Consider the following 54,854-nt stretch of genomic DNA (forward strand, 5'->3'; position numbering starts at 1 on the left):
AGGTGAGGGCAGTGCGCGGTCATCTGCTGCATGTAGTCGCTGATGTCCACGGCCGTCGGCCGGATGGCGCTGGCCTCAACGAGGCGAAGCGCCCCGGCGGTGGGCCGGGACGCTGCCGTGGTGTGTGGGGTGGTCACTGGCGGCCGGTCTTCAGCTGTTGGGGCGCGAAGTCGTCGTCGCCGTCTCCGCCGGTTGGGGTGCAGTCCCACTCGGCCACCACGGTGCCGGTGGCGCGGTAGCGGGCGATGGCCTCCTCGTCCACCCTGCCGTCGGTGTCGGTGAACCAGATCTGCGGCAGCGGTCCGTACGCCTCCTCGTAGGCGGCCACCCAGGCGATCGGGCCGTGGCCGTTGTTGGCGACGTGGCTGATCGGCTGGCCGATGGTCTCCTGGCAGAGGGCCACGTACTGCGGCGTGCCGAGCATCTCGTGCCAGGCCGCGTCCACAGCCGGGGAGAACATCTCCGGCGCGGACTCCCCGTTCTTGAGACGCTGGCCGGTGATCGTCAGGAACCGGCGCAGTTCAGCCGTTGCGGTACTCACGATGGTGTCCCTCTCGTTGTCGCATGGTGCCCACCTGGCCCGGGGGCCTCGCGGGCGTAGGCGTGGATGCGTACGGGCGGCCCGGATGCCCTCATTCGTCGGATGTGGACCGCAATGCGACCGTACGGCGGTCACCGATGCGGTAGGACTGACTGTGAGTACGGGTTTCGGTGCGCAGGGCGACCGGGGGGGGCAGGCCGTATGGGCAGGCCGCGACGAACGTCAGCAGGTGTTGTCTCCGGCTTCGTGCTGCGTTTGGCTCGCGAGTCGATGCCACGGACGCAGGCCGGGCTGGCGGAGGCCCTGGGTGTGGATGTGGACACGCTTCAGGGCTGGGAGTCCGGGCGGCGGCCGCTGGCGAACATGCGGGCGGGGGCGTTGTTGGGGCTGTGCCGACGGCTGCCCGCGCTGGGCGCGGACGCGACGCTCGTGCAGTGGCTGGACGCGGCGATGGACGCGGACCGGATCATCGCGGCCGGGCTCGGCGAAGACGTCGGCGGCCCCCATCCGCTGGCCGGGTGGGTGCATACCCGCGACACCGCGCACATGGTCGCCTGGGCGCTGGACGGCACCGCGCCGTCGGCGCTCGCCGGGCGGTTACCCAGGCCCCGGCGGGGGCCAGTCGTTGCCGCGCCCCGGCTGGCACTGGTGGACCGGGCGGCGTTCTTCGACCATCTGCGCAGCGCGACCGAGGACGCGGCTCGGCAGGGCGAGACGGGGGCGCTGCTACATCGCCAGGCGCTGTACCTGGCGTCGTACGACCGGGCGCCGGACGCGGCCGCGTGGACCGCGCACACGCTCCACCGTCGGCGCGACGTCTTCGCCCGGCGCGGCTGGTCTCCGCACTGGGCGGAGGCCCGCTCGACGGCGACGGCGCTCGCCCGACTCGGTGACCCGCAGCCGCTGCTCGACTTCATCGACCGCGCTCTGGCCGACGACGATACGGCCGAAGCCGCGAACTTGAACTACTGGGCGCTGTGGCTCGGAGCCCTGCCGGTGCCGCAGCCGGACGACGCCTTCATGCGGGACCGGGACCTGTCCGGATGGGATCCGGTGACCCTGCTGCGTGGGCTGACCCGCGGGCTGCACCTGGCACCCGGGTACGTCGACCTGTACGCGCACTCGCTATGGGCGCTGCTGACGGCGTTCCCGTGGCTGCCGCAAGCGTCCGGGCAGCTCGCCGGGCTGCTGCGCGAGCGGACCTCTCAGCTCCTGGATGAGGTGCCGCTCTCGGCGAGAGCGCGGCGCGAACTCGCCCGCGTCCACTACGTTTTCGATCACAACCGCTGATGCTGGAGGACCGCATGGCCGACGACACCACCAGGGGCACCGCGAGTTTCATCTCCGAGATGGGCGTGCTCAAGCGCGTCGCACGGACCGGCTGGTGGTTCACCGGCAACAAGGCCCCGGAGTCTGTCGCCGAACACTCTTTCCGAGTCGGGGTGATCGGCTCGGTGCTGGCGATGATGGAAGGCGCCGACCCAGCACGGGTCGCGCTGATGTGCCTGTTCCACGACAGCCAGGAGACCCGCGTCGGGGACATCCCGCACATCGGCCGGAAGTACCTGCGGGCCGCCCCTAACCAGGAGGTGACCGCCGACCAGGTCGCCAACGCCCACCCGGCGGTCCGCGAGGGCGTGCAGAGCGCTGTTGAGGAGTACGAGGCCGGCCAGACGCCGGAGGCGATCGTCGCCCGCGACGCGGACAAGCTGGAATGCCTGGTCCAGGCGGTGGAGTACCGCGAGCAGGGCTACAGCCTCACCCAGAACTGGATCGACACCAGCCTCGCCTCGCTCAAGACGTCGTCGGCGAAAGCCCTCGCCGACGCCGCACTGAGCATGAACTCGCTGGAGTGGCAGAAGAACTTCCTGCCCTGATCAACGCTGTGTGCACAGTCGTGCGGGCCGCCCCGGGGGACGGCCCGCCGGGTTGTGGCCTCAGGCGCGGGAGGCGTAGCCGACGAACGCGGCCCAGGCGGCGGCGGTGGCTGTGAGCTGGGGGCCGTCGGGGTTCTTGGAGTCGCGGATGTGGATGGTGCCGGTGGGGTGGGCGGCGACCTCAACGCAGTCGGGTCCGTCGTCGGTGCTGTAGCTGCTCTTTATCCACTCACAGGGCTTGAGGGTCATGTCTCTCCCAGCACTTTTTCGATGAAGGCCAGTGACTCTTGAGGCGTGAGAGCCTGCGCCCGGATGATCCCATAGCGCATCTCAAGGATCTGGACCTCTTTGGGGTCGACGATCACACGGCTGAAGAGCTGTACTTCGACGTGCCCGACCGTGGCGCCGTCCTTGAGCTTCAGCAGCCGGAACGGGCCGCCGAGACCGGAGTTCACTCCACGATTCTGAGGCAGAACCTGGAGGTCCACGTTGCGCAACTGGCCGATCTCCAAGAGGTGTTCGAGTTGCCTCCGCTGGACCATTCTGCCCCCGATCCCGAGGCGCAGCGTCGACTCGCACTGCACAAAGTTGAAGAGCGGCCGTGCCCTCGTGGCACGGAGGAGTTCTTGGCGGGCCATGCGTCCGGCCATCCGCCGTTCCACTTCTTCCTCGGTGAACGCGGGACGTCGGCCGCTGAACACGGCGTGCGAGTACTCCTCGGTCTGGAGCAGACCTTGAATCACCGAGTTGTTGTACGCGCACAGCTCGACCGCATCGTCCTCCAGCTTCTTCAGGTCCCGTACCTTCTTCGGATACCTGGCCTCGGCGACGTCCTTCTTCATCTCGGCGATCTTGCCGCCCGCGCCCAAGACCTCATCCGCCTTGTCCAGGAACTCCGGCTTGGGGATGCGCCTCGCCCGCTCGACCGCCGAGACCTGTTCCTCCCCGTACCCGATCAGCGCCCCAAACTCCGTCTGCGTCAGCCCGGCCGCTTCGCGCCACAGCTTGATCTGACGGCCAACCGCTCGCAGCACAGCACCGCTGTCGTCTTCGTCCAGGCCCAGGTCCTCGCTCATACGTGTCCACCTCCGGAGTCCGTTCGTGCCGTCAGGGCGGACTGGCCGGACAGCACCCGACCGAAGCCGGACAGTCACCGCACGTATTGGCGTCGCTACTTTTCAGCCTATGCAAGCGTGGCCACTCTGAGTGACGTGAGCCAACAAATCACCCGAACCAGCACTTCCGCTTCGCACTACACCGTGCTGCTCTCCGCCACCCGCAAGGGCGCCCGCCTCGCCCGGCTGCTCGCGACCGAGCGCATCCGCTCCTGGGGGATGCCGCACGAGAAGGCGGCGCTGATCGTCGCCGAGCTGGCGGCGAATGCCGCGCTGCACGGCCGCGTGCAGGGGCGGAACTTCCGGCTGTCGCTCAACAGGACCTCCGACACGCTCCGCATCGAGGTGAAGGATCCCCGGGCCGACCGCCTGCCCGCCGTCCGGCCGAAAACCGAGAGCGGTGAGCAGCCGCGCGCATCGGGGCATGGGCTGCTGCTCGTGGAGGAGTTGGCGGACCGGTGGGGTGTTCAGGTCGAGCTGATCGGCAAGACGGTCTGGGCCGAGCTCGACCTCCGTCCCTGAGCCCGTCCACCGGAGGCCGGGAACCCTGGACCCGGTGGGGCGCGCGTCGGTGCGGCGGGCCATCAAAGACCAAGAACCGCGGGAAAGAACCCACCCAACCCATCCAAACCTCGCACTAGTCACCCGGACGGGTGATTCCGCCCAACTCGGCTGGCGCGGGGACGGTTTGGCGCGGAAGGCTCGGCACAACAACCCCAGACATGCGACGGCCCCCGGCCGGGACTGGCATCCCGTGTCGAGGGCCTGACCACCCGAGGAAGATCAGAGGCTTCCCGATGGCTGAGCAGCACCCTAGCGCGCCCGCGCGCGTAGTTCCCCTGGTTCGCCGATCCCCCGGCGGCATCACTCATGTGAGGGAGCGCCACCCGAACCGCTACACGATCGTCGGCAATCACCTCACCCAGCACCGCGAACTCTCCCTCACCGCGATCGGACTCGGCGCGCACATCCAGTCGCTCCCCGAGGGCTCGCCGGTGGACATCCGTACGCTGGCCGAGAGGTTCCCGGAGGGCCGGGACCGGATCGCCGCCGCGCTGCGGGAGTTGGAGGCGTACGGGTATATCGAGCGCGTACGGGAGCGCACTCCGGGCGGCCGCATGGTCACCCGTACCGTGTCGTACAACGACCCCGAGGCCACGCGCGCCCGCCGTACGGGCCGTACGCGCGAGCCGTGCCCCGTACGGCCCGTACGGGAGCCGCAACCCGCGCGCCCGACCCCGCCGACCAGCGGCGGCGCACCGGAGCGGCCCGCTCCGCCGCCGCTCCCTCGGCCCGACACCCCCGCGCCGCACCCCGGCGCGACCGCCCTCCTCGCCACCCTCCGGCGCGACGACGACCGGTTACTGCTCCCCGAGCGCGACGTACGCCGCCTCGCCCCGGCCGTGGCCGTCTGGTTGGAGCGCGGCGCGGCCCCCGAGGCCGTACGCCGCACCCTGACCGCGAACCTGCCGCCCGATCTGCGCCACCCCACCGCCCTGCTGGCCCACCGCCTCAGCACGCTCCTGCCGCCGCCCCTCCCGGTGGCGGGCCCGGCGGCGGGCACGGCGCCCGACCCCCGGCCGGTGGTCGTGCCACTGCAGGAGTGCGACGGCTGCGACCGCGCCTTCCGGGCCCCCGCGCCCGGCCTGTGCCGCGACTGCCGCCAGGCGGCGGCAGCGTGAGGCGGTCAGGCGACCCGGGGCTGTGGTTCCGGTTGCAGCGCGGGGGTGGCTATCGGCTCCCATGATTTGGTGGTCCGCATGTAGCCGTGGATCACCGAGCCCATCGCCAGAAGGAGAAGGGGGCCGAACAGCCACGGGTGCTTGGCCATGTCCAGCGGCAGATAGCGATAGGCCACCAAGAGCGCGGCGAAGACCGCCGTGCCGTGGGCGACCAACTGCGTTCCTGAGCGGTCCCAGCCGCGTGCCAGCGAACGCAGCGCTGCCTCGATCGTGAGCGCGAACACCACACCGGCGATGAGATCCACGCCGTAGTGGTAGCCGAATCCCAGCGTCGCGCTGAGCGTGGCGACCAGCCAGAACGTGCCCGCGAATCGCAGAACGCGCGGGCCCTTGCGCGAGTGGATGAAGATGGCGGTGGCCCACGCCGTGTGCAGGCTGGGCATGCAGTTGCGGGGGGTGAGCGTGTCGTAGGACACCGGGTGCGGAGGGGCGATCGGCGGTGGCGTGTGCGGCCACAGGCTGGCTATCGCCCAATGCTCACCGCCGGTACCGAAGGCGCCGCCGCCATAGGCGAAGACCGGCCCGACCACCGGGAAAATCATGTAAATGGCGGGCCCGAGGAGGCCGATGACCAGAAAGGTCCGCACCAGATGGTGGGCCGGGAAGCCGCGCTCGGCCGCCACTTTGCGCATTTGGTACAGCGAGATGACGACCGCGGCCACGGGGAGCTGAATGTAGACGTAGTCGAGCACATGGGAACCGATCGGGCCGGTGGCCGCGAGAATCTGGCCTGCCACCCACGACGGATTGCCCAGCGCGTGATCGGCGGTCGCCAGATACGTGTCGAGCACCGCCGGCCGGGTTTTCGCCGTGATGAGCAGCCACGTATCACCGGTCTTACGGCCGGCCACCAGCAGCAGGCCCAGCCCCACGCCCTTCAGCAGCAGGGCGCGTTCCCGGCCGGTGCGGCGTGCGACGGCGATGACCCCATATCCCAGAATCACCCACAGCGCGCCGTTGCCGAAGGGGTGGCCGTCGGTCACCTTGATGTCGGCCGCCCACCGCACCAGAAAGAAGACGACGTCGATGCCGAGCGCGACACCGAGCGCGATGAACCGTTCCCGCCAGGTGAGCACCACCATCATCAACGCCATACCGGCGTACAGCAGGAACCCCGACTTCGGGGCGATGACCACCTCTTGCACCTGGGTGGTGATCGGCCCCGGCAGGCCGTAGCGGCGCGCGGCGGCCTCCAGCGCGACGAGGAATCCGAGGGTCGCCACCCCTGCCACGGCCCACAATATTGTCCGTGGTCGACTGCTTATTCGCGAAAACACCCGCGATGCTATAGGTATCAATTGGTCAGCCGCTTTGTTAGATGTAAGTCAAATAGGTCACTCTTCGCGCCGGATAGCAGGGTTTTTCGGGGTAGGGCGGGTGATCGGGGCGCTCGTCGTGAGTTGGCCATGCTATCGGAGCGGTGCGGGCGGGGTCCGCTGTCCCAGGTGACGCGAAGGCGGGGACGCTCCCGCGCCGGGCGTTCCGCGGCCCGCGCGGGCCGAGGGCCTGTGGCTCCCAAGCCGTGGGCCGTGGGGCGGGCTTGAGGTGAGGGGATGTCCCTCGAGGATGTCCTCAAGGATGTCCCGCCACGACAAAAAGGGCCTGGCCCCACCGCTTGTGCGGTGGGGCCAAACCCCAGGAGCTTCGTGGACGTCTAGTTCTGCTTACACTTCTTGGTGTCCTTGTTGACGTCCATGATCTCGTTGATGTGGGCGAACTTGTACGTGCCCTTGGTCATTCCCTCGAAGGTGACGCACTTGTAGAACGGCGTCGACCCGTCGTTCCAGAACTTGAAGGCCGCCTTGATCTTCGTGCCGCCCAGGCAGTGGTTGTTGTAGTAAATCTTGGTGCTTGAGTAGCCGGTCTTCCATGAGAAGTTGACCCGGGACTTGTTCTCATTGCACTGGATGCTGTCCTTGCCCGACTTCGGCGGCTTCCCCTGTGCTGCCGAGTCGGACGCCGCGAATGCCGGTGCGGACATCAGGCCGAGAGTGAGACCGGCGGCCGCGAGCATGCCGCCGGCCGTTATGAGAGTGCGCATCGATTCCCCCGATGGCGGTTGTGGACCACTGCGCGAGTGATCAAAAGGTGGTCGCGATCACTCAATCTCCCGGGCGGGTATGCGTCAACCCCTCAAGGCCCACCGATTCCCGGCGCGGGGCTTATTCGTGGGCGCTGATCACGCCGCCGGCGCTGAGCACGACGTACACGCCGTTGGCGTTGAGCCCGGCGTCGCGCTGGTTCGCCTCCAGCGTGCCGTAATCCTCGCCCTCGTCGTTGAGGAACTGCGCGCGGTAACGCAGCTCGCCGACCTTCTTCACCTTCACCGTCCAACCGCCCGCGAGCTTGAACGTGCCCGGTCCCTGGTGCCCGCCGCCCATCCAGGAGTGGACCTGGCCGTCCGGCGAGAGCACGACGAACATGTCGTTGGCGTCGAGCCCGGCCTCGGTGTCCTTCGCCTCCAGCGTGGCCAGGACCTCACCGCGGGCGACGATCTCGGCGCGGTAGTGCTGATCGGCCACCTTGTAGATCTTGGCCTTGCTGATGCCGTCCGCCAGGTTCTGGGTGCGGACCAGGGACCCTGCCTTGCTCGCCGTGCCCGCCTTGGCCTCGACCTTGACGTCGGCGCCCTGCGCGGCGGACGCGGGCTTCGGGTCGGTGCCGCCCGAGCCGGAGCAGGCGGTCAGGGTCAGGCCGGCGGCGGCGACCAGGGCCGCGGCGGCAAGGCGCAGGGTGCGGCGACGAGCGGTGCGGGCAGTGGTGTTGGAGTTCATTTCGGGTCCCCCCGGGGTAGTCGGTGTCGTTTCCCTCTCGGTACGTCACCCACTCTGCTCGGGGCCCCTATCGCAAGCCTGCCGCTCCGCTAACACCCGGCTAACGCGGGTGTGGGCGCGGGACGTCGAGCGGCAGATCCCGGTGGAAGACGGCCATGGGCCGGCCCGGGCCGTTGTAGTCGTCGACGACCTTCGCGTCGAAGCCGAGGCTGCGGTGGAAGGCGATCGAGCCGGTGTTCTCGACCGAGGTGATCGCCTTCAACCGCCGTGCGCCGTGACGTTCCGCGGCTTCGGCGAAGGCCGTGTACAGACGACGCCCGAGACCCGTGCCCCGGGTGTCGTCCCGCGTGGCGATCAGATGCGCATAGCCGGTGCGGTCAGGGGTGACGAACCCGAAGACGTACCCACGGATTCCGTCCTCCGCCCGGGCGACCAGGCAGGTGGGGCCGAACTCCTGCACCAGTGCCAGAAGGTGCAGCGACCGAAGGTCGCGTTCGCCCCAGTAACGGGGGTGGTCGGCCAGGACCTGGTGGAAGTCCGCCACTTCGGCCGGTGCGATGTGTATCCCCATAACGCCGATCATGGCAGGCGCCTCGGCCAGAGGGTTCATGCCGGCGCTGTCACCCGGCGCTGTCACCCCTCGCTGTCGCTGGGCCCGGTCGGTCGGCGCAGCCCCGCGATCAGCAGGGCGGCCAGCCGGCGGGCGTCGTAGCGGGGGTCGCCGTTCGCGCCGATGCAGAGGTTTCCCACGCCGCGCATCAGCTCGTAGGCCTCTACCTCGGAGCGGATCTCGCCGGATTCGGCCGCGGCGTCGAGGAGTTGGGTGCACACGGGCACGAGGCGGTCGAGGAAGTAGGTGTGCAGGGTGTCGAAGCCGGAGCTGTCGGACTGCAGGACGGCGGCGAGGCCGTGCTTGGTGACCAGGAAGTCGACGAAGCGGTTGATCCACGCCCCCAGCGCTGCGTGCGGGGTGGCGCTGGAGGCCAGCAGGGCGGGACCGGCCTCGGCGCAGGCTTCGACCTGGTGCCGGTAGACGGCGATGATGAGGTCCGCCCGGGTGGGGAAGTGGCGGTAGATCGTGCCCATGCCGACGCCCGCCTCGGCCGCGATGTCGCGTACGGGCGCCTCCACGCCTGATCTGACGAAGACCGTGGCGGCAGCGTCGAGCAGCGTCTCCTTGTTGCGCCGGGCGTCCTTCCGTTTGGGCGGGGCCGCGCGCCCCGTGCCGTCCTCGCCGGTGTCGTTCACCGCGCCGCTCCCTCCGTTGCCCTGTACGACCTTGCCAAAACGGAACAGTGTTCCGTATCGTCAAGTGGAACGAGGTTCCGTTTGCTCATGATGGCAGAGCGGGGACCCGCGACCAAGCCATGCCTTGCCCTCGACGGAGGAACACGACCATGCACTACCGCACCCTGGGCCGCACCGGCGTACAGGTCAGCACCCTCGCGCTCGGCGCGATGAACTTCGGCGCGATCGGGCGCACCACCCAGGACGAGGCCACCGCCATCGTCGACGCCGCCCTCGAAGGCGGGATCAACGTCATCGACACCGCCGACATGTACGGCGGCGGCGAGTCGGAGGAGATGGTCGGCAAGGCCATCGCGGGCCGCCGCGACGACATCGTGCTGGCCACGAAGGCGGGCATGCCGATGGGCGACGAGCGCAACCACCGGGGCGGTTCGCGCCGCTGGCTGGTCACCGAGCTGGACAACAGCCTGCGCCGCCTCGGCGTCGATCACGTGGACCTCTACCAGATCCACCGATGGGATCCGAGCACCGGCGACGAGGAGACGCTGTCGGCCCTGACCGACCTCCAGCGCGCGGGCAAGATCCGGTACTTCGGCTCCTCGACCTTCCCCGCCTACCGCATCGTGCAGGCCCAGTGGGCCGCCCGCGAGCATCACCTCGGCCGCTACGTCACCGAACAGCCCAGCTACTCCATCCTCCAGCGCGGGATCGAGGCGCACGTGCTGCCCGTGACCGAGGAGTACGGGCTCGGCGTGCTGGTGTGGAGCCCGCTGGCCTCGGGCTGGCTGTCGGGCGCGGTCCGCGCGGGCCGGGACGTCACCACCAGCCGCTCGGCGTTCATGCCGGAACGCTTCGACACCACCATCCCCGCCAACCGGGCCCGGCTCGACGCCGTCGAGCAGCTGGCCACGGTGGCCGACGAGGCGGGCCTGACGATGATCCAGCTCGCGCTCGGCTTCGTCACCGCGCACCCCGCCGTCACCAGCGCGCTCATCGGCCCCCGCACCCTGGAGCACCTGCACGCGCAGCTTGCCGCCGCCGATACCGTGCTCTCCGCCGACGTCCTCGACGCGATCGACGCCATCGTGGCCCCCGGCACCGACCTCGCCCCGCACGAGAAGTTCGACACCCCGCCCGCGCTGCTGGACCCGTCGCTGCGGCGCCGCTGACGACGCGCAACTCGCGGGCCCGGTTATCCCGTTGATGTCCCTCGGGGGGTCCGCTAGATTCGGCCGGGTGACTGCCGGGTCGGCCCACGAGGGCCATGCACGAGCGAGGCGCCCGGCCTCGGCGTGAGCGCGAGGCGGGCCAGAGCCCCGCCGTCCCTCTCCGTTGTTCATCGTTCGCACAGCGGCCCTTCGCGCCGCCCCCACGACGACACCGGAGACACCTCACATGAACATCCAGCTGAACCACACCGCCGTCTACGCCTCGGACCGGCAGCGGTCGGCCGCATTCCTCGCCACCGTCCTCGGCCTGGAGGCCGGCGCCCCGTTCGGCCCGTTCCTCCCCGTCGACCTCGGCAACGGCGTCACGCTCGACTACTACGAGAAGCGGGACGAGCCGATCCAGCCGCAGCACTACGCGTTCCTCGTCCCCGAGGAGTGGTTCGACGGCATGATCGCCCGCCTGGAGGCGGCCGGAGTCACCTATTACGCGGACCCGCACCACACCGAACCCGGCAAGGTCAACGACCTCTTCGGCGGCCGCGGCGCGTACTTCGAGGACCCGGACGGCCACAACATGGAGATCATGACCCGGCCCTACGTCCGGCCGTAGGCGAGCGGGGCGCCCGCCCTCACGAGCGGACGAACGACCGCCGCACCGTCTCCGACAGGGCCCGGCGGCGGCGGTCGTGCTCCTCGGGGCGGTCGTCCTGCGTCGCGGTGGCGTAGGGGCTCGCCGCGGACCAGGTCAGGGCCATGGAGGTGATCAGGGCGAGGATGTCCTGAGGGTCGAGCGAGGCGATGACCCCGCCGTTCCGCTGCGCCTCGGAGAGCGCCCGCAGTTTGGCGGCGACCGCCGGATTCCCGGGCGCCAGGCTTCCGGTGTGGATTCCCTCCAGCTTCGCCCAGGTCACCAGGCGGACCAGATCCGGGCGGGCGAGGAACGCGTCGTAGAGCCGCACGGCGTAGGCGGCGAGGTCCGTGGCGGTGAACGGGACGGCGTCGGCGACGGCGTCGGCGTGCAGGCGGAAGACCGCGTCGAACAGGCCGAGTTTGTCGCCGAAGTAGGCATAGAGCTGGGCCTTGTTGACGCCGGCGGCGGCCGCGATGCGGTCCACGCGCGCCCCCGCGACGCCGTGGGCGGCGAAGTCCTCGGTGGCGGCGTCCAGCAGGCGACGGCGTGTGGCGTCGGCTTTCGCGGGGGACATGGCGCCAGATTACCAACTGGTTGGTTGCCCTCCGTGAGTCTCTGTCCTACCGTAAAACTAACTAGTTGGTTTTTTGGAGAGGCGGTAACCGTGGCGGTACGCGCGTATGCGGTGGAGCAAGCCCGAGGGCCGGTACGGGTGCGGGAGTACGAGCCCACGCCCCTCGGCCCCCACGAGGTGGATGTCGCCGTCACCCACTGCGGTGTCTGCCACACCGACGTCGGCATGATCGACGACCTGCACGGCATCTCCCGCTTCCCGGTGGTCGCCGGGCACGAGGCGGTCGGCGTCGTCGCGGCGCTGGGCAGCGCTGTCGACCGCGCCCGGCTGTCCATCGGGCAGCGGGTGGGCGTCGGGGCGACGGCCGGCGCGTGTTTCGCCTGCGAGTGGTGTCTGAGCGGTCGACAGCATCTCTGCCCGGACAAGGACGACCTCGTGCTCCGTGGCGACGGTGGCGCGTTCGCCACCCAGGTGCGCGCCGGTGACTGGCGGTATGTGCAGCCGCTCCCCGACGCCCTCGCCTCCGAGCAGGCCGCGCCGCTCATGTGCGCCGGTTCGACGGTGTTCTCGGCGTTGGTGCGGCACGGGGTGCGGCCCACGGACCGGGTCGCCGTGGTCGGCGTGGGCGGTCTGGGCCACCTCGCCCTCCAGTTCCTCGCGAAGTGGGGGTGCCATGTCACCGCGCTCTCCTCGACGGCCACCAAGGCGGACGACGCCCGGCGGTTCGGGGCGCACGAATTCGTCGTGGCGGGCGCGGCGGGGGAGGGGCTGGCGGGGCTCTCCGGGGCGTTCGACTTCGTCCTGTCGACCGTCTCCGGGGACCTGCCGTGGGACGCGTACCTGGCGACGCTGCGGCCGCAGGGGAAGCTGAGTGTCGTCGGGGTGCCCGAGTCCGCGTTCACCGTTCATCCGCTGTCCCTGCTGCTGGGCGAGAAGACCCTCGCCGGGGGGCTCGTGGGGACGCCCGTGGAAACGGGGCAGATGCTCGACTTCGCGGCCCGGCACGGCATCCGGGCGGAGACCGAGACGTACCCGGTGGCGCGCATCGAGGAGGCGCTGGACCGCGTGCGGGGCGGACGGGCCCGCTACCGCGCGGTCCTGGAGTTCTGACGAACGCTCACGTCGTCGGCGGGCCACCCGTCGGCGCGCCAGTGGGACGGGGGTCCGGGCCTACGGCGCCAGGATGTCCAGCTCGCGCAGCGCGCCCACGGTGATCTCGCGGGTGTAGCGCTCCGCGCGCTCCGCGTCGCCCGCGCGGACCGCTTCGGCGACCCGGACGTGGAGGGTGACCGCCTCCGGGTCCGGGTCGCTGAACATCACCTGGTGCTCGGTGCGGCCCGCCAGCACCTCGGCGACCACGTCGCCGAGGCGCGCGAACATCTCGTTGCCCGAGGCGCGCAGGATCACCCGGTGGAAGGCGACGTCGTGGACGAGGTAGGCGGTCAGCTGCTCGCCGCGCGAGGTGGCGACCATGTTCAGGGCGTGCTCGGTCAGCTCGGCGCACTGCTCGGGGGTGGCGTGCTCGGCGGCCAGGGCGGCGGCGGCCGGTTCGATGGCCGAGCGCAGGGAAGTCAGGGAGCGCAGCTGGCGGGGGCGGTCGGGGCCGGCCAGGCGCCAGCGGATGACCTGCGAGTCGAAGACGTCCCACTCCTCCGGGGGCAGGACGGTCACCCCGACGCGGCGGCGGGAGCGGACCAGGTGCATGGATTCCAGGACCCGCACCACCTCGCGGACCACGGTCCGTGAGACGTCGAAGCGGCGCTCCAGCTCGTCGGTGCGCAGCACGGTCCCCGGCGGGTAGTCGCCCGCGGTGATCGCGGGCCCGAGGGACGCCAGTACCCGAGCGTGCAGTCCCCGGCCTGCGGGCCCCTGGTTGTCCATGGGGTCAGACTACGTGGCCGCCCCCGCCGCCCCTCGCATTTAAGTATGACTTTTAAGTCACGAACTCTTGAATACGTCGTACCCGTGGGGTTGAGTGTGCTGCCAGCGGTGCCGAGGTCGAAACGACAGTCGAGGAAGACAGCACCGGAGCAGACAGCGAGGTTTTCCACATGCATGCCCCCCTGGTCGTCGTCATGGGAGTGTCCGGTACGGGCAAGACCACGATCGGACCCCTGCTGGCCGACGCACTCGGTGTGCCGTACGCCGAGGCCGACGACTTCCACCCACCGGCCAACATCGCCAAGATGTCGGCCGGTACCCCGCTGGACGACGAGGACCGCAGGCCGTGGCTGGACGCCATCGGCGCCTGGGCCCATGACCACGTGGCCCACGGCGGCGTGGTCAGCTGCTCCGCGCTGAAGCGGAGCTACCGGGACCGGCTGCGCGCCGCCGAGCCCGGGGTCGTCTTCCTCCACCTGACCGGCGACCGCGAGCTGATCGCCGACCGGATGAAGGAGCGCAAGGGCCACTTCTTCTCCGGGGCTCTGCTCGACTCGCAGCTCGCCACCCTGGAGCCGCTCCAGCCGGACGAGCACGGCGTCGCCGTCGACATCGCCCCGGGCCCCGAGACCATCACCGAGCGGGCCGTCGCCGCACTGCGGCAGCGGTAGCCCGGACACCCGTAGCGCACGTTAGGAACCCTCCGTGACCCATCTCAGCGCCGAGATGCTGGCAGCGGACACCGTCGACCCGATCACGTCGGCCGGTCACGCACAGCTGGGCATAGCCGTCCTCGTCGGCATAGCCGTTCTCGTCCTGCTCATCACCAAGACCAAGCTGCACGCGTTCTTGTCGCTGACGATCGGCTCGCTGGCGCTCGGCGCCGTCGCGGGGGCGCCGCTCGACAAGGTGATCACCAGCTTCTCGGGCGGGCTGGGCGACACCGTCGCGGGCGTCGGCGTGCTGATCGCCCTCGGGGCGATCCTCGGCAAGCTGCTGGCCGACTCGGGCGGCGCCGACCAGATCGTGGACACGATCCTCGCCAAGGCGAGCAACCGGACGATGCCCTGGGCGATGGTGCTCATCGCGGGGATCATCGGCCTGCCGCTCTTCTTCGAGGTCGGCATGGTGCTGATGATCCCGGTGGTGCTGCTGGTCGCCAAGCGCGGCAACTTCTCCGTGATGCGGATCGGCATTCCGGCGCTCGCGGGCCTGTCCGTGATGCACGGCCTGGTGCCGCCGCACCCCGGCCCGCTCGCCGCGATCGACGCGGTCCACGCCGACCTGGGCGTGACCCTGGCGCTCGGCGTGCTCATCGCGGTGCCGACCGCGATCGTCGCGGGCCCGGTCTTCTCGCGCTTCGCCGACCGCTGGGTCGACGTCACCCCGCCGGACCGGCTGATGCCGACGCGCCCGTCCGAGGACCTGGAGCGGCGGCCCGGATTCGCCGCCACCGTGTCCACCGTGCTGCTTCCGGTCGTGCTGATGCTGATCAAGGCACTGGTCGACATCGCCGTGGACGACCCGGAGAACACCGTCCAGCGGATCGCCGACGTCATCGGCAACCCCCTGGTCGCGCTGCTGGCGGCGGTGATCGTGGGCATGTTCACCCTCGGCCGGGCGGCGGGCTTCACCCGGGACCGGATCTCCAGCACCGTGGAGCACTCGCTCGCCCCGATCGCCGGAATCCTGCTGATCGTCGCGGCGGGCGGCGGCTTCAAGCAGACGCTCATCGACATCGGCGTCGGCAACATGATCATGGACATCTCGAAGGACTGGAACGTTTCCGCGCTGCTGCTGGCCTGGCTGATCGCGGTCGCGATCCGGCTCGCGACCGGTTCGGCGACTGTGGCCACGATCTCCGCCGCCGGGCTGATGGGGCCGCTCACCGCCGACATGTCCACCACCCACGTGGCGCTGCTGGTGCTCGCCATCGGCGCCGGGTCGCTCTTCTTCAGCCATGTCAACGACGCGGGATTCTGGCTGGTCAAGGAGTACTTCGGGATGAGCGTGGGGCAGACGGTGCGGACCTGGTCCGTGATGGAGACGGTCATCTCGGTCGTCGCGCTCGTCTTCGTCCTGCTGCTGTCGCTGGTCATTTGAGGTCCGGAAGGGCCCGGAAGGATACGTACGTCATGACGACACATCCGCTCTTCGACATCGCGGGCCGCACCGCCCTGGTGACCGGCTCCAGCCGGGGCATCGGGCACGCGCTCGCCCGCGGCCTGGTGGAGGCCGGCTGCACGGTCGTCCTCAACGGCCGCGACCAGGAGGCCCTGGACAAGGCGGCGGCCGAACTCGGCGGCGCGGAGGCGGGCGTGCACACCGCCGCCTTCGACGTCACCGACGGCCCGGCCGTCGCCGCGGGGATCGCCGACGTGGAGGAGCGGGTCGGCCCGCTCGACATCCTGGTCAACAACGCCGGGATGCAGAACCGCGCCCCGCTGCTGGAGTTCACCGACGAGGCCTGGCGGCAGATCGTGGACACCAACCTGACCAGCGCGTTCCTGGTGGGCCGAGAGACCGCGCGGCGCATGACCGCCCGCGGCCACGGCAAGATCGTCAACATCTGCTCGCTGCAGAGCGAGGTGGTCCGCCCGGGCATCGCCCCGTACTCGGCCACCAAGGGCGCGCTGAAGATGCTCACCAAGGGCATGTGCGCCGACTGGGGCCCGTACGGCATCCAGGTCAACGGGGTCGGCCCCGGCTACATCGAGACCGAGCTGACCCGGCCGCTGGTCGAGGACGAGCAGTTCAGCACCTGGGTGCGCGGCCGGACCCCGGCGGGCCGCTGGGGCCGCACCGAGGACCTGATCGGGGCGCTGCTCTATCTCGCCTCGCCCGCCGCCGACTTCGTCAGCGGCCAGGTGCTGTACGTCGACGGCGGCATGACGAGCGTGCTGTGAAGCACATGACGAAGGAGGCAGGGCGGATGGTGCTGGGCTGTGTGATCCATGGGCAGGGAGATCTGCGGGTCGACGAACTCCCCGAACCGGAGGTGGCCCCCGGCCAGGCGCTGGTGGCGATCCGGTACGGCGGGATCTGCGGGTCGGATCTCCACTACCACAGCCACGGCGGCGTGGGCGACTTCCGGCTGAAGCAGCCCATGGTGCTGGGGCACGAGGTCGTCGGCACGGTCGTGTCGTACGGCGAGGGCGCGAGCGGGCCCGCCCCCGGCACCCCGGTCGCCGTGCACCCGGCGACGCCGTGCGGGGTGTGCCCCGAATGCGCGGGCGGCCGCGCCAACATCTGCCGCGACACCCGCTACCTGGGCAGCGCGGCGCGCTTCCCCCACGTACAGGGCGGCTTCGCGTCCCGTATCGCCGTACCCGCCGGACAGCTGCGGACCCTGCCCGAGGGACTTGAACCGCGCCGGGCGGCGCTCGCCGAACCGCTGTCCGTCGCCCTGCACGCGGTGCGCCGCGCGGGCGATCTGACCGGACGCCATGTGCTGGTCACCGGGTCCGGGCCGATCGGCTGCCTGGCCGTCGCCGCCGCGCGGGCGGCGGGCGCCGCGGCCATCACCGCGACCGATGTGCTGCCCCGGGCCCTGGAGTTCGCGGCGGCGGCCGGTGCGACGGCGTGCGTACGGGCCGACGACCCGGACGACCCGAACTGGCCCACCGATGAGGTGGATGTCGCGATCGAGGCGTCGGGCGTCGCCGCCGGGCTCGACACCTGTCTGCACCGGGTGCGGCGCGGCGGGGTGATCGTCCAGCTGGGCATGCTGCCGCCCGGGCAGAGCCCGTTCGCCGGAAACCTGCTGGTCGCGCGGGAGATCGACCTGCGCGGCGCGTTCCGCTTCCACGAGGAGTTCGACGACGCGCTGCGGCTGCTCGCGGCGGAGCCGTCGTTCGACGCGCTGATCAGCGGGGTCCGGCCGGTGCGGGAGGCGGCGGAGGCGTTCGCCCAGGCCGCCGACCGCCGCCAGTCCTGCAAGGTGCTGCTGGACTTCGACGAGGCGCTTCAGGCGGGCGACGCGCCGTGAGTGGTTCGTGAACGAGGCGAGGGCCTCTGGTTCCGGTGTGGATTGCGACGTCCGCACCGGCGCCAGGGGCCCTCGTTGATCCACCGCTAACGCCCCGCTGATCCCGACCCGGCCGGCGGCGTGCCACCGGATGTCAGCTCGCTCAATCGTCGTTGTGCGGCACGGAGTTCGGCTTGCCTGGCATCGAGCCGCCGGGCCAGGGCGGCCAGCTCGGCTCGTAGGTCGGGGCACATCTCCAGGGTGGTGCCGTGTTCGCCGCTGCGAGCGCAGTCGAGGTACCGCCGGATGGCCGAGGTGCCTAAGCCGGCGGAGATCATCGTCCTGATCTGCGCTACGCGGGTGACGTCGGACTCGGCGTAGTTCCGGTACCCGCTGCTGTTGCGAGCCGGGACCAGTAGTCCTCGGTCCTCGTAGTGGCGCAGCGCTCGCGTGCTCACTCCGGTCAGCTCGGCGAGTTCGCTGATCAGCACCGTACCTCCCCCTCATCGGCTTGACCTTCACGCTGACGTGAACCCATACCGTCCCGTGGCATGACAACAGGAACAACCCAGCGGCGTGCCTCGATCATCCACGGCTACGGGGCATCCCCCGAAGATCACTGGTTCGGCTGGCTGGGCGAACAGCTCGACACGGCCGGCATCGTGACCACGATCCCGGCCCTCCCGAACCCACAAGACCCAGACCCCGCGCAGTGGACGGAAACCGTACGCACCGACGTGGGAACGCCTGACGAGAACTCGATCATCGTCGCGCACAGCCTGGGCTGCCTGACAGTGCTGCGCTACCTGCGATCACTTCCGGCCCCTTGGCGCCTTGGCACCCTCGTGCTGGTCTCCGGATTCGTCGACCAGCTGCCCGCGCTTCCGGAACTGAACTCCTACATCGGAGACGGCTGCGACGTGGAGGAGCTCAGCAACCACGTCGGGCGACTTACGATCATCCGGTCGGACGCGGACCCATACGTTCCCTCTGGTCACACCGACCGTCTCGCCGGCCTGCTCGGGGTCTCCGCAGAGGTGGTCCCCGGAGCCGGTCACTTCCTCGCTTCTGACGGCGTCACATCACTACGCGAAGTCCTTGAAGCGATCGCGCCGTCATGGGGATGAGCGAACCGCACGGCAACGCCACCCGCCCGAAAATCAGTGGAGCCGTCTCCCGTGCGCCGTTACCCTGCTCCCGCCCACCATCACCCTGAAAAGGACATGCCGTTGTACTCCAAGTGAGCTCCCCCTAGCGCTGATCGTCGCGCGTCGCACCCGTGCGCCGTGCTCCTTTTCGCTGCGGTCCTCTCACTGGAATCGGTGTAACTCTGTGTCCAAGAACTGGGCGGTCGTGCCCACTCGCCTGCCCCTCGTTCTCCGCCGCGGCGGCTCGGGTCGAACCGGGCGGCCGGCCTGGCAGTCGCCCTACGGTCCGCCGCCGCGCCGGGCACACCGCGGGCGGTGGGCGTCCGTGCCGGTGTGGGCCAGGTTCCGGCCCGCTGTGCGACGTGGATACCCGGGCGGCCGGTGCGACTGACAAGCGCGAAGGGCCTGCTCGCGCGGCTCGCGAGCAGGCCCCTGCCGGTGTTCGTGCGTCCTTACCGCTTGAAGCCGTAGTCCAGCAGCTTCTTCGCGTCGGTGGTGCGGGTGCCGACCGAGGAGGAGGCGAGGACGGTGCCGATGACCGTCTTGTTGCTGCGGGTGGCGGCGAAGACCAGGCAGTACTTGGCCTCCGGGCCCGAACCGGTCTTCACGCCGATGGCGCCCGAGTAGGTGCCGAGCAGCGGGTTGGTGTTCTCCCACGTCATGTTGCGGTAGCCGCCGCTCTTGGTGACGGTCTTCTGCTTGGTCTTCTTCGTCTTCACGACCGTGCGGAACGTCGAGTACTTCATCGCGCTGCTCGCGAGCTTCGTCAGGTCGCGCGGCGTGGAGTAGTTCTGGCCGTGCCCTATGCCGTCGAACGAGTCGAAGTGCGTGTTCTTCAGGTTGAGGCTCTTGGCGGTGGAGTTCATCTTGCCGATGAACGACTTCACCCGCGCGGCCCGGGTCGAGCCGGTGCCGAACTTGTCGGCCAGGGCGTACGCGGCGTCACAGCCGGACGGCAGCATCAGCCCGTAGAGCAGCTGGCGGACGGTGACCTTGTCGCCGACGATCAGCCGGGCCGAGGAGGCCCAGTTGTTGTCGACGATGTAGTCGCTGTACGCCTTCTGGACCGTGACCTTGGAGTCGAGGTTCAGGCCCGGCTGGGCCAGCACCACACGGGCGGTCATGATCTTGGTGGTGGAGCCGGTGGAGAGACGGGTGTCGGCGGCCTTCTTGTAAAGGTCCTTGCCCGTCCCGTTGTTCATCACGTACCCGCCCTTGGCGGTGATCGTGGGCGCAGCGGCGGCGGCGGCCTGCGCGGGGACGAACGCCCCGGAGGCCAGGACGGATCCCGCGGCGAGAACGCTCAGCGCGGAGAGACGACGCATGCGCTTGGTGGTGGTTTTCAAATGAATACTCCAATGTCCCGGTGGGCGCGGCCGTCCAGAGGGAAAGCCGTCGAGCCAGGGACGCATGAGAGCGGTCAATGGATGTGCGCTCCGCGATGGTAGCCGTACCCGCTGTGCGGTTTCCCGTCGTATCGTCCTACGTGCCCAACGTGGCCAGATATCCCGTCATCTCGTCCGTACGGTCGGTCGGGCGGTCGGCCGCGCAGCCCACGTACCCGTCCGGCCGGATGACGAAGACGCCCTGATCCCCGTACCCGTCGCGGATGTGGCCGTCCGGGTCGAGCAGATCGGGGGCCGGGCCGCCGACACGATACGCAACCACGGACGCGCGGCCGGGGGCGGGCGGTTCCGCGCCGCCGAGTGCGAGCACCGTCACGTGGGGACCGCGGAAGGCGTCGAAGAGACGGAACGGGGTGCCGTCGGGGAGCGTGCAGGGGGCGTCGGGCGCGCGGTCGCCGGGGCGTAGCGCGGCCTCGGCCACGGTGGATCGCAGGTCGACGGCGAGCGCCGCGCCGCGGTAGGTCAGCCCCAGTTGGTGCACCTCGGCCGTGCGGCGGGGCTCCTTCGCGTTGCCGGCCATTCCGGCGCGGTGGATACGGGTGCTGATGCCCAGCACCCCGGCGGCGACCGGCATCCGCTCCTCCTCGTAGGAGTCCAGCAGCGCTGGATCCGCGCCGCCCCGCAGGACGGCGCCCAGCTTCCAGCCCAGGTTGTACGCGTCCTGGATGCCGGTGTTCAGCCCCTGGCCGCCCGCGGGGGAGTGGATGTGCGCCGCGTCTCCCACCAGGAAGACCCGCCCGTCGCGGAACCGCTCCGCCATCGCCGCCCGGACCCGGAACGGCGAGGCCCACAGCACCTCGCCCACGTCGGACTCCGTCAGATGAGTCCGCTCGGCGATCAGCCGCCGCACCGCCTCGGGGGACGGGTCGGGGGCGGCGTCCTCGTCGTCGTACTGGGCCAGCACCTGGAACAGGTCGGTCCCGGCGAGCGGGCACAGCGACAGTCCGCCGCCCTTCGCCCGCTGCCACACGTGCCAGTGGTCGCGGTCCGGGCCGGTCAGCCGGACGTCGGCCACCAGCCGCGGGACCGGGTCGACGGACTCGCCCGTCATGCCGATGCCGAGCGCCTGGCGGACCGCGCTGCGACCGCCGTCGGCGGCCACCGCGTACGCCGCCCGTACGGCTCCGGTCGAGCCGTCGGCGTACGCGAGCCGCGCGGTGACACCGTCCGCGTCCTGCGTCAGCCCCGTGCACGCCGCGCCGAACTCGACCTCGCCGCCCAGCTCGCGCAGCCGCGCGTACAGGATCTCGGCGGTCCGCCACTGCGGCAGCATCCAGATGTCGTGGTACGGGGCGCCGGGGGTCGGGTCGTTGCGGACGATCATCTCGAACGCGCCGAGCCGCCGCTCGCCCTCCCAGCCCATCATCGGCGGGTACGGGCCGCCCGCCGCCCGGACCGCGTCCATGACCCCGAGGTCGTGGAAGACCTCCTGCGTCCTCGGCTGGAGCCCCTTGCCGCGCGACCCCGGGAACAGCCGCTCGCCGCGCTCCACGATCCGCGCCGCGATACCGCGCCGGGCCAGGTCGATGGCCAGGGTCAGCCCGGCCGGGCCCGCCCCGACGATCAGCACGCCCACGTCCTTAACGTTGTTAAGTTCCATGGGGCCGAGAATGCGCTTAACGCTGTTAAATTGTCAAGGGGGACGGACTGAGCTGGGAGGATGAGCGCATGGCGACGCGACTGGACCGGGACCAGGTGGTGGAGACCGCGCTGCGGCTGCTCAACGAGGTGGGCCTCGAAGGGCTCACCCTGCGCCGCATCGCCAAGGAGCTGAACGTCCAGGCGCCCGCCCTCTACTGGCACTTCAAGAACAAACAGGCCCTGCTGGACGAGATGGCCACCGCGATGTTCCGGCGGCTGGCCGAGGCGCCCACGGGCCTCGGGCCGGAGGCGACCTGGCAGGAACGTCTCATCGCCTCCCAACGCGCCCTGCGCCACGCCCTGCTGGGCTACCGCGACGGGGCGAAGGTCTTCAGCGGCACCCGCTTCACCGGCACCGGCCACGCAGCCCCCATGGAGGCCCAGCTGAGCGCCTTCGTGGCGGCGGGCTTCGCCCCGGGCCCCGCCGCCCGCGCCTCGTTCATCGCGTACACCTTCACCCTCGGGTTCGTCATCGAGGAGCAGGCCGTCGAGCCCATGGCGGGCGAGCGCGCCCCCGGCTACGACCTGGCGGAGCGGACCGCCCTCATCGGCCCCGACTACCCGCTCACCGCGGCGGTCGGCGCGGACCTCTTCGAGGACTACGAGGTCCGGTTCGAGGAGGGCCTGCGCACGATCGTCGCGGGCATCGAGGCCACGCTGGGGCCGGTGGCGCCATGACCGACGCCGCCACCGCTTACGCCTGGGACGCCCTCGGCGGCCCGCCCGCGCTCGCCGAGCGCGTCGCGTACGCCCCGGCGGGCGCCGTGCTGCCCGCCCGGCTGCCGGTGCGGCAACTGGCCCGGGCCACCGTGGGCGTGTGCTCGCTGGCCGCCGCCGAACTGGCGGCGCGGCGGAACGGGGGCGGGATTCCCGCCGTACGGGTGGACGAGGGCGCCGTCGCCACCGCGTTCGTCAGCGAACGCCATCTGCGCATCGACGGCCGTGAGGCGACCGCCTTCGCCCCGCTGTCCGGCTTCTGGCGCACGGCCGACGGCTGGGTGCGCACCCACGCCAACTATCCGCACCACCGCGCCCGGCTGCTGGCCGCGCTGGGCCTGCCGGAGCGCGCCGAGCCGGACGCGCTCGCCGCAGAGCTGGCGCGGCGCGTGGCCCGGGAGGTCCAGGAGACGGCGTACGCGGCGGGCGCGCTGGCCGTGGCCGCCGTACGGCCGGGCGAATTCCCGCTCCGTAACCTCCCGTTGGCGGAACCCCGGGACACCGGCGGCGGCACCCCGCACCCCCTCCCGCCCGCGGCGCTCCCCGCCGACGGGGTCCGGGTGCTGGACCTGACCCGGGTCATCGCCGGTCCCGTCGCGACCCGCACCCTGGCGCTGCTGGGCGCGGACGTGCTGCGTGTCGACTCCCCGCACCTCCCCGAGGACCCCGACGCCCACGCCGACACCGGCTTCGGCAAGCGCTCGACCCGCCTCGACCTCGCCGACCCCCACGACCGGCGGACGTTCGACGGGCTCCTCGCCCGGGCCGACGTCGTGGTCACCGGCTACCGCCCCGGCGCGCTGGACCGCTTCCTCACCGATCACCCCGGGCTGATCGTCGCCCGGCTGGGCGCCTGGGGCCGGCCCGGGCCGTGGGCCGCCCGGCGCGGGTTCGACAGCCTCGTACAGGCCGGGACCGGCATCGCGATGACCGAGGCCACGGGCGACGGCCGCCCCGGCGTGCTCCCCGCCCAGGCCCTCGACCACGGCACCGGCTACCTCCTCGCCGCGGGCGTACTCCGCGCCCTGACCGACCGCATGGCCACCGGCGGCGGTCGCCACCTGCGGTTCTCCCTGGCCGGAACGGCGTCCTGGCTCTGCCACGGCATCACCCCCGCACCGCCGCCGGACGGGACGTACGCCCCGGACCCCTGGCTGACCGAGACCCCGTCCCCGTACGGCCGCCTGCGCCACGCCCTCCCGCCGATCGCCTACGACGGCGCTCCCCGCACCTGGGCGCGCCCGCCCGGCCGGTGGGGCACCGACGCCCCGGCGTGGACCTGAGAGCCTGGTCTTCACCCCACCCGATCGATCCACTCCGTGCCGCCCAGTGGGTAGTCGTAGCCGGGGCGGCCGACGTTGGCGCTGGTGCGGAACGGGGCGCCGCTGTTGTCGATGTGGACGGTGCCGCGGCGGTTGCCGCTGGACCAGTCCAGGGCGAGGTCCCAGCGGACGTCGTGCGCCTTGGTGTGGGCGGTGATGTAGAAGACCTCCGGGTCGGACTCGCTGACCTTGTACGGAAAGTCGCGCTGGCCGTTCTTGACGGTGACGGTGGGGCTGCCGTTGTCGAGGTCGATGTCGAACGACTTGGTGTCCACGCCGCCGCCGCAGCCGACGCCCATCGAGTAGTCGTTCCAGGCGAGCGGGGCGCCCTTGGTGACGACGCGTACGTGCAGCGCCTCCAGGACGACGGTGTCCTCTCCGGTGCCCTGCACCGTGAGGGCGACGCGCTGCTCCCCGGAGGAGACCGCGCCGTACGCGGCGGACCAGCGGGGCGCGTCCCGCTCGGGGGCGGGCGGGCCGACCTGTTCGGGTTCCCTGTTGACGAGGAAGTGCTGGCTGCAGGGGCTGTCGTAGATGTAGGGGCGGGTGCCGACGTTGAGCGGTACGCCGCCGGTGCCCCGCTCGGCGGAGCCGCCGCCGTCGTCGTGGGCGGCGGCCTCCGATGGCGGTGCGGAGGGCGTGCCGGTCTTCGCGCTCCGGGACGGGGGAGGGGAGGCCGACGTGGAGGGCCGCTTGTCGTCCGCCCGGCCGGTGCGGGGGGCCGTAGGCGTGGCGGAGTGGGTGCCGGTGACCAGGGTGGTGTCCCCGGCGGCCGTCCGGTGGCCGCCGTCACCCCCGGCACCACCGGAGGACGGCAGGCTCACGGCGAGCGCGACGGCGCCCAGCACGGCGGCCGCGGCGACGGAGGCGATGAGCGCGGTGCGGCGCCGACGGGTCCGCGGGGGCGCGGGCGGGGTGGTGCCGCCGACGACGGGTTCGTCACGTCCGCCGGGTGCGGGGAGTTCACCGCCCACGTCCTCCGGCTCCGTCCCGCCCGAATCGGCAGGGCGGTCCTCGGCGCCGGGGGCCGGTTCCTCAGCCGTCGGGGCCCGCTCGGGTTCCTCGGCCCCGGCGTCGCGTGTCACCTCGTTCGGCCCCGGCCCCTTACGTCTTCGTGCCGCGTCCGCCAGAATCCACCGCCGGTGCAGCTCGACCAGTTCCTCGGGGGTCGCCCGGCACATCCGGGCGAGCCGTTCGACCGGCGCGTAGTCGGCCGGCACCGCGCTGCCGTTGCAGTAGCGGTGCAGTGTCGACCTGCTCATGTGCAGCCGCTTGGCGAGCGTCCCGTAGCTCAGCTTCGACTGCTCCTTGAGCCCCCGCAGCAGCTCCGCGAACGCCTCCGCGTCCCCGGCCGCCCCCCTCGCCTCGGTGGCCCCTGTCACTCCTGACACCGTTCCCTCCCCTTCCCCGCTGGCCCGACGCGTCCCATCTCCGCGTTCCAGGCGCTTTACGTTCCCCCTGGTAAAAGCCCGTTTCGGCGTTCCAGCGTTCCAACCTGCCCGGAATTTGTGGCGGTTGGGACAGATGGCCCCACAAGCTCAGGTCATCCAAGCAGCACATCCACCGCACCGCCGAAGGGACTCCCTCACATGTCCGGCACCCGCCTCTCCCGCACCCGCCTTTTGGCCGTCGCCGCGACCGCCGCGGTCGCCACCCTCTCCCTGACCGCGTTCACCGACGGATCGGGTGCCCGTGCAGAGGGTGCGTCGGTGTCCTCCCACGAGGACGCGAAGTCCCTCGCCGGTGCGAAGCCGGTCGCGAACGCGTCCGCGGTGTCGGCGAACAGCAAGGCCACCACGAACCGGGCCGCCGTCACCTGCCAGGGCTCCAACACCAAGACGACCGCGGCCCCCCTGGCCCGCCCCCTCAACCACATGCTGCTCACGGTCACCAACACCGGCAGCAAGCCCTGCTACCTCTACAACTACCCGGCCGTCCAGTTCGAGTCGGCCCAGTCGGTGCCGCCGGTCATCGAGGCGTCGAAGCCGCAGGCCGTCGTCACGCTCGCCCCGGGCGAGTCCGGCTACGCCTCCGTGAACCTGTCCGCCGCCGACGGCAGCGGCTCGAACGGCTACACCGCGAAGTCCCTCGCCGTCTACTTCTCGGACCGCAACGGTGGCAGCCTCTCCTCGGCCGCCCACCCGTCCCTGCCCGCCAAGGGCGTCTACATCGACGACTCCATCAAGGTCAGCTACTGGCAGCAGGACCTGGACGACGCCATCATCTGGTAGCCCACCGCTGACCCGCTCCCCCCTCGCCCGGGCCGAAGGCCCTGGCGGGGGGTTCGGCGCGTAGCCGGCTTTCTCGTCCTCCGAGGAATGATCCGCGATGAGTTTCGCGGTGTTCAGCGGTCCTACTGTCGAACCCGTCACCGAGGAGGACTTCTGATGCGCAGCGTGACCTATTCGATGGGCGTCTCCCTCGACGGCTACATCGTCGGGCCGGACGGCGGCTTCGACTGGACGGCGCCGGACGAGGACGTCTTTCGCTTCTGGATCGACGAGATCCGGGAGGTCGGCGTCCACCTGCTGGGACGACGGCTGTACGAGACGATGTTGTACTGGGAGACCGCCGATCAGGACCCCTCGCTCGACGACGCCATGCTCGAGTGGACCGCGCTCTGGAAGCCGCTCCCGAAGGTGGTGTTCTCCACCACGCTGTCGGCGGTGCAGGGCCATGCCCGCCTGGCTTCCGGCGGGCCGGCGGAGGAGATCGAGCGGTTGCGGGCCGAGCCGGGGGAGGGCGACATCGCGATCGGTGGCGCGACCCTCGCCGCCGAGGCGGCCGCGTCGGGCCTGATCGACGAGTACCGGACCATGGTCTATCCGGTGCTGGTCGGCGGTGGCATTCCGTACTTCCCCCGGCACGAGCGCCGGGTGGATCTCGAACTCGTCGAGACCCGCACCTTCAGCTCAGGGGTCGTCTATCTCCGCCACCGCGTGGTGCGCTAGCCGCGCCCGGGCGGCGGCCTGGATCCGGGAGGGGCCGAGACCCCATTCGAGGGTACGTCCGACGGCCGTCGCCAGGGGCCGGTCCCAGGCGGTGCGGACGGGGGCCGGGCGGTGGATGCCCAGTTCGGCGCGGGCCCAGTCGGGGAGGAGCCCGACCGAGGCGTTCATGAGCAGGCCGACGACCAGCCGCTCCCGTGGTGTGCGTCCGAAGCGGCGGAGGAACAGCACCGAGTCCAGCGCGGCCGGGGTGGCATGGAGTTGGGGGCGGAGGCGGGTCAGGTAGCGCTCGGCTTCGAGGGACGTGCGCGGTACGTTCCGCGCGCCCAGCGCCTCGGCCACGGGGGCGGCCTGGCGGTAGTAGGCGTCGCACTCGGCGGGGGTCAGCCGGAGCGGCCGGGGCGCGTAGGCCTGGTGGCCGGCGAGGAAGCTGCGTACCTCGGCGGTGTGCACCCAGGTCAGCAGGTCGGGGTCGTCCGCGCGGTACGGCCGGCCGTCGGGGGCGGTGCCGTGCACCCGGATGTGGATCCGCCGGACGAGGTCGATCACCTCGCGGGCGGCGGCCGAGGAGCCGAAGGTGGTCGTGGTGATGAACCGTACGGTTCCGTTCAGCCGCCCGACCGGATCGGCGCGGAAATCCGAGTGCTGGTCGACGCCCGCCATGGCCAGCGGATGCAGCGACTGGAGCATGAGCGCGGCGAACCCGCCGGTGAGCATCCCGGTGGCATGCCCGTGCACCCGCCACACCGGATCCCCCGGCGCGATCCCGAACAGCCCGGGATCACCGGGCGGCCCCGCGTACCGCTCCAGCTTGAGATCCCCGCCGTGCATGGTCGCCGTGAGTTCCGCCGAGATCCGTTCCCGCAGTCCCACCAGCACCTCCAGGATCGGTGTCCCTCAGCCGAGGGTACCGATCCGCCCGGAGAGCACGGCCCCGAGGATGAGCAGTCCGCACAGGGGATTGGTGGCGAACACCCGCCCGCAGGCTCCGGCATCCATACGGTCGGCCCGCCGTACCTGCCACCCCAACTGCCCCGCGACCACACACAGTCCGGGCCAGTACAGCGGCCCGAGCCCGGCCACGACCCCGAACCAGGCGAGCAGCGTCACACACCCCGCGTACGCGCCACCCACCAGCGCCCGGCTGCGCCGCCGGCTGGTGGGGCTCGTAAGGCGGCGCCGGTCACACCGAGATCAGCCGATGGGGTTGACGAAGGTGGCCGGGTGGGTGGCGCCGGTCTGGTCGACGAGCGGGCCCCAGAGCCACTTCAGGGTCAGCGCGGAGGTCTCGTTCGGCGGGGTGAGGGCCACGGAGGCGGGCATCCAGGCGTTCTCCTCGTCCTCCCCGGCCAGGGCCAGGTTGATCGTGAAGTCGGTGCTGTCGCCGGGCGCCAGGGTGATCGAGCCGTACTTGGCCGACGAACGCTGGAGCGACCAGCTCTGACCGCCGTTCTCGGACCTGAGGTCCACGCCCGGGAAGCCGCCGATCTTGCAGGTGCGGCTGCCCTTGTTGGTCAGCACGATGCTGGTGGTCGTCGGGCCGTCCGCGTTCGGGTCCGGGGTCGCGTCCTCGCCCGTGGCGAACGCCGCTTTCAGGCCGGAGGTGTGGCAGCGCTGGACGTTCGAGCCCGCCTCGACTCTGATGTCGGAGCCCCCAGTTCGGAGGGCATCCGCGCCTTTCCAAGGCATCCGACCGGCAGGTGTCCGGTGGATCAAGGCTCAGCTGCGATGGTCTTCTGGTCACCGTCGGTCGGGGACACATCGAGGAGCCGCAGCATCGCGGGGAGCAAGTCGCTCGTCAACGGATCCGGGGTGTCTTCGTCGATCGCGCCCTCCAGCGCGAGGCTTGTATAGCCGTGCACGAGTGACCACACTGCGTAGCTCGGCACCAGCGCGGGGTCCGCACTATCCGGTAGCTGCGCATCCTGGCCGCGCAGGCCACGGTCCAGGGCGCGGAGCGCCTGGTGCTTCTGCTCGACCAGGTCTGGATCGTTGAAGTCGAACTGGGTCATACGCCACATGAGGTCGAACAGCGCGCGGTTGTCCCGGGCGAACGCAACATACTCGGCCGAGAGCGCCGCGACCCGCTCCCGCACATCGCGCCCGACGACCTCCACTGCCTCCAGCCGGTCGCAGAGTTGGCGGTAGGCGCGTGTGGCGAGCGCGCCGAGCAGCCCGCGCGCGTCGCCGAAGTGGTGCTTGGGAGCGGACTGCGACACTCCCACCCGGCGCGCGGCCTCGCGCATGCTGAACCCGGCGACACCGCTCTCGGACAGCACTTCGAGCGCGCTGTCGAGCAGCGCCGCGCGCAGATTGCCGTGATGGTAGCGATCGCCGGCTCTCGGTTCTTCGGTCATCATCAAGTCCTTATCTTGACAGTGAGCAGACCCGCCGTAAACTGCTCGCTGTCAAGATAGGGCGATCGCTGGGATAGGTATGACGGACACGGTCCTTGTCACGGGGGTCTCGGGGTTCATCGGTGGTCACACAGCGGCAGAGCTTCTGCGGCGCGGATACGCGGTCCGCGGGTCCGTGCGGTCTCCGGCCCGAGCCGCCGAGGTGCGCGCTGCGATGGCAGAGGCAGGTGCAGATGACACGTTGCTGGAGCTCCTGCAGCTCGATCTGTTGTCGGACGAGGGATGGGCGGCCGCGACCACGGGCTGCCGGTTCGTACTGCACGTCGCTTCCCCCTTCGTCACGACGAAGCCGAAGGACCCGCAGGACTTGATCCGCCCCGCCGTACAGGGCACGACGCGGGCAATCGACGCAGCGCTCGATGCAGGCGTGGAGCGCGTGGTCGTCACCTCGTCTCTCGCGGCGGTGCAGTACGCCCCGGCGCGCAGCGATCACGTCTTCACGGCATCCGACTGGACCCCACTCGACCGCCGTGGCCTCGGTGCCTACGTAGTTTCGAAGGTCCGGGCCGAGCGCGCGGCGTGGGATATCGCCGACCGACGCGGCGCGCGCGACCGGCTCGCCGTCATCAACCCGGGCGCGGTCATCGGGCCCCTCCTCTCCGACGACCCGGGAACATCGGTCTCGGCGATCCAGCAGGTCATGGCCGGCGCGTTGCCGATGGTCCCAGACCTGCGACTCCCGTGGGTCCACGTGCGAGACGTCGCCGACGCGCACATCGAGGCCATGACCTCCGAAACGGCGGGCGCACATCGCACGATCGTCGCGACCGACCCGACTTCGCTCATCGACGTCGCCACGGTGCTCCGCGAGAGGCTTCCCGAGGCGAGCGGGAAGATCCCTACACGGGCGATGCCGGCATGGCTCACCTGGGTCGCGAGCGTGTTCGAACCTCAGTTGCGCGACAACCGGTGGCTCATCGGCTCGGCGCAGCGCTTCGACCACGGCACAGCCGAGGCGCTCCTGGCCCGCCCGCTCCACTCGATCCCCGACACGATCGAGGAAACCGGCCGCAGCCTCGCCGAGCGCGGACTCATCTGAGGCCGCCCTGGAAACCGCGCCGTGTGCAGAGTGCCCGGGCCAGGTGACGACCTCGCACCACCCCCAGGACGCCTTCGGGAACCGGAAGCTCCCCTCACGGGCAGTCTTGGCCGACGGCCGCGGGCGTTCCTCAGCGCCCTTCGGGACGGGCAGAGCTTGCGCAGCAGCCCGGTGACATTGCGGTGGACTGGCCCACCGTCACCACGGTAGGGACCGTCACCGGCAGTGAGAAGTGCGTACGCGGGCATATCCCCGGAGCGCTCAACTCAGACCTGGGGTCGACCTACGGCGGCTTCGTGGTCAGCGCGCGGCTCGGAGACAATGACCCGTTCTGGCTGAGCATCACCTTCCGACCTGGCTTTCGCCAATGGGCTTCGGTGGTCAGCCTCGCAGGTCGTTGAGGCTGACCGTCGGCAGGGGACTCTCAACCGTGCCGGGGGACAGCGTCAGGCCGAACTCTCGCTCCAACAGGAGCAACGCGGCACCGGACGGCTCCCACTCGCCAGACTCCCAGTTCTCGTCCAGGAAGAAACCTGCGTCCGTGAGGGCTCGGTTGAGGAACGACGGATCGGCGCCCTCGGGCGGCTCGAAGCGCCAGGCGTCGTAGGAGGCCAGCAGTTCTCCTCCTCGCGCGTGCCCGATCCGGGTCGTACCATCCATCACATTCCAGACTGAAACTGCCTCGGTCCCCACCGACAGGCGCGTGAGCACCGGGGTCTGGAGCAGCAAACCGTGGGCGTCGACGTCGAGAAGGAAGGTCCACTGACCGGCCTGGCAGACACGTGCCGCGGGGTTCTCGTGGCCGAATCCCAAGCGCCGGACAGCCTCGCCGGGGGTGTAGAGCGGGTACGGTGCCTGATCCGTGACGCTCAAGCGGGCCAGCACCTCGTCCGGCGAGACATCCCGCACACACGTAAGGCCGAAGTGATCCGACGGCACACACATGGCCAAGGATGATTCCGTCACTGCATCATGTCTTCCACTGGGGCGGCACGGGCCGCCAGCGCGCGCCCTCACCGACACTCGGGCAGCGGGTCGGCGGGCTGCACGTCTGTTCGCATGGATCACCAGAACTGTACTGCTGCCCCCTGGGGCGGTTGATGAATGAGTGGATTGCTTGGGCAAACCCCCGGCCGCCCACGACCCGAAAGACCTTGGAGAACCCGACCACGCGCCGGGACTCCGCCATGCCCAGGCAACGAAATCACCCCGCCCACGCGACAGAAGACGAACAGCGACGTCTCATCACCCCAACCGAAACGGCGAGGCTAACGGGGTGGTTCCAGGGTGCGCAGGACGCAGAATTCGTTGCCCTCGGGGTCGGCCAGGACCACCCAGCTGCGGCCGGCGCCCTGGCCCACGTCGACCTTGGTGGCGCCGAGGCCGAGCAGCCTGGTCACCTCGTCGTCGGTGCTGCTGTCGATCGGGCTGACGTCCAGGTGGAGCCGGTTCTTCACGGTCTTGCCCTCGGGGACTCGGATGAACAGCAGGGTGGGTGGCATCTGGCGGGACCGGACCTTTTCGACGGTCGGCTCCCAGGAGCCGATCTCGACCTCGGTCTCGCTCCGTTCGATCACGGTGAAGTCCAGGACCGCGCACCAGAAGGCCGCGAGGCGCTCCGGATCGTGGCAGTCGACGACCAACTCGGTGAACCTGCTGGTCATGAATCCCCCATGCGCTTGCGGATCCGGGTCTTGGTCTCCTCCGGCAGGGCGTCGGCGGCCAGGAGGCGGGGGAGCAGGGCGGCTTCGCGGGTCAGGGCGCGGAAGGCCAGGGCGATGGTGATGTCGTGATTCGGGCGAGGGGCGATCTCGACCGGGTCGCCCGGGGTGATGGCGCCGGGGGCTATGACGCGCAGGTAGGCGCCCGGCAGGGCGGCTCGGGTGAAGCGTTTGATCCAGCCTTCGCGCTCCAGCCAGCCCTGGAAGGTCGCGCAGGGGATCCGGGGGCAGGAGACCTCCAGGACCACGTCGGGGCCGATGTGCCAGCGCTCGCCGATCAGGGCGGCGTTGACGTCCAGGCCGAGGGTGGTGAGGTTCTCGCCGAAGACGCCGTTCTTCAGGGGCCTGCCCAGCTCGGCTTCCCAGCCGTCGAGGTCTTCGCGGGCGTAGGCGTAGACGGCCTGGTCGGGGCCGCCGTGGTGTTTCACGTCGTACGCCCGGTCGCCGTCGAGGCCGACCGCCCCCGTGCCCTTGGGGCCGGGGGCGGTGACGGTGACCGGGCCGTCGACGGGGCGTTTGTCGATGCCCGTCGCGCTGAGGCCCTTCCACGGGTTGGGGCGGGGCCTGCCGACGTTCACGGAGAGCAGCTTCATGGGGGTGACGGTAAGGGCTGCCGGGCCCTGAGGCGACGTATTTTCAGCGCACCCGGGCCGCCGAGAGGGAGCGTTTCAGCACGGGGGTGAGGCGCTGTTCCACGAAGCGGTAGAGGAGCCACGCCAGGGTCAGCATCAGCAGGATGGTCAGGGCGAAGGTGGCGTACGAGGGGAGGCCGAGGGTGCGGTGGAGGTACCCGACGACGACCCAGCCCAGGTGCTCGTGGACCAGGTAGAAGGGGTACGTCAGCGCGCCCGCGACCGTCAGCCAGCGCCAGTTGGCCCAGTTCAGCTTGCCGAGGGCGACCAGGGCGACGGCGAGGTAGCCGAAGGCGACGATCGCGACGATGCCGAAGGTGGAGCGGTAGGAGAAGAAGTCCGGGTTGGGGCGGTGCCACAGCTCGGAGACCGCGTAGTGCTGGCCGATGAGGAAGCTGAGGGCGACGATGCCCCAGGCCGTGGCGTCGTGGCCGTAGCGGTGGATCAGGTAGAGGCCGATGCCGCCGATGAAGTACGGGGCGTAGTTCGGCATCAGGATGAGGTCCAGCAGCGGCTGGTTCGCCGCGTCGGTGACGGCGGCGGCCAGGGTCCATACGGCGCAGAAGAGGACCACGCGCTGGCGGCCGGCGCCGGGGAGGACGACGAAGAGCGCGAAGAGGGCGTAGAAGCGCAGCTCGGCCCAGAGGGTCCAGCACACGCCCAGGACGCGGTCGGCGCCCAGCGGTTGCTGCAGCATGGTCAGGTTGACCAGGGTGTCGCTGGGCGAGACCGTCTCGAACGCCACCCAGGGGAGCGCGAAGACGACGGTGATCAGCAGGATCGCGGCCCAGTAGGCGGGGAAGAGCCGGGAGACGCGGGAGGCGAAGAAGGAGCGCAGCGGGCGTCCCCAGCCGCTCATGCAGATGACGAAGCCGCTGATCACGAAGAAGATCTGGACGCCCAGGCAGCCGTACGCGAAGTACGACGAGGCGGTCGGGAAGATGTGGCGCGGGGAGGCGCCCCACGCCTGGGCTATCTCGCCGTCGCGGCCGCCGTAGTGGTACGCGGCGACCATGAGCGCGGCCAGCAGCCGCAGCCCGTCCAGGGCGCGCAGCCGCACCGGCTGCCCCTTGCGGCCCGGGGCCGGCTGTCCCGGCCCCTGCCCCGGCTCGGGCTGCCCGGGCCCCAGTCCTGGTTCGCGCTGGGACGGGACCGAGACCGGGGCCGGGGCTATCGGGCCTGCTTCGGGGGCGGGCGGCGCGCCCGCGCCCGCGGTCATGACGCCACCCCCGAGGCGCCGGTGCGTATGTGGCTTACCCCGTGGTCGGCGGTCACGCCGTGGCTCCTTCTCGTAGGACAGATGGTCGGGTGGATCAGCTGGTGGCGGTCTTCTTCAGCGCCGCCTTCTTCAGCGCCCGGGCGCGGCGGGCGACCCGCCGCACCGTCTCGTTGCGCGGGATGAAGCCGAGCTGGGACGGCACGGCCCCGGGCAGGGCGAGCGCGGTCAGCCGGCGGCGCTTGAAGTAGCGCCAGGTGTGGGCGTCCAGATGGGCGGCGAGATAGCGCTCCGCGGCGGGCCGCAGACCGGGGTAGATCTTCGCCTGCATGCAGAAGCCGACGGCGGAGACGAGCCCGTTCAGCTTCTGTCCCGACCGCTCGTCCACCGGACCGGCCCCGGCGGCCACCGCCTTGTGGTCCTCCAGGTCCGGCAGCAGCGCGTCCACGATGGTGACGGGCACCCGGTTGCTGTTCTGGTACGGGGTCAGCCGCTCCAGCAGCACATCGGTGCCGATGCGGGCCACCGGCAGTCCGTAGAAGACGCTCGCGGTGAGCAGCGCGGTGGAGAAGCAGCCGATGACCAGGCCGGGTTCCATGCGCTGGTACAGCACCTCGGCGAGGACCGGGGTGTCCATGACGGTCAGCTCCGCGCCCAGTTCCGCGGCCTTCTTCTCCAGCATCCGCGACCAGCGCGCCGGGGCGGTCGGGTGCGGTTTGAAGACGACGGTGCGGTGGCCCAGCGCGACCGCGCCCCGCAGCATCCGCACATGCAGCTGTTCCTCCTCCTCCGGAGTGAGGATGTCCAGCGCGGACAGGTACTGCCCCAGCATCAGGGCGGGCCCGGTGCCGGTGGCGATCCGCTCGGTCGCGGAGGCGACGGCGCGCGGCGCGGCCTCGCCGATCTCGGCGAGCACCTTGGTGAACGTCTCGGTCGGCAGCACCTCGGCCGGTACGTCGAACTCGGTGAGCAGCAGCGGCTTCAGCCCCGGCACCAGGTCGAGGTGGAGCAGCCGCCGGATGCGGGTGCCGACCAGCGGGTGGAGCTTGTTACGGGTCGGGCCGTAGCTCATCAGCCCGTCGGCGTAGACGTCGATGGGGGCGCCCTGGAACACCTGGGCGATCGCCATCGCCGGGCTGACCTGGATGGACTCCAGGATCAGCTCGATGTCGTCCTCGCCGAGGTTCCACAGCAGCCGCAGATGGCGCTCCCACAGCGGGGCGTCGTCCTGGCGCGGGGACCAGCCGCCGGGGTGGAAGGGGCTGATCGTCTCGTTCCAGGACAGCACCCGGTCGAAGCGCGGCCGCAGCCGCTCGAAGCCCGGCATGTCGTCGACGGCGGGCGTGGTCTCCGGCGTCGCGGCGTTGTTGCTGACCAGCAGCAGCCGGCGGTCGGCCGGTCCGACGCTGCCCGCGTCGATCGCGGCGGCGAGGGTGGCCGCCCCGTACAGGGTGGAGGCCATGAAGATCTGGGTGCGCTTGCGCTCGCCGCGCGGGGTGTACGTCATGGTCGCGGACATCAGGCCGCCACCTCCGTGCCCGCGCCGCGGCGCTTCATCCGCCGCAGCCGGGCGGCACGCTCGTAGTCCATGGAATCCAGCGCGTCCTTCAGTACGTCCTGGGGCATGCGCTTCAGCGCGGCCGCCGACATCGAACGGAGCTTGCGGGCCACCTGCGGCTCGAAGCGTTCGATGTTTCCGAGATGGTGGGAAATGATCGCGCAGTAGGTGCGCACGGCCTTGGGGAGCAGGGTGTCCGCGTCCCGGTCCCGCGCCGTTTCCTCGATGACCTGGTCGAACGCGCGGATGAAGTCGAGCTGCCGCACATCGCCGATCTGGGTGAGCGAGGAGGAGACGCCGCGCCGGTAGAAGACGCCGTGCAGGCCGAGGACGGCGAAGCTGCGCGCCTCGCGGTGCAGCCGCCAGATCCAGGGCCGGTCCTCGGCGGTGCGCAGCCCGTGGGTGAAGTGGAGAAGCCCCTCGTCGAGCAGCCGGCGGTGGTACATGCCCGCCCAGGCGAAGGCGTAGTCGACCGAGGTGGAGCGGTCCGCGGGCAGGATCACGTCCCGCGGGTTCATCACCTGGTCGCGCAGGCCGTGCGGCACCCGGGTGACCGACCGCTTGCGGCCGGTGCACTGGACGTGGTCGGTGCGCACGAAGTCGCACCCCAGGTCCTCCATGGCGGCGAGCAGCTGCTCGTAATACCCGGGCGCGAGCCAGTCGTCGCCGTCGAGGAAGGTGATGTACTCGCCGGTGGCCGCGTCCAGACCGGTGTTGCGCGCGGTGGCGAGCCCGCCGTTCTGCTCATGACGGATGTAGACGGCCCCCGGAAGCTCGCGCTCGGCGCGCTCGAGGATCTCCGGTGTCCCGTCGGTCGCATGATCGTCGACGAGAATGAATTCGAAGTCCGCGCGTGCGTTCGCACGAAGACTTCTGAGCGTGTCAGGGGCATAGGTCTGCACGTTGTAGAACGGCACGATGACGGAGAGCTTAACCACGCGGGTGACGCTAGGTCGCCGGGCGGCATTCGTCTTGACCGTAGGTGTACGTGAAGGTGAACGAAGAACGTCGGAACGGTTAACCCGCTGCTCCGGCCAGCCGATTCGCCATTCGTCGACGCGCTGTTAACCCTTTGTTGCTCCTGCGTTGGGCCGTGAATCGAAATCCCTTCCTAGCGTCTCCGACGTGCCCTCACGTATCAAATCCCCTGTGCGAGTAGCCGTGCTCGCCGACTCCGACACCCGGTGGAAATGGGGCGCGCTCACCGCGCAGCGCCTCGTCCCGGACAGCTCGGATTCCCAGGAAGCGGGTTCAGCGGGTTCAGGCCGCCGCCTGGACGGCTACCTGCTGCGCGGCCGCGCCACGCCGACCGTCCGGCAGCTCGCCGAGGTCGGGGTGCGCACGGACTCGCTGCGCGAGGTGACGGGCATCGAGTTCGTCCGGTCCATGGACCGCGAGAAGTACGACGTGATCGTGCTGTCCCTGGTGGGCGGCGGCGTCCAGGCCATGCTGCACGCCCTCGCGCACGCCTGGCAGGGCGCCACCCGCCGCCCGGTGATCGTCACCGGCTATGTGGGCGTCGTCTACGAGAAGCTGGCCGACGGGCTGCTGCTGCGGCACGGCGCCGACGTGGTGCTCGCCAACTCGCGCCATGACGCGGACCGCTTCCGCGAGGTGTACACCGGCGTCGGCGCCTCCGGCGACAGCGTCACCGAGTGCGCGCTCCCCTTCCTGGGCGGCGCCCGCTACGACGAGGAGGCCCGGCAGGCGCGGAAGTACCCCGGCGGCACGGTGGTGTTCGCCGTCCAGCCGTCCGTGCCGGACAACCGCGCCGACCGTACGTACCTGCTGCGCCGGGCCGTGGACCACGCCCGCCGCCACCCGGACCGCGAGGTCGTGGTGAAGCTGCGCTCCAAGCCGGGGGAGCACACCACGCACATCGAGGAACTGCCGTACCAGAAGCTGATCGCCAGGTTCGGCGACGGGCTGCCGCCCAACTTCCGCCTCGCCTACGGGAACATGGGCGAGGTCCTGGACACCACCGACCTGCTGGTCACCATCAGCTCCACGGCCGCCCTGGAGTCCCTGCACCGCTCCATCCCGACCGCGATCCTCACCGACCTCGGGATCCGCGAGCCGCTGGGCAACCACCACTTCCTCGGCTCCGGATGTCTGGCCTCGTGGGACGAGCTGGACGCCGGATACCGGCCCGAGCCCGACCCGGAGTGGCTCGCCCGCCAGGGAGTTGCCGCCGACGGGGCGTACGAGACCGCGTTCGACACCGCCCGGGACAAGGTCGCCGCCCTGGCCGCGGCCGAAACCCTCCCGGCGCTCGCCCCCTACTACACCCCGGCCACCGCGCCCGGCTATCTGCCGCGGATCCTCGAGCGCTACGGCTTCGAGCCGGACGGACGGCCCCGCCCGGGGGCCGCCTCCCTGGACCAGGCCGAGGTCAGCGGATTGCGGCGGGTCGTACGCAACACCATGCGGGACGCGGCGCGCGGCGCCTACCGGCATGGCGTCCAGCGCGTGGCCCCGGTCATCCGGCGGATGGGGGAGCTGTGAGCAGGGGGCACCTCCCAGCGGTAGCTGGGGGAGCACGCGCGGCCGCCGGGCCGCAGACGGCGACGAAGCCCGCACCTCTGCGCCGCGCGGGCGGAGAAGCGAACGAAGCAGGCGGTGTGACAGCCATTTCCGAATCCCCCGAAGGAGCCGCCATGCCCGCATCGAGCCCCCGTGTGCTCGCCGTCATCCCCGCCCGCGGCGGGTCGAAGGGCGTGCCCGCCAAGAACCTCGCCGCGGTCGGCGGTGTGCCGCTGGTCGCCCGCGCCGTCGGGGAGTGCCGGGCCGCCCGCCTGGTGACCGACGTGGCCGTCTCCACCGACGACGCCGGCATCGCCGCCGCGGCGCGCGGCGCGGGCGCCGTGGTCATCCAGCGGCCGACCGACATCGCGGGCGACACCGCCACCAGCGAGGCCGCGGTCATCCACGCGATGGACGCGTACGAGGCGATGCACGGCACCACCGTGGACGTCGTCCTCCTGGTGCAGTGCACCAGCCCGTTCATCGTCCGCGAGGACATCGACGGGGTGGCCGGCGCGGTCGCCGAGAAGGGCGCGGACAGCGCGCTGACGGTGGCCCCCTTCCACGGCTTCGTCTGGCGCGAGGGCGACGACCCGGAGCGGGACGGCGGCGACGGCGTCAACCACGACAAGTCGTACCGCCCGCGCCGCCAGGACCGCCCCCAGGACTTCCTGGAGACCGGCGCCGCCTACGCCATGGACGCGCGCGGCTTCCGCGAGGCCGGGCACCGCTTCTTCGGCCGCACCGAGCTGGTGCGCACCGACGCCGCCCGGGTGCTGGAGGTCGACGACCCGCACGACCTGGCCCGCGCCCGCGCCCTCGCCCCGCTGCTGGACGCGGAGCGCCCGGGGGCCCTCCCCACCCGCGACGACATCGACGCGGTGGTACTCGACTTCGACGGCACCCAGACCGACGACAGGGTGCTGATCGATTCCGAAGGACGTGAACTCGTCTCCGTGCACCGCGGCGACGGGCTCGGGATCGCCGCACTGCGCCGCGCCGAGCTGGCGCTGCTGATCCTGTCCACGGAAAAGAACCCGGTCGTCGCCGCACGGGGCCGCAAGCTGCGGGTCCCCGTGCTCCACGGCATCGACCGCAAAGATCTCGCACTGAAGCAGTGGTGCGAGGAGCAGGGCATCGCGCCGGAGCGCGTGCTCTACGTCGGCAACGACGTCAACGACCTCCCGTGCTTCGGCCTCGTCGGCTGGCCCGTGGCGGTCGCAGGTGCGCACGACGTCGTGCGCGGCGCTGCACGTGCGGTCACCTCCACCCCCGGAGGAGACGGCGCGATCCGCGAGATCGCCTCGTGGATTCTCGGAAAGGAACTGTCTTAAGTGAGCTCCAACTCTCGCCTCCGCACCCTCGGCGCGAAGACCGCCGGACCCGGCCAGCCGGTCTACATCACCGGTGAGATCGGCATCAACCACAACGGCGACCTGGAGAACGCGTTCAAGCTGATCGACGCCGCCGCCGAGGCCGGCTGTGACGCGGTCAAGTTCCAGAAGCGAACCCCGGAGATCTGCACCCCGCGTGACCAGTGGGACATCGAGCGGGACACGCCCTGGGGCCGGATGACCTACATCGACTACCGCCACCGCGTGGAGTTCGGCGAGGACGAGTACCGCGCCATCTCCGAGCACTGCAAGAAGCGCGGCATCGACTGGTTCGCCTCCCCGTGGGACACCGAGGCCGTCGCCTTCCTGGAGAAGTTCGACGTCCCGGCGCACAAGGTGGCCTCCGCCTCGCTGACCGACGACGAGCTGCTGCGCGCCCTGCGGGCGACCGGCCGCACGATCATCCTGTCGACGGGCATGTCCACCCCGAAGCAGATCCGCCACGCGGTGGAGGTGCTCGGCAGCGACAACATCCTGCTGTGCCACGCCACCTCCACGTACCCGGCCAAGGCCGAGGAGCTGAACCTGCGCGTGATCAACACGCTGCAGGCCGAGTACCCCAACGTGCCGATCGGCTACTCCGGCCACGAGACCGGTCTGCAGACCACGCTGGCCGCCGTCGCGCTCGGTGCCGCGTTCGTCGAGCGCCACATCACCCTGGACCGCGCCATGTGGGGCTCGGACCAGGCCGCCTCCGTCGAGCCGCAGGGTCTCGCCCGCCTGGTGCGTGACATCCGCGTGGTCGAGGAGTCGCTGGGCGACGGCGTCAAGAAGGTCTACGAGAGCGAGCTGGGCCCGATGAAGAAGCTGCGCCGGGTCGCCGGTGTGGTCGCCGAGGCCGACGACCGCGAGCCCGTCGCGGTCTGAGCCCTCTTCCGTGATTCCACCGGCCGGTCGGACCGGCCCACGCCCGGAAGCGGCGGGATCCCCCGACTCCTCGGGGGACACCCGCCGCTTCCGGGCCCTGCCCTTGGACGGTGTGATGTCTTCGGACGGTGTGATGTCTGTGGACGGTGCAACTGTGGACGGTGCCATGTCTGTGGACGGGGCGGAGCCCGGGAACGGCGCGAAGACCGCCGCCACCCTCGCCTTCGTCGAAAGCCCGGTCCAGCTCCTCAACGTGCTGGAGTGGGCGTACACGGACGCGCTGCGCGCCCCGGGACCGGACCCGGCCGCGCCCCCGGGGGCTTCGGGCCCCGGTGACGAGCCGTCCCCGCCGCCGCTCGGCCGGGCCGCCGACCTCACCGTCGTGGTGCTCTCCCCGCACGATCCGATGACCCGCGGCCAGCTGCGCCGGATGGCCGAGCTGGCGCGCGACGAGGGCATCACGGTGCGCTGGGAGGACGCGCGGGGCGGGGCGGGCGCCCCGCTGAAGACCATCGGCGGGCTGCGCGGACCGCTGCGCCGGGCCGCCCGGATCGTGATCGGCGACCCGTTCTCCCGCTACGTCCAGCTGCTGCTGACCCTCACCCGGGCCAAGGACCTGGTCGTGGTGGACGACGGCACGGCCACCATGGAGTTCATCTCCCAGCTGGCCAACGGGGAGCGCCTGGTGCGCTGGCACCGGCGCGGCAGCAGCCGTGGGGCGCGCGACATGGCGTTCGCGCCGTTCTCCGCCACCGCGCGCCGCAAGCTCACCCCGGGCCAGAAGCGCCGGGTCGAGGTCTTCAGCTCGATGCCGGTCGAACCGCCCCCCGGGGTCACCGTCACGGCCAACGACTTCGCCTGGACCCGGGCCCGCTTCGGCCCGCCCCGGCTCACCCGCGGCACCGACCTGGTCGGCACCTCCCTGGTCGAGACCGGCGTGGTCGACCTGGAGCGCTATCTGGAGGCGGTCGCCTCGCTGGCCGAGGCCCACGGCGCGACCCGCTACTTCGCGCACCGCCGGGAGAGCGCCGAGAAGCTCAGCCGGGTCTCGCACGAGGTGGGGCTGGAGATCGTACGGCCGGATCTGCCGCTGGAGCTGATAGCGCGGCGCGGCCCCATCGGGCACACCATCGTGAGCTTCCCGTCCACCGTGGTGCACACCCTGCCGCTGGCGCTCGCGGGCACCGATGTGAAGGTCGCCGTGTACGACGTCGACCCCGCCTGGCTGACCAGCGACGCGTCCCCGCGTGCCCAGGGGTTCCTGTCGGGCGTCACCGGCACCGCCCGGGATGTCCACCGGCTCAGCTCGGTGCCGTCGCCCGCCGAACGCCGGGAGTCATCGCCCGTCGACCGCCCGGAGCCGTCGGCCACGATCCCGCCGGCCGCCGTGCCCCCGGCCGCGCCCGGCGCCCCGGTGACCGCGTCGTGAGACGGGTACCCCATGTGGCGCTTCTCACGAAAGGATCACACGCTCGCAGAGAAGCGGTCTGTTATACCCCCTGACTAGGGAGATCATGCACCGGCCGGGGTACTTTCCCGCCCCGAACGGGTTGAAGTTTTGTTGATCGACATTCGCCGCACCCCAAGGTCGTTCTACGCTTCCTTGGGTGAAGCAATTGATGTCCCTCGATGAGACCGATGCCACACCGTCCGCCGACGCGGCCCTGCCCGGCGCGCTCCCCGATGAGCTGCGCGCCGAACTGATCGCCTTCCGGCGGGACTTGCACATGCACCCCGAGCTGGGAAACTGCGAGTTCCGCACCACCGCCGCCCTCAAGGCGCGGCTGGAGAAGGCGGGCCTTTCGCCCCGCGTCCTGCCCAGCGGCACCGGCCTCATCTGTGACATCGGCCCCTGGGACGGGGTGACCCCGGCGCTCGCGCTGCGCGGTGACATCGATGCCCTGCCCATCCCGGACACCAAGACGGTCCCGTACCGCTCGACCGTCGCCGACCGCGCGCACGCCTGCGGCCACGACGTCCACACCACCGTGGTCCTCGGCGCCGGTCTGGTCCTGGCCGAGCTGGCCCGCGAGGGGCGGCTGCGGCGCCCGGTGCGGCTGCTGTTCCAGCCCGCCGAGGAGGTCCTGCCGGGTGGCGCAGCCGACGCGATCGAGGGCGGCGCCCTGGACGGCGTCGGCCGGATCCTCGCCCTGCACTGCGACCCCAAGGTCGAGGTCGGTCGGATCGGGCTGCGCACCGGCCCCATCACCTCGGCCTGCGACCGGCTGGAGATCTCCCTCGACGGGCCCGGCGGCCACACCGCCCGCCCCCACCTCACCACCGACCTGGTCACCGCGACCGCCAAGGTGATCACCGAGGTGCCCGCGCTGCTGGCCCGCCGGGCCGACGCCCGCTCCGGGCTCGCCGTCACCTGGGGCCGGGTCGAGTCCGGCCACGCGTGCAACGTCATCCCGCAGCACGCCGAGCTGTCCGCCACCGTCCGCTGTCTGGACCTGCCCGCCTGGCGCGCCGCCCCGGACCTGGTGCACGCCGCGATCGACGAGGTCGCGACCCTCCACCGCGCCAAGTCGGAGATCAACTACATCCGCGGGGTCCCGCCGGTGGTCAACGAGGCGACCTCCACCGAGCTGCTGCGCGACGCGATGGTGGCCCGCCGCGGCTCGATCGCGGTCGAGGACACCGAACAGAGCCTCGGCGGCGAGGACTTCTCCTGGTACCTGGAGAAGGTGCCCGGCGCGATGGCCCGGCTCGGCGTGCGCAGGGTCGGCGACACCACCCGGCGCGACCTCCACGCGGGCGATTTCGACGTGGACGAGGGCGCCATCGAGGTGGGTGTGGAGCTGTTCACCGCCGCGGCTTTGCTCGAACGAAACGTTCTGTAGATCCGGCCGTTACGAGAGGTTCGCGACGATCCGATAACGGCTTCGGAGCGGGCCTTTATCTGGGATCTACGCGCGTTACGATGCGGCGGAGCCAGCGCCGCAGAGAGGCGCTTCGAGATTTCAGAGGGGACCCTCGTGCGCCGGGTATCCACGATAGCTGTCGCGGGCATAGCCACCGCGGCTCTCGCATTCTCCGTCACCGCCTGCGGCAGCAGCTCCGAAGAGGAAACCAAGAACGCCGGCGTCGGCCTCGCCTATGACGTCGGCGGCCGCGGCGACCACTCGTTCAACGACTCCGCGGCCAAGGGCTACGACCGCGCCCTGAAGGACTTCAAGGTCAAGGGCAAGGAGCTGACCGCGAAGGACGGCGACACCGACGCCGACCGCTACGACAAGCTGGCCAGCCTCGCCGAGGCGGGCTACAACCCGGTCGTCGGCGTCGGCTACGCGTGGACCCCCTCGCTGACCAAGGCCGCCAAGAAGTACCCCGACACCGACTTCGCCATCGTCGACTCCGTCGTCGACGCCAAGAACGTCGCCAGCCTGGTCTCCGCCGAGCACGAGGGCTCGTACCTCGCCGGGGTCGCCGCCGGGCTCAAGACCAAGTCCAACAAGGTCGGCTTCATCGGCGGCACCGACAGCGCGCTGATCAAGAAGTTCGCGGGCGGCTTCCAGCAGGGCCTGAAGGACACCAACCCCAAGGCGTCCCTGGACGTCCAGTGGGTCCAGGTCGGTTCGCCCAAGGGCTTCGGCATGCCGGACCGCGGCAAGGACATCGCCGAGGGCATGCTCTCCAACAAGGTCGACGTGATCTTCTCCGCGGCCGGTGGCTCCGGCGCGGGCGCCATCGAGGCGACCGGCAAGAAGAAGGGCACCTGGTCGATCGGCGTGGACGGCGACCAGTACTACGACAAGGGCCTGTCCGCGTACAAGAACGCGATCCTGACCTCCATGGTCAAGAACGTCGACGGTTCGGTCTACGACTTCATCAAGAGCGTCGTGAAGACCAAGAAGGCCGAACACGGCGTGCAGTCCTACGACCTCAAGCGCGGCGGCGTCGGCCTCTCGTACTCCGGCGGCTTCATCGACGACATCAAGCCGAAGATCGAGACGGCCAAGAAGAAGATCATCGACGGCAAGATCAAGGTCGCGGACACCTACAAGTAACCGGCCCCCGTCGCCGAGGACCTGTCGCCGACGGACCCTGGGGGGCGTGCCTGACGGGCGCGCCCCCTGCCTATACCCCCCGCCCCTCAGGAGTGCGCCATCAAAGCCGCCAGCCCACCCAAGGGCGCCCCCGCCGGTGACGTCGCGGACGCCGCCGTCCAACTCCGCGGTATCACCAAGCGGTTCCCCGGAGTCGTCGCCAACCACGACATCGACATCACCGTGCGACGCGGTACCGTGCACGCCCTCGTGGGCGAGAACGGCGCGGGCAAGTCCACCCTGATGAAGATCCTCTACGGGATGCAGCGCCCCGACGAGGGCACCATCGCCATCGACGGCGCACCCGTGGAACTGCACTCCCCGGCGGACGCCATATCCCGCGGCGTGGGCATGGTGCACCAGCACTTCATGCTCGCCGACAACTTCACCGTGCTGGAGAACGTCGTCCTCGGCGCGGAGAAGCTGCACGGCATCGGCGGCAAGGCGCGCGCCCGGATCAAGGAGATCTCCGACGCCTACGGGCTCGGCGTCCGCCCCGATGTCCTGGTCGAGGACCTGGGCGTGGCGGACCGCCAGCGCGTGGAGATCCTGAAGGTCCTCTACCGGGGCGCGCGCACCCTCATCCTCGACGAGCCCACCGCGGTCCTCGTCCCGCAGGAGGTCGACGCGCTCTTCGCCAATCTCCGCGACCTCAAGGCCGAGGGCCTGACCGTCCTGTTCATCTCCCACAAGCTGGGCGAAGTCCTCTCCGTGGCCGACGACATCACCGTCATCCGGCGCGGTACGACGGTGGCCTCCGTCGTCCCCTCCGAGACCGACCCGCGGCAGCTCGCGGAGCTGATGGTCGGCAGCGAACTGCCCTCGCCGGAGACCCGCGAATCCACCGTCACCGACACCGAGATGCTGCGGCTGGACGGGGTGCGGCTCACCGCCACCGACGTCGACGGCGTCGAGCGGGCCGTCCTGGACGACATCGCCTTGCGCATCCGCAAGGGCGAAGTCCTCGGCATCGCCGGGGTCGAGGGCAACGGCCAGGCCGAACTGGTCGAGGCCATCATGGGCATGCGCGACCCCGACGCGGGCACCATCACCCTCGACGGCACCGACATCTCCCACGCGCCCACCCGCAAGCGGCGTGAGGACGGCATCGGCTACATCCCCGAGGACCGCCACCGGCACGGCCTGCTGCTGGAGGCCCCGCTGTGGGAGAACCGCATCCTCGGCCATGTCACCGAGGCGCCCAACAGCAAGGGCGCCCTGCTCAACCCGGCCGCCGCCCGCCGTGACACCCAGCGCATCGTCACCGAGTACGACGTCCGTACCCCCGGCATCGAGGTCACCGCGGCCTCGCTGTCCGGCGGCAACCAGCAGAAGCTGATCGTCGGCCGCGAGATGAGCCACCACCCCAAGCTGCTCATCGCCGCGCATCCGACGCGCGGCGTGGACGTCGGCGCGCAGGCGCAGATCTGGGACCAGATCCGCACCGCGCGCCGTGAGGGCCTGGCCGTGCTGCTGATCTCCGCCGACCTGGACGAGCTGATCGGCCTGTCCGACACCCTGCGGGTGATGTACCGGGGCCGGCTGGTCGCCGACGCCGACCCCGCCACGATCACTCCGGAGGAGCTGGGCTCGGCCATGACCGGCGCGGCGTCCGGCCACCTGGAAAGCCCCGCGGTGGAGACGACCGGGGGAGAGGACTGATGAAGAAGTTCGACAAGGAGCGGGTGCTCCTCGCGGTCGCGGCCCCGTTGCTCGCGCTCGTCGCCGCGTTCCTCCTGACCGCCCTGGTGCTGGCCGCCACCGGCAAGGCGCCGTTCGACGCCTTCGGCATCATGTTCGACTACGGCGTCAAGGCGGACAGCCAGGTCTACATCCTCAACAAGGCGACCACGTACTACCTGGCGGGCCTGTCGGTGGCCATCGGCTTCCGGATGAACCTGTTCAACATCGGCGTCGACGGCCAGTACCGGCTCGCCGCGTTCTTCGCCGCCGTCGTCGGCGGGGCGCTGAAGCTGCCGGGCCTGGTGCAGATCCCGCTGATCATCCTCGTCGCCATGCTGGTCGGCGCGATGTGGGCGTCCATCGCCGGACTGCTCAAGGTCTACCGAGGGGTCAGCGAGGTGATCAGCACGATCATGCTGAACTCCCTCTCGGGCATCCTCATCAGCTATCTGCTGGTGGACGGCCGCCTGGCCGACCTCGACAAGCAGACCAACATCGTGGCCACCGACCCGCTGCCGTCCTCCAGCCACTTCTTCACCATCCCGGCGGGCGGCGACCTCGACCCCATCTGGGGCTTCATCGTCGTCGCCGCGCTCGCCGGGGTCGGCTTCTGGTTCCTCCTCGGCCGCACCCGCTTCGGCTTCGACCTGCGCGCGGTGGGCCGCTCCGAGTCCGCCGCCCAGGCCAGCGGCGTCGACGTCAAGCGCATGGTGCTCACCAGCATGCTGCTCTCCGGCGCGATGGCCGGGCTCATCGGCATGCCGACCCTGCTCAACGACACCCACCAGTTCACCTCCGACTTCCCGGCCGGGATCGGCTTCACCGGCATCGCCATCGCCCTCCTCGGCCGCAACAACCCGGTCGGCATCGCGCTGGCCGCGGTGCTGTGGGGCTTCCTGGAGCGCGGCGCCAACCGGCTGGAGTTCGAGGGCTACGACAAGGAGATCGTCGGCGTCATGCAGGGCGTGATCGTCCTGTGCGTCGTCATCGCGTACGAACTGGTGCGCCGCTACGGGCTCAAGCGCCAGCAGCAGCGGGTCGGCGCGGAACTCGCCGCGCAGGCGCGTAAGAGCGACAAGGACAAGAAGGAGGTGGCGGTATGAGCGCCACGGCTACCGCCACCAAGGACACCCCCACGGCACCGGGGAAGAAGCCCGGCTCCCGGATGTCCGTCGCCACGGTGCTGCTGATCATCGCCGGGGCGCTGGTCGCGCTGTCGGTGCTGCGCGCCCTGGCCGGGGCCACGCAAGCGTCCGCGTTCGAGAACATCACCTCCTCCGGCCAGATCGGCGCCGCCCTCTCCATGGCCGTGCCCATCGGGCTCGCGGGCCTCGGCGGGCTGTGGGCCGAGCGGGCGGGCGTCGTCAACATCGGCCTCGAGGGCATGATGATCCTCGGCACCTTCTTCGGTGCCTGGGCGGGCTACCAGTCCAACCCCTGGGTGGGCGTCCTCGCCGGGGTCCTCGGCGGCGCGGTCGGCGGGCTGGTGCACGCGGTCGCCACCGTCACTTTCGGCGTGGACCACATCATCTCCGGTGTCGCGATCAACATCCTCGCGCTCGGCGCCACCACCTACCTCGCCAAGCGCTGGTTCGAACCGCTCTCCGACATCGGCGGCAGCCCCAAGCAGTCCCCGCAGGTCGACGACATCGCGTCGTTCACCGTGCCGGGCCTGTCCGACGGGCTGGCCACCGTCGAGAACCACCACTGGTTCCTGGTCTCCGACCTCGCGGGCCTGCTCGGCGGCCTGGTCACCGACATCTCCGCGCTGACCATCGTCTCGATCCTGCTCTTCGCGGGCACCTTCTTCGTCCTGTGGAAGACCTCGTTCGGGCTGCGGCTGCGGTCCTGCGGCGAGAACCCCACCGCCGCCGAATCCCTCGGCGTCAACGTCTACCTCTACAAGTACGCGGCCGTCGTCGTCTCCGGCGGCCTCGCCGGACTCGGCGGCGTCTTCCTCGCCCTGGTCCGCTCCCACATCTACAACGAGGGCCAGACCGGCGGCCGCGGCTACATCGGCCTCGCCGCCATGCTCTTCGGCAACTGGCGGCCCGGCGGCCTCGCCATGGGCGCGGGCCTCTTCGGCTACTCCGACGCCCTCCAGCTCCGCAACGGCGGCGCCACCGTCCACGCCCTGCTGCTCCTGGTGGCCCTCGGGCTCGCCCTCCTGGCGGGCTGGCGGCTCTACCGTAAGAGGTACGTCGCGGGCGCGGTGTCCGGCGGCGCCGCCGTACTGCTGGTGCTGTGGTACGCCCTGACCGACACCGTGGCCAACGACCTGGTCCCGGCGACCCCGTACATCGTCACCCTGCTGGTCATGGGCCTCGCGGCACAGCGGCTGCGGATGCCCAAGGCCAACAACAAGCCCTACCGGAAGGGACAGGGCACATGACCACACCCGCCGCGGCCCCCGATCGGAGCCCCGACTGGGAGTCGCTGCGCGGCGCGGCCCGGGACGCCATGTCCCGGGCCTACGCCCCCTACTCCCGCTTCCCCGTGGGCGCCGCCGCCCTCGTCGACGACGGCCGCACGGTCAGCGGCTGCAACGTGGAGAACGCCGCGTACGGTGTCGCGCTGTGCGCCGAGTGCGGCCTGATCTCCGCCCTCTTCGCCACCGGCGGCGGCCGTCTCACCGCCTTCACCTGCTGCGACCGCGACGGCGCCGTGCTCATGCCGTGCGGCCGCTGCCGTCAGCTGCTGTGGGAGCACGGCGGCCCCGAGCTGCAGGTGGACACGGCGTCCGGCATCCGCCCGCTCTCCGAACTCCTCCCGGACGCGTTCGGCCCGGCCGACCTGGCCCGCATCAGCGCCCACGGCTGACCGCACCTCGTACGAAAGGCCCTTCCCGCACATGGACGCCATCTCCGTCATCCGAGCCAAGCGCGACGGCGACCGCCTGAGCGACGCCCAGATCGACTGGATCATCGACGCCTACACGCGCGGCGAGGTCGCCCACGAGCAGATGTCCGCCCTCGCCATGGCGATCTTCCTCAACGGCATGGACCGCGCGGAGATCGCCCGCTGGACCGCCGCGATGATCGCCTCCGGCGAGCGGATGGACTTCTCCTCGCTGCCCCGCCCCACCGCCGACAAGCACTCCACGGGTGGCGTCGGCGACAAGATCACCCTCCCGCTGGCGCCCCTGGTCGCCGCCTGCGGGGCCGCCGTACCGCAGCTCTCGGGCCGGGGCCTCGGCCACACCGGCGGCACCCTCGACAAGCTGGAGTCCATCCCCGGCTGGCGGGCCGCGCTGTCCAACGACGAGATGCTGTCCATACTGCGTGATGTGGGCTCCGTCATCTGCGCGGCGGGCGACGGCCTCGCGCCCGCCGACAAGAAGCTCTACGCGCTCCGCGACGTCACCGGCACGGTCGAGTCCATCCCGCTCATCGCCTCCTCGATCATGTCCAAGAAGATCGCCGAGGGCACCGGCTCCCTGGTCCTGGACGTCAAGGTCGGCTCCGGCGCCTTCATGAAGGACATCGAGGCCGCCCGCGAACTGGCCACCACCATGGTCGGCCTCGGCACCGACCACGGCGTCCGCACCTCCGCCCTGCTCACCGACATGTCCACCCCGCTCGGGGTGACCGCGGGCAACGCGCTCGAAGTCCGCGAATCCATCGAGGTGCTGGCGGGCGGCGGCCCCGCCGACGTCGTCGAACTGACCCTCGCGCTGGCCCGTGAGATGCTCGACGCGGCCGGTCTCCCCGACGCCGACCCCGCCAAGGCCCTCGCCGACGGCACCGCCATGGACGTATGGCGGCGCATGATCACCGCCCAGGGCGGCGACCCCGACGCGTCGTTGCCGGTGGCCCGCGAACAGCACGTCGTCACGGCCGACTCCACCGGCGTCCTCACCCGCCTCGACGCGTACGCGGTGGGCGTCGCCGCCTGGCGGCTGGGCGCCGGGCGCGCCCGCAAGGAGGACCCGGTCCAGGCGGGCGCGGGCATCGAGATCCACGCCAAGCCGGGCGCCCGCGTCACCGCCGGGCAGCCCCTGCTGACCCTCCACACGGACACCCCTTCGACGTTCGGGTACGCGCTGGAGGCCCTGGACGGCGCCACCGACTACGCCCCGGCGGACGCCGGATTCTCCCCGAAGCCGATCGTCCTGGAGCGCATCGCCTGACCCGTGCGCGGCCCTCAACGGGGCGGGTGCGGCGCGGAATTGCTTTGTCAGCGCCGCGCCCGCCCCGGTATCGTCGTCCGCATGTACCCAGGCACCTGGTTCATGAGGCTCCGCACCCGCCGCTGACGGCGGCGCACCGAGCGGACCCCCTTCTCCCTGCCCGCCGTTCCGGCCTTCCGCCGGGCGGCCTCCTTTCTGCTGCCCGGCTCCCTTCCGAGCTGCGGAGCACCTGTGTCTTCCCTTCCCCCCGTGGGCTCTTCGAGCCTGCCCCGAACCGAACTCCACCCCCAGATTCCGGCGGGCGACCGCGCCCATCTGCGCGCCGATGACGTCACTGTCACGCGCGGCGCGCGGCAGCTCCTCCGGGGCGTGTCCGTCACCGTCTCCGCCCGTTCACGGCTGGCCATCGTCGGCGAGAACGGCCGCGGCAAGACCACGTTGCTGCACGTGCTCGCCGGTCTCGTCGTGGCCGACAGCGGCTCGGTGCACCGGGCGGGCACCTTCGGCCTCGCGCGGCAAGCCCTGCACTCCCGCTCCGGCGAAACCGTCGGCACGCTGACGGCCGAGGCGCTCCGCAGCGCCCACGCCGCCCTGCACGCCCTGGACCTAGCCTCTGCCGACCTCGCCGAGGGCGCCGACGGCGCGGACGACCGGTACGCCTCCGCGCTGGAGGCCGCCACGCGGCTGGACGCCTGGGACGCCGACCGGCGCGTCGACATCGCGCTGGAGGCACTGCACGCGTGCACCGACCGGAGCCGTGAGCTGTCGACCCTGTCGGTGGGCCAGCGCTACCGGGTGCGGCTGGCCTGTCTGCTGGGCGCCTGGCACGACATCCTGCTGCTCGACGAGCCGAGCAACCACCTCGACGCCGACGGCCTGGCCTTCCTCACCGACCGCCTGCGCGGCCACGGCGGCGGCGTCGCCCTGGTCAGCCATGACCGCGCCCTGCTGCGCGATGTCGCGGAGGAGTTCCTCGACCTGGATCCCAGCCAGGACGGGCGGCCCCGCCTCTACGCCGGTGGATATGAGGCATGGCAGGACGGCCGCCGCCGCGACCGCGAGCGGTGGATCCAGGACCACGAGGAACAGCAGGCCGAACATCGCCGACTGACCCTCGCGGTCGACCAGGCCCGCGACCGGCTCAACACTGGCTGGCGCCCCGCGAAGGGCACCGGCAAGCACCAGCGCCAGTCCCGGGCGCCGGGCGTGGTGCAGGCGCTCAACCGCGAGCGGGAGGCACTGGAAGCCCACCGCGTCACCGTCCCCGAGCCGCCGCTGTCGTTGCGCTGGCCCGACCTGGCCACCCGTACCGGCTCGGCGCTGGTCCGCGCGCGGGACGTGAGCGTCGCCGGGCGGCTCACCGGGCCCGTCACCCTCGACGTGGACGGCGGCGACCGGCTGCTCGTCACCGGCGAAAACGGGTCAGGGAAGTCCACCCTCCTGTCCGTGCTCGCCGGTGCCCTCGCGCCGACGAGCGGTACGGTGCGCCACCTCGCCGGTGCGCGGGTGGCCATGGTCGCCCAGGAAGTCCCGGCCTGGCCCGGTGAGTTCACCGCCCGGCAGGTGTACGACCAGCATGTGGGGCGGCTGACCGTCCACGGAGAGGTGCCCGAGCACGATCTCGTACCGCTGGGCGCGACCGGCCTGCTGGACCGCGAGGCGATGCGCACCCCGGTGGCCCGCATGTCGCTCGGCCAGCAGCGACGCCTCGACCTGGCCCTGCGCCTGGCGACCCGTCCCCAGCTGATCATCTTCGACGAACCCACCAACCACCTCTCGGCCGTGCTCGTCGACGAGCTGACGGCGGCCCTGCGCGACACCCCGGCCGCCGTCGTCGTGGCCACCCACGACCGTCAGCTCCTGGCCGACCTCGCGCTCTGGCCGCGCCTGCACCTCACCCGGAACTAATCGATGGGCGGCAGCGGCGTCCGTCTCTACGCTGACCCGTATGCCGCCCACCGACCGCCTGCTCGCCTTCGCGGCGATGTCCTTCCTGCTGATCGTCGTCCCCGGCCCCAGCGTGCTGTTCGTGATCGGCCGCGCGCTGGCGCAGGGCCGCCGCGCCGCCCTGACCTCGGTCCTCGGCAACACCCTCGGCGCGTACACCCTCGTCGTGGCCGTGGCGCTCGGGGTCGGCACGCTCGTGGAGCGCTCGGTGCTCGTCTTCACGGCGCTCAAGCTGGCGGGGGCCGCGTACCTGGTGTACCTGGGCGTGAAGGCCATACGCGGGCGCCGCTCCCTCCCCGCCGCCCTCACCGGCGGCGGCGCCACCGCCCGCGGCGGCCTGCGCACCCTGGGGGAGGGGTTCGCCGTCGGGGTGGCGAACCCCAAGACCATCGTCTTCTTCGCCGCCGTCCTCCCTCAGTTCGTCGACCGCGACCAGGGCCATGTGGCGCTGCAGATGCTGCTGCTCGGCCTGGTCTTCAACGCCATCGCGCTCGCCTCCGACAGCGTCTGGGGCCTGGCCGCCGCCACCGCCCGCGGCTGGTTCGTCCGCTCTCCCGACCGCCTCGCCCTGGTCGGCGGCGTCGGTGGCCTCACGATGATCGGCCTCGGCGTCACGGTCGCCGCGACGGGCCGCAAGGACTGAAGGGCTACGGGGCCCTGGGCATGGGCCGAGGCCGTCCAGCGGATGTGTGGGTGAACCGGAGAACGGTTACACGCCTGAAATGAGCAGCTATCCCCAGAGGATGACGTCGAGCGACCGGGGGTTAGCCTCCGCCGTCCCGCCACGCGACGCGTCCGCCCGCACGGCGCAGACCACGGGCGTGACCCCGATGCAGCCCCGGCGGGACGGCGAGGGAAGCCTGGCGCACGTGGTCGAGACCCTGCTGGACAAGGGCCTCGTGCTGAACGCGGACATCATGGTGTCGGTGGCCGGGGTGGAACTGCTGGGCATCCGGCTGCGCGCGGCGCTGGCCTCGTTCGAGACCGCCGCCCGCTACGGCCTGGAGTTCCCCTCCGGCACGGACACGGAGACCGCCGCGTGGCGTCAGACGCGTGAGGAGAAGGAGACCTGCCCGGCGTGCGGCAAGCGCGCTCCCGTCGAGCAGTTGCTGAATCAGTGGTGCCCCTGGTGCGGATGGCGCAGCGCCCAGGCCCGAGCGCTGGAAGGCTCCGAGCGGGAGCCCCTGGCCGAGCGGGAGCCCCCGGACGGGCGGGAGCCCCTGGCCGAGGGGGAATCCCCGGCCGGGCGGGAGGAGCCGCGGCGTGACCGCTGACGGGGCTCCGATGCGGCCCACGCGGGATCCCCGGGTGACCCTGGACGACCTCGTGGAAGTCCTGCTGAACAAGGGCGCGGTCCTCCACCTGGACCTCATCGTCGCCGTGGCCGACATCCCGCTGATCGGCGTCTCCATCCGGGCGGCCGTCGCCGGGATGGAGACGATGCTGGAGTACGGCATGATGCGCCACTGGGACGAGGCCACCCGCGCCTGGGCCGAGCGGTCCGTCGCCCGCCGCGCCCTCGACCTCCGGGAGGGGGAGCGCGTCGTCAGCAGGATGAGCGGCGGCCATCTGCTGACGGAGGGCGTCTGCACCGGCTGGCGGCCCGGCACCGTCTACCTCACCGATCAGCGCCTCGTCGTCCTGCGCGAGGAACCACGGGATGTCCTGTGGCGGACCGAACTGGCCGCGGTGCGCGCGGTGCGGCTGGAGCCGGAGCGTACGGTCGGCGGCGAGGAACGCCTGCGCGTGAGGCTGGCACTGGACGACGGCCGGCGGGAACTGCTCTCCGCCCGGGAGCCCGAGACCCTGCACGACCTGCTCACCCGGGCCTGCGCCGGCCGTCTCACGCCCGCCCTGCCGTTCGGTCCCCCCGCCGAGGAGGAACCGCCGCTCGCCGAGGGGCACCTGTGGTACCAGGAACCGCGCCGCTCGGGCCCGTTGTGGCGAGGCGGACGGGCACGGCTCACCGCCGACCGGCTGATCTGGAAGTCCCCCGTGGACTCCCGGCCGGCGCTGGTGCTGGCCACCGACACCATCGCCGGGGTGCGGCGGCGGTCCGGACGCGGCCCCGCCGGGGAGGGCGGCGTCCTCGCCCTGCACCTCACCGGCGGTGACGAGGTGAGGCTGGCCGCCGACGACCCGGCCGCCTGGGCCCGGAGGCTGGGCGCGGGCCGGCAGCAGGAGGAAGGAGAACCGGCATGCCGTTGACCGTCGACGAGAAGAGCCTGAAACACGGGGTGTTGTCCCTGGTGGTCACGTTGGTGGAGGTCATCCAGGAGGCGCTGGACCGGCAGGCGCTGCGCCGCATCAACGGCGGCGACCTGACCCCGCAGGAGACCGAGCGGCTGGCCGACGCCCTGCTGGAACTGGACGAGGCGCTGGAGCAGATCAAGGAGGACCACGGCATCGTCGCCTCGGTCGCCGATCTCCACCGCGGGCTGGACGACGTGGTCGACGACGTCGTGGACAAGCTGATCAACCCCCGGCGCTGGGCGGAGGAGGCACACGAGTGACCGAGCACACCGCGTTGTACGTGTACGCGCTTCTGCCGGACCGTCAGGACGCCGCCGAGGGCGTCACCGGTCTCGACGGCCGGCCGCTGCGCCTGGTGACCGTTCCCGGCACGACCCTCGCCGCGCTGGTGCACGACGCCACGCCGACGCCCTTCCAGGGCGGTGACGACGAGGTGCGCCGCTGGGTGGCGGAACAGAGCCAGGCGGTCACCACCGTCTGGGAACGCACCGGCAGCGTCCTGCCGATGACCTTCAACGTCCTCGTGGCCGACGAGCCACCGTCCGAGGACCGTCCCGGGCCCGGACGAAGCGCCGAACAGCGCCTCGTGGACTGGATCACCGAGCAGGAGCCCGACATCACGGGCCAGTTGAAGGAACTGGCGGGCCGATGCGAACTGCGGGTCGAGATCACCGTGCGGCACACGGCCGCCAGCCCGGAGGAAACCGACGGCGCCGACGAGGCCG

General features: G+C 71.2%; 59 protein-coding genes (2 of these 59 cut by a window edge). 34 read left to right on the forward strand and 25 right to left on the reverse strand.

Annotated features, from left to right (window positions below):
- Both ABZ562_RS09140 and ABZ562_RS09145 read right to left on the reverse strand, forming a co-directional pair.
- Positions 1–137, reverse strand: partial view of a DUF6875 domain-containing protein gene (locus tag ABZ562_RS09140; protein WP_361475822.1) — the 5' portion only. It extends 559 nt beyond the left edge of the window; the window shows 137 of its 696 coding nt (coding positions 1–137); its start codon is at positions 135–137; the stop codon falls past the left edge of the window.
- Entirely contained in the window at positions 134–541 is a 408-nt protein-coding gene (locus tag ABZ562_RS09145; RefSeq protein WP_361475824.1) for a hypothetical protein, read from the reverse strand. The genes ABZ562_RS09140 and ABZ562_RS09145 overlap by 4 nt, the downstream gene beginning before the upstream one ends.
- Positions 542–811: 270 nt before the next feature.
- Between ABZ562_RS09145 and ABZ562_RS09150 the strand changes: the two genes are divergently transcribed.
- A complete protein-coding gene (locus ABZ562_RS09150) occupies positions 812–1,831 on the forward strand; it encodes an XRE family transcriptional regulator (RefSeq protein ID WP_361475826.1) in 1,020 nt (339 codons plus the stop codon).
- A 14-nt stretch (positions 1,832–1,845) separates the two neighbouring features.
- On the forward strand, positions 1,846–2,418 hold the full coding sequence (locus tag ABZ562_RS09155; protein WP_361475828.1) for an HD domain-containing protein: 573 nt from the start codon (positions 1,846–1,848) through the stop codon (positions 2,416–2,418).
- A 60-nt stretch (positions 2,419–2,478) separates the two neighbouring features.
- On the opposite strand, the gene ABZ562_RS09160 is transcribed toward ABZ562_RS09155, so the two are convergent.
- Together ABZ562_RS09160 and ABZ562_RS09165 are read right to left on the reverse strand one after the other, a co-directional pair.
- Positions 2,479–2,667 (reverse strand): DUF397 domain-containing protein, encoded by a 189-nt coding sequence (locus tag ABZ562_RS09160; protein ID WP_361475830.1) that lies wholly within the window; start codon positions 2,665–2,667, stop codon positions 2,479–2,481.
- A complete protein-coding gene (locus tag ABZ562_RS09165; RefSeq protein WP_361475832.1) occupies positions 2,664–3,494 on the reverse strand; it encodes a helix-turn-helix transcriptional regulator in 831 nt (276 codons plus the stop codon). Before ABZ562_RS09165 ends, ABZ562_RS09160 begins: the two co-directional genes overlap by 4 nt.
- A gap of 135 nt (positions 3,495–3,629) precedes the next feature.
- Here ABZ562_RS09165 and ABZ562_RS09170 point away from each other — a divergent pair, with 135 nt between their 5' ends.
- Positions 3,630–4,055 carry an ATP-binding protein gene (locus ABZ562_RS09170; RefSeq protein WP_361475834.1) on the forward strand — a complete coding sequence of 142 codons (426 nt, stop codon included), beginning with the start codon at positions 3,630–3,632 and terminating at the stop codon, positions 4,053–4,055.
- Between the two features lie 350 nt (positions 4,056–4,405).
- On the forward strand, positions 4,406–5,215 hold the full coding sequence (locus tag ABZ562_RS09175) for a helix-turn-helix domain-containing protein (RefSeq protein WP_361475836.1): 810 nt from the start codon (positions 4,406–4,408) through the stop codon (positions 5,213–5,215).
- 5 nt (positions 5,216–5,220) lie between these two features.
- Here ABZ562_RS09175 and ABZ562_RS09180 read toward each other — a convergent pair whose 3' ends face one another.
- From ABZ562_RS09180 to ABZ562_RS09200, 5 genes are all read right to left on the reverse strand, one after another.
- A complete protein-coding gene (locus ABZ562_RS09180) occupies positions 5,221–6,519 on the reverse strand; it encodes a phosphatase PAP2 family protein (RefSeq protein ID WP_361476019.1) in 1,299 nt (432 codons plus the stop codon).
- A gap of 410 nt (positions 6,520–6,929) precedes the next feature.
- A complete protein-coding gene (locus tag ABZ562_RS09185; RefSeq protein WP_361475838.1) occupies positions 6,930–7,316 on the reverse strand; it encodes a hypothetical protein in 387 nt (128 codons plus the stop codon).
- Positions 7,317–7,437: 121 nt separating this feature from the next.
- Positions 7,438–8,049 carry a hypothetical protein gene (locus tag ABZ562_RS09190; protein WP_361475840.1) on the reverse strand — a complete coding sequence of 204 codons (612 nt, stop codon included), beginning with the start codon at positions 8,047–8,049 and terminating at the stop codon, positions 7,438–7,440.
- Between the two features lie 100 nt (positions 8,050–8,149).
- Positions 8,150–8,632, reverse strand: coding sequence for a GNAT family N-acetyltransferase (locus ABZ562_RS09195; protein WP_361476021.1), 483 nt, complete (start codon positions 8,630–8,632; stop codon positions 8,150–8,152).
- A gap of 50 nt (positions 8,633–8,682) precedes the next feature.
- Positions 8,683–9,297, reverse strand: coding sequence for a TetR/AcrR family transcriptional regulator (locus ABZ562_RS09200; protein WP_361475842.1), 615 nt, complete (start codon positions 9,295–9,297; stop codon positions 8,683–8,685).
- A 149-nt stretch (positions 9,298–9,446) separates the two neighbouring features.
- Here ABZ562_RS09200 and ABZ562_RS09205 point away from each other — a divergent pair, with 149 nt between their 5' ends.
- Together ABZ562_RS09205 and ABZ562_RS09210 are read left to right on the forward strand one after the other, a co-directional pair.
- On the forward strand, positions 9,447–10,466 hold the full coding sequence (locus tag ABZ562_RS09205) for an aldo/keto reductase (protein ID WP_361475844.1): 1,020 nt from the start codon (positions 9,447–9,449) through the stop codon (positions 10,464–10,466).
- Positions 10,467–10,692: 226 nt separating this feature from the next.
- Complete coding sequence (locus ABZ562_RS09210) at positions 10,693–11,076, forward strand: VOC family protein (RefSeq protein ID WP_361475846.1); 384 nt, start codon at positions 10,693–10,695, stop codon at positions 11,074–11,076.
- Positions 11,077–11,095: 19 nt separating this feature from the next.
- Here the strand turns inward: ABZ562_RS09210 and ABZ562_RS09215 are convergent, their stop codons facing one another.
- Positions 11,096–11,671, reverse strand: coding sequence for a TetR family transcriptional regulator (locus tag ABZ562_RS09215; protein ID WP_361475848.1), 576 nt, complete (start codon positions 11,669–11,671; stop codon positions 11,096–11,098).
- A 90-nt stretch (positions 11,672–11,761) separates the two neighbouring features.
- On the opposite strand from ABZ562_RS09215, the gene ABZ562_RS09220 reads away from it, so the two are divergent.
- Positions 11,762–12,781 carry an NAD(P)-dependent alcohol dehydrogenase gene (locus ABZ562_RS09220; RefSeq protein WP_361475850.1) on the forward strand — a complete coding sequence of 340 codons (1,020 nt, stop codon included), beginning with the start codon at positions 11,762–11,764 and terminating at the stop codon, positions 12,779–12,781.
- Between the two features lie 60 nt (positions 12,782–12,841).
- Here ABZ562_RS09220 and ABZ562_RS09225 read toward each other — a convergent pair whose 3' ends face one another.
- Positions 12,842–13,552, reverse strand: a complete 711-nt coding sequence (locus ABZ562_RS09225) for an FCD domain-containing protein (RefSeq protein WP_361475852.1) — start codon at positions 13,550–13,552, stop codon at positions 12,842–12,844.
- 170 nt (positions 13,553–13,722) lie between these two features.
- Here ABZ562_RS09225 and ABZ562_RS09230 point away from each other — a divergent pair, with 170 nt between their 5' ends.
- Genes ABZ562_RS09230 through ABZ562_RS09245 form a run of 4 tightly spaced genes read left to right on the forward strand, consistent with a single transcriptional unit; the run spans position 13,723 to position 17,540 of the window.
- A complete protein-coding gene (locus ABZ562_RS09230; protein ID WP_361475854.1) occupies positions 13,723–14,223 on the forward strand; it encodes a gluconokinase in 501 nt (166 codons plus the stop codon).
- Between the two features lie 34 nt (positions 14,224–14,257).
- Positions 14,258–15,655 (forward strand): gluconate:H+ symporter, encoded by a 1,398-nt coding sequence (locus tag ABZ562_RS09235; RefSeq protein ID WP_361475856.1) that lies wholly within the window; start codon positions 14,258–14,260, stop codon positions 15,653–15,655.
- A gap of 32 nt (positions 15,656–15,687) precedes the next feature.
- On the forward strand, positions 15,688–16,458 hold the full coding sequence (locus tag ABZ562_RS09240) for an SDR family oxidoreductase (RefSeq protein WP_361475858.1): 771 nt from the start codon (positions 15,688–15,690) through the stop codon (positions 16,456–16,458).
- Between the two features lie 5 nt (positions 16,459–16,463).
- Positions 16,464–17,540: an L-idonate 5-dehydrogenase gene (locus tag ABZ562_RS09245; protein ID WP_361475860.1), complete on the forward strand. Its 1,077-nt coding sequence runs from the start codon at positions 16,464–16,466 to the stop codon at positions 17,538–17,540.
- A gap of 86 nt (positions 17,541–17,626) precedes the next feature.
- On the opposite strand, the gene ABZ562_RS09250 is transcribed toward ABZ562_RS09245, so the two are convergent.
- The gene (locus ABZ562_RS09250) at positions 17,627–18,010 is read right to left on the reverse strand and encodes a MerR family transcriptional regulator (protein ID WP_361475862.1); all 384 of its coding nucleotides are present in this window, start codon (positions 18,008–18,010) and stop codon (positions 17,627–17,629) included.
- A gap of 60 nt (positions 18,011–18,070) precedes the next feature.
- Between ABZ562_RS09250 and ABZ562_RS09255 the strand changes: the two genes are divergently transcribed.
- The gene (locus ABZ562_RS09255; protein WP_361475864.1) at positions 18,071–18,646 is read left to right on the forward strand and encodes an alpha/beta hydrolase; all 576 of its coding nucleotides are present in this window, start codon (positions 18,071–18,073) and stop codon (positions 18,644–18,646) included.
- A 473-nt stretch (positions 18,647–19,119) separates the two neighbouring features.
- On the opposite strand, the gene ABZ562_RS09260 is transcribed toward ABZ562_RS09255, so the two are convergent.
- Together ABZ562_RS09260 and ABZ562_RS09265 are read right to left on the reverse strand one after the other, a co-directional pair.
- Complete coding sequence (locus ABZ562_RS09260) at positions 19,120–19,992, reverse strand: D-alanyl-D-alanine carboxypeptidase (protein WP_361475866.1); 873 nt, start codon at positions 19,990–19,992, stop codon at positions 19,120–19,122.
- A 157-nt stretch (positions 19,993–20,149) separates the two neighbouring features.
- A complete protein-coding gene (locus ABZ562_RS09265; protein WP_361475868.1) occupies positions 20,150–21,673 on the reverse strand; it encodes an FAD-dependent monooxygenase in 1,524 nt (507 codons plus the stop codon).
- A gap of 68 nt (positions 21,674–21,741) precedes the next feature.
- On the opposite strand from ABZ562_RS09265, the gene ABZ562_RS09270 reads away from it, so the two are divergent.
- Positions 21,742–22,392 (forward strand): TetR/AcrR family transcriptional regulator C-terminal domain-containing protein, encoded by a 651-nt coding sequence (locus tag ABZ562_RS09270; RefSeq protein WP_361475870.1) that lies wholly within the window; start codon positions 21,742–21,744, stop codon positions 22,390–22,392.
- Entirely contained in the window at positions 22,389–23,714 is a 1,326-nt protein-coding gene (locus tag ABZ562_RS09275; RefSeq protein WP_361475872.1) for a CoA transferase, read from the forward strand. Before ABZ562_RS09270 ends, ABZ562_RS09275 begins: the two co-directional genes overlap by 4 nt.
- Positions 23,715–23,725: 11 nt before the next feature.
- On the opposite strand, the gene ABZ562_RS09280 is transcribed toward ABZ562_RS09275, so the two are convergent.
- The gene (locus ABZ562_RS09280; protein WP_361476023.1) at positions 23,726–25,135 is read right to left on the reverse strand and encodes a helix-turn-helix transcriptional regulator; all 1,410 of its coding nucleotides are present in this window, start codon (positions 25,133–25,135) and stop codon (positions 23,726–23,728) included.
- 207 nt (positions 25,136–25,342) lie between these two features.
- On the opposite strand from ABZ562_RS09280, the gene ABZ562_RS09285 reads away from it, so the two are divergent.
- Positions 25,343–25,984 carry a DUF4232 domain-containing protein gene (locus tag ABZ562_RS09285; protein ID WP_361475874.1) on the forward strand — a complete coding sequence of 214 codons (642 nt, stop codon included), beginning with the start codon at positions 25,343–25,345 and terminating at the stop codon, positions 25,982–25,984.
- 156 nt (positions 25,985–26,140) lie between these two features.
- Positions 26,141–26,704 carry a dihydrofolate reductase family protein gene (locus ABZ562_RS09290; RefSeq protein ID WP_361475876.1) on the forward strand — a complete coding sequence of 188 codons (564 nt, stop codon included), beginning with the start codon at positions 26,141–26,143 and terminating at the stop codon, positions 26,702–26,704.
- On the opposite strand, the gene ABZ562_RS09295 is transcribed toward ABZ562_RS09290, so the two are convergent.
- The 4 genes from ABZ562_RS09295 to ABZ562_RS09310 form a co-directional block, all read right to left on the reverse strand.
- Positions 26,666–27,574: an oxygenase MpaB family protein gene (locus ABZ562_RS09295; RefSeq protein WP_361475878.1), complete on the reverse strand. Its 909-nt coding sequence runs from the start codon at positions 27,572–27,574 to the stop codon at positions 26,666–26,668. The two genes, ABZ562_RS09290 and ABZ562_RS09295, sit on opposite strands and share 39 nt — an antisense overlap.
- A 24-nt stretch (positions 27,575–27,598) precedes the next feature.
- Positions 27,599–27,811: a hypothetical protein gene (locus ABZ562_RS09300; RefSeq protein ID WP_361475880.1), complete on the reverse strand. Its 213-nt coding sequence runs from the start codon at positions 27,809–27,811 to the stop codon at positions 27,599–27,601.
- Between the two features lie 84 nt (positions 27,812–27,895).
- Positions 27,896–28,390, reverse strand: coding sequence for a DUF4232 domain-containing protein (locus ABZ562_RS09305; protein WP_361475882.1), 495 nt, complete (start codon positions 28,388–28,390; stop codon positions 27,896–27,898).
- A 23-nt stretch (positions 28,391–28,413) separates the two neighbouring features.
- Entirely contained in the window at positions 28,414–29,058 is a 645-nt protein-coding gene (locus ABZ562_RS09310; protein WP_361475884.1) for a TetR/AcrR family transcriptional regulator, read from the reverse strand.
- 79 nt (positions 29,059–29,137) lie between these two features.
- On the opposite strand from ABZ562_RS09310, the gene ABZ562_RS09315 reads away from it, so the two are divergent.
- The gene (locus ABZ562_RS09315; protein ID WP_361475886.1) at positions 29,138–30,157 is read left to right on the forward strand and encodes an NAD-dependent epimerase/dehydratase family protein; all 1,020 of its coding nucleotides are present in this window, start codon (positions 29,138–29,140) and stop codon (positions 30,155–30,157) included.
- A gap of 381 nt (positions 30,158–30,538) precedes the next feature.
- Here the strand turns inward: ABZ562_RS09315 and ABZ562_RS09320 are convergent, their stop codons facing one another.
- The 6 genes from ABZ562_RS09320 to ABZ562_RS09345 form a co-directional block, all read right to left on the reverse strand.
- Entirely contained in the window at positions 30,539–31,102 is a 564-nt protein-coding gene (locus tag ABZ562_RS09320) for a DUF6461 domain-containing protein (RefSeq protein ID WP_361476025.1), read from the reverse strand.
- A 323-nt stretch (positions 31,103–31,425) separates the two neighbouring features.
- On the reverse strand, positions 31,426–31,821 hold the full coding sequence (locus ABZ562_RS09325; protein ID WP_361475888.1) for a VOC family protein: 396 nt from the start codon (positions 31,819–31,821) through the stop codon (positions 31,426–31,428).
- Positions 31,818–32,471 carry an MOSC domain-containing protein gene (locus ABZ562_RS09330; RefSeq protein WP_361475890.1) on the reverse strand — a complete coding sequence of 218 codons (654 nt, stop codon included), beginning with the start codon at positions 32,469–32,471 and terminating at the stop codon, positions 31,818–31,820. The genes ABZ562_RS09325 and ABZ562_RS09330 overlap by 4 nt, the downstream gene beginning before the upstream one ends.
- Before the next feature lie 43 nt (positions 32,472–32,514).
- Positions 32,515–33,729, reverse strand: a complete 1,215-nt coding sequence (locus ABZ562_RS09335; RefSeq protein WP_361475892.1) for an acyltransferase — start codon at positions 33,727–33,729, stop codon at positions 32,515–32,517.
- 94 nt (positions 33,730–33,823) lie between these two features.
- Positions 33,824–35,245: a polysialyltransferase family glycosyltransferase gene (locus ABZ562_RS09340; RefSeq protein WP_361475894.1), complete on the reverse strand. Its 1,422-nt coding sequence runs from the start codon at positions 35,243–35,245 to the stop codon at positions 33,824–33,826.
- Entirely contained in the window at positions 35,245–36,222 is a 978-nt protein-coding gene (locus ABZ562_RS09345) for a glycosyltransferase family 2 protein (protein ID WP_361475896.1), read from the reverse strand. The genes ABZ562_RS09340 and ABZ562_RS09345 overlap by 1 nt, the downstream gene beginning before the upstream one ends.
- A 223-nt stretch (positions 36,223–36,445) precedes the next feature.
- Between ABZ562_RS09345 and ABZ562_RS09350 the strand changes: the two genes are divergently transcribed.
- The 17 genes from ABZ562_RS09350 to ABZ562_RS09430 all read left to right on the forward strand — a co-directional run.
- Complete coding sequence (locus tag ABZ562_RS09350; protein WP_361476027.1) at positions 36,446–37,789, forward strand: DUF6716 putative glycosyltransferase; 1,344 nt, start codon at positions 36,446–36,448, stop codon at positions 37,787–37,789.
- 152 nt (positions 37,790–37,941) lie between these two features.
- The gene (locus ABZ562_RS09355) at positions 37,942–39,141 is read left to right on the forward strand and encodes an acylneuraminate cytidylyltransferase (protein WP_361475898.1); all 1,200 of its coding nucleotides are present in this window, start codon (positions 37,942–37,944) and stop codon (positions 39,139–39,141) included.
- Positions 39,142–40,068 carry an N-acetylneuraminate synthase family protein gene (locus ABZ562_RS09360; protein ID WP_361475900.1) on the forward strand — a complete coding sequence of 309 codons (927 nt, stop codon included), beginning with the start codon at positions 39,142–39,144 and terminating at the stop codon, positions 40,066–40,068.
- Between the two features lie 166 nt (positions 40,069–40,234).
- Positions 40,235–41,497, forward strand: coding sequence for a hypothetical protein (locus tag ABZ562_RS09365; protein ID WP_361475902.1), 1,263 nt, complete (start codon positions 40,235–40,237; stop codon positions 41,495–41,497).
- 190 nt (positions 41,498–41,687) lie between these two features.
- Complete coding sequence (locus ABZ562_RS09370) at positions 41,688–42,911, forward strand: amidohydrolase (RefSeq protein WP_361476029.1); 1,224 nt, start codon at positions 41,688–41,690, stop codon at positions 42,909–42,911.
- A 135-nt stretch (positions 42,912–43,046) separates the two neighbouring features.
- The gene (locus ABZ562_RS09375) at positions 43,047–44,078 is read left to right on the forward strand and encodes a BMP family ABC transporter substrate-binding protein (RefSeq protein ID WP_361475904.1); all 1,032 of its coding nucleotides are present in this window, start codon (positions 43,047–43,049) and stop codon (positions 44,076–44,078) included.
- Positions 44,079–44,177: 99 nt separating this feature from the next.
- On the forward strand, positions 44,178–45,779 hold the full coding sequence (locus ABZ562_RS09380; protein ID WP_361476031.1) for an ABC transporter ATP-binding protein: 1,602 nt from the start codon (positions 44,178–44,180) through the stop codon (positions 45,777–45,779).
- Positions 45,779–46,903, forward strand: coding sequence for an ABC transporter permease (locus ABZ562_RS09385; RefSeq protein WP_361475906.1), 1,125 nt, complete (start codon positions 45,779–45,781; stop codon positions 46,901–46,903). Before ABZ562_RS09380 ends, ABZ562_RS09385 begins: the two co-directional genes overlap by 1 nt.
- Positions 46,900–48,192, forward strand: a complete 1,293-nt coding sequence (locus ABZ562_RS09390; protein ID WP_361475908.1) for an ABC transporter permease — start codon at positions 46,900–46,902, stop codon at positions 48,190–48,192. The genes ABZ562_RS09385 and ABZ562_RS09390 overlap by 4 nt, the downstream gene beginning before the upstream one ends.
- Positions 48,189–48,620 (forward strand): cytidine deaminase, encoded by a 432-nt coding sequence (locus tag ABZ562_RS09395; protein WP_361475910.1) that lies wholly within the window; start codon positions 48,189–48,191, stop codon positions 48,618–48,620. The genes ABZ562_RS09390 and ABZ562_RS09395 overlap by 4 nt, the downstream gene beginning before the upstream one ends.
- 31 nt (positions 48,621–48,651) lie before the next feature.
- Positions 48,652–49,929 (forward strand): thymidine phosphorylase, encoded by a 1,278-nt coding sequence (locus ABZ562_RS09400; protein WP_361475912.1) that lies wholly within the window; start codon positions 48,652–48,654, stop codon positions 49,927–49,929.
- A 249-nt stretch (positions 49,930–50,178) separates the two neighbouring features.
- Complete coding sequence (locus tag ABZ562_RS09405; RefSeq protein ID WP_361475914.1) at positions 50,179–51,837, forward strand: ABC-F family ATP-binding cassette domain-containing protein; 1,659 nt, start codon at positions 50,179–50,181, stop codon at positions 51,835–51,837.
- A 40-nt stretch (positions 51,838–51,877) separates the two neighbouring features.
- Positions 51,878–52,519, forward strand: coding sequence for a LysE family translocator (locus tag ABZ562_RS09410; RefSeq protein ID WP_361475916.1), 642 nt, complete (start codon positions 51,878–51,880; stop codon positions 52,517–52,519).
- Positions 52,520–52,619: 100 nt separating this feature from the next.
- Positions 52,620–53,150: a gas vesicle protein gene (locus ABZ562_RS09415; protein ID WP_361475918.1), complete on the forward strand. Its 531-nt coding sequence runs from the start codon at positions 52,620–52,622 to the stop codon at positions 53,148–53,150.
- Positions 53,140–54,084 (forward strand): gas vesicle protein GvpJ, encoded by a 945-nt coding sequence (gene gvpJ, locus ABZ562_RS09420; protein WP_361475920.1) that lies wholly within the window; start codon positions 53,140–53,142, stop codon positions 54,082–54,084. Before ABZ562_RS09415 ends, gvpJ begins: the two co-directional genes overlap by 11 nt.
- The gene (locus tag ABZ562_RS09425) at positions 54,075–54,389 is read left to right on the forward strand and encodes a gas vesicle protein K (RefSeq protein WP_361475922.1); all 315 of its coding nucleotides are present in this window, start codon (positions 54,075–54,077) and stop codon (positions 54,387–54,389) included. The genes gvpJ and ABZ562_RS09425 overlap by 10 nt, the downstream gene beginning before the upstream one ends.
- Positions 54,386–54,854 carry the 5' portion of a GvpL/GvpF family gas vesicle protein gene (locus ABZ562_RS09430; protein ID WP_361475924.1) on the forward strand. 353 nt of this gene lie beyond the right edge of the window, so the window shows 469 of its 822 coding nt (coding positions 1–469); it begins with the start codon at positions 54,386–54,388; its stop codon lies off the right edge, out of view. Before ABZ562_RS09425 ends, ABZ562_RS09430 begins: the two co-directional genes overlap by 4 nt.

The sequence above is a fragment of the Streptomyces sp. NPDC019937 genome (assembly GCF_040631655.1).
Lineage (GTDB): Bacteria > Actinomycetota > Actinomycetes > Streptomycetales > Streptomycetaceae > Streptomyces.

Bases quoted from the DNA above. Each gene is read 5' to 3' on its own strand.
- ABZ562_RS09425 (WP_361475922.1), top strand. From the start codon at position 54,075: ATGCCGTTGACCGTCGACGAGAAGAGCCTGAAACACGGGGTGTTGTCC.
- ABZ562_RS09150 (WP_361475826.1), top strand. From the start codon at position 812: ATGCCACGGACGCAGGCCGGGCTGGCGGAGGCCCTGGGTGTGGATGTG.
- ABZ562_RS09165 (WP_361475832.1), bottom strand. From the start codon at position 3,494: ATGAGCGAGGACCTGGGCCTGGACGAAGACGACAGCGGTGCTGTGCTG.
- ABZ562_RS09305 (WP_361475882.1), bottom strand. From the start codon at position 28,390: ATGCCTTGGAAAGGCGCGGATGCCCTCCGAACTGGGGGCTCCGACATC.
- ABZ562_RS09390 (WP_361475908.1), top strand. From the start codon at position 46,900: ATGAGCGCCACGGCTACCGCCACCAAGGACACCCCCACGGCACCGGGG.
- ABZ562_RS09205 (WP_361475844.1), top strand. From the start codon at position 9,447: ATGCACTACCGCACCCTGGGCCGCACCGGCGTACAGGTCAGCACCCTC.
- ABZ562_RS09410 (WP_361475916.1), top strand. From the start codon at position 51,878: ATGCCGCCCACCGACCGCCTGCTCGCCTTCGCGGCGATGTCCTTCCTG.
- ABZ562_RS09260 (WP_361475866.1), bottom strand. From the start codon at position 19,992: ATGCGTCGTCTCTCCGCGCTGAGCGTTCTCGCCGCGGGATCCGTCCTG.
- ABZ562_RS09255 (WP_361475864.1), top strand. From the start codon at position 18,071: ATGACAACAGGAACAACCCAGCGGCGTGCCTCGATCATCCACGGCTAC.
- ABZ562_RS09185 (WP_361475838.1), bottom strand. From the start codon at position 7,316: ATGCGCACTCTCATAACGGCCGGCGGCATGCTCGCGGCCGCCGGTCTC.
- ABZ562_RS09315 (WP_361475886.1), top strand. From the start codon at position 29,138: ATGACGGACACGGTCCTTGTCACGGGGGTCTCGGGGTTCATCGGTGGT.
- ABZ562_RS09275 (WP_361475872.1), top strand. From the start codon at position 22,389: ATGACCGACGCCGCCACCGCTTACGCCTGGGACGCCCTCGGCGGCCCG.
- ABZ562_RS09215 (WP_361475848.1), bottom strand. From the start codon at position 11,671: ATGTCCCCCGCGAAAGCCGACGCCACACGCCGTCGCCTGCTGGACGCC.
- ABZ562_RS09225 (WP_361475852.1), bottom strand. From the start codon at position 13,552: ATGGACAACCAGGGGCCCGCAGGCCGGGGACTGCACGCTCGGGTACTG.
- ABZ562_RS09415 (WP_361475918.1), top strand. From the start codon at position 52,620: ATGACGTCGAGCGACCGGGGGTTAGCCTCCGCCGTCCCGCCACGCGAC.
- ABZ562_RS09160 (WP_361475830.1), bottom strand. From the start codon at position 2,667: ATGACCCTCAAGCCCTGTGAGTGGATAAAGAGCAGCTACAGCACCGAC.
- ABZ562_RS09195 (WP_361476021.1), bottom strand. From the start codon at position 8,632: ATGATCGGCGTTATGGGGATACACATCGCACCGGCCGAAGTGGCGGAC.
- ABZ562_RS09320 (WP_361476025.1), bottom strand. From the start codon at position 31,102: ATGTGTGTGCCGTCGGATCACTTCGGCCTTACGTGTGTGCGGGATGTC.
- ABZ562_RS09330 (WP_361475890.1), bottom strand. From the start codon at position 32,471: ATGAAGCTGCTCTCCGTGAACGTCGGCAGGCCCCGCCCCAACCCGTGG.
- ABZ562_RS09155 (WP_361475828.1), top strand. From the start codon at position 1,846: ATGGCCGACGACACCACCAGGGGCACCGCGAGTTTCATCTCCGAGATG.
- ABZ562_RS09265 (WP_361475868.1), bottom strand. From the start codon at position 21,673: ATGGAACTTAACAACGTTAAGGACGTGGGCGTGCTGATCGTCGGGGCG.
- ABZ562_RS09400 (WP_361475912.1), top strand. From the start codon at position 48,652: ATGGACGCCATCTCCGTCATCCGAGCCAAGCGCGACGGCGACCGCCTG.
- ABZ562_RS09290 (WP_361475876.1), top strand. From the start codon at position 26,141: ATGCGCAGCGTGACCTATTCGATGGGCGTCTCCCTCGACGGCTACATC.
- ABZ562_RS09245 (WP_361475860.1), top strand. From the start codon at position 16,464: ATGACGAAGGAGGCAGGGCGGATGGTGCTGGGCTGTGTGATCCATGGG.
- ABZ562_RS09285 (WP_361475874.1), top strand. From the start codon at position 25,343: ATGTCCGGCACCCGCCTCTCCCGCACCCGCCTTTTGGCCGTCGCCGCG.
- ABZ562_RS09340 (WP_361475894.1), bottom strand. From the start codon at position 35,245: ATGTCCGCGACCATGACGTACACCCCGCGCGGCGAGCGCAAGCGCACC.
- ABZ562_RS09310 (WP_361475884.1), bottom strand. From the start codon at position 29,058: ATGACCGAAGAACCGAGAGCCGGCGATCGCTACCATCACGGCAATCTG.
- ABZ562_RS09365 (WP_361475902.1), top strand. From the start codon at position 40,235: ATGTCTGTGGACGGGGCGGAGCCCGGGAACGGCGCGAAGACCGCCGCC.
- ABZ562_RS09355 (WP_361475898.1), top strand. From the start codon at position 37,942: ATGCCCGCATCGAGCCCCCGTGTGCTCGCCGTCATCCCCGCCCGCGGC.
- ABZ562_RS09370 (WP_361476029.1), top strand. From the start codon at position 41,688: ATGTCCCTCGATGAGACCGATGCCACACCGTCCGCCGACGCGGCCCTG.
- ABZ562_RS09240 (WP_361475858.1), top strand. From the start codon at position 15,688: ATGACGACACATCCGCTCTTCGACATCGCGGGCCGCACCGCCCTGGTG.
- ABZ562_RS09190 (WP_361475840.1), bottom strand. From the start codon at position 8,049: ATGAACTCCAACACCACTGCCCGCACCGCTCGTCGCCGCACCCTGCGC.
- ABZ562_RS09395 (WP_361475910.1), top strand. From the start codon at position 48,189: ATGACCACACCCGCCGCGGCCCCCGATCGGAGCCCCGACTGGGAGTCG.
- ABZ562_RS09325 (WP_361475888.1), bottom strand. From the start codon at position 31,821: ATGACCAGCAGGTTCACCGAGTTGGTCGTCGACTGCCACGATCCGGAG.
- ABZ562_RS09335 (WP_361475892.1), bottom strand. From the start codon at position 33,729: ATGACCGCGGGCGCGGGCGCGCCGCCCGCCCCCGAAGCAGGCCCGATA.
- ABZ562_RS09385 (WP_361475906.1), top strand. From the start codon at position 45,779: ATGAAGAAGTTCGACAAGGAGCGGGTGCTCCTCGCGGTCGCGGCCCCG.
- ABZ562_RS09210 (WP_361475846.1), top strand. From the start codon at position 10,693: ATGAACATCCAGCTGAACCACACCGCCGTCTACGCCTCGGACCGGCAG.
- ABZ562_RS09230 (WP_361475854.1), top strand. From the start codon at position 13,723: ATGCATGCCCCCCTGGTCGTCGTCATGGGAGTGTCCGGTACGGGCAAG.
- ABZ562_RS09270 (WP_361475870.1), top strand. From the start codon at position 21,742: ATGGCGACGCGACTGGACCGGGACCAGGTGGTGGAGACCGCGCTGCGG.